Here is a 55,159-nt window from a genome sequence, read left to right as displayed (position 1 = left end):
GTGGTCAGTTCCAGCAGTGCGGTGTCCACGACGGCGCCCTCGTGGCGCAGCGGCAGCGCATTGCCATCGCGGTCCAGCAGGCCGATCGCAAAGGGAATGAGGAAGGGCGCTTTGACGTAGTCCGGGCCGGCCTTCTTTTCGACGCCGACGGGCGGGCACGACTGGGTGAGTGTCACGGTGCAACGGCGCGCGGCGGCGTCGTGATCGAGCCTGACCGAAACGCGGGGCGTGCCGGCCTGCCGGTACCAGCGGCGAAACACTGACAGGTCGCGGCCGGGATGCTGCTTGACGTAAACCGATTCCATAGCGGCGACGAAATCGTCGCACGTGACGGCCTGGCCGTCGTGGCGGCGGAAGTATTCGTCCATGCCCGCGCGGAAGCCGGTTTCGCCCAGCAGCGTGTGCTGCATGCGGATGACCTCGGCGCCTTTTTCATACACGGTGGCCGTGTAGAAGTTGCCGATCTCCTGGTAGCTTTCCGGACGGATCGGATGCGCCATGGGGCCGGCGTCTTCGGGGAACTGCGCGGCGCGCAGCGCCACGACGTCATCGATGCGCTTGACGGCGCGCGCGCTGGCCGCGGCTGCGGCGTCCATGTCGCGCGCCATCATGTCGGCGCTGAATTCCTGGTCGCGGAAGACTGTCAGGCCTTCTTTCAGGCTCAGTTGGAACCAGTCGCGGCAGGTGACGCGGTTGCCGGTCCAGTTGTGGAAGTATTCGTGCCCGATTACCGATTCAATACCTTCGTAGTTCGCGTCGGTGGCCGTCTGCGGATCGGCCAGCACGTAAGCCGCGTTGAAGATATTCAGACCTTTGTTTTCCATGGCTCCCATATTGAAGTCATGGACGGCCACGATCATGAAGCGGTCCAGGTCCAGTTCAAGCCCGAAGCGGCTTTCGTCCCAGCGCAGCGAACGCACCAGCGAATCCAGCGCCCATTCGGTCTTGGTTTCGGAGCCGGGGTCGCTGTAGACCTGCAGCAGCACATCGCGGCCACTGACCGTCTTGACTGTGGTTTCGCGATGCGTGAGGTTGCCCGCCACCAGCGCGAACAGATAGCAGGGCTTGGGGAACGGATCTTCCCATTCGACCTCGTTGCGGCCGTCGGGCAACTGGCGCGAGGCGATCAGGTTGCCGTTGGACAGCAGCACGGGATACTCGGGCTGCGCGCGCAGCGTCACGCGATAACGCGACATGACGTCGGGGCGGTCAGCAAACCACGTAATGCGGCGGAAGCCTTCGGCCTCGCATTGCGTGAAGAAATTGCCGCCCGACACGTACAAACCCATCAGGGTGGAATTGGCGGACGGCTTGCAGCGGCTGACGATTTCAACCGTGGCGTCGGCAGGCAGGCCACGCAGCGTGAGGGTGTGCTCGGACAGCTGGTAGCTGGCGGCGGGCAGCGGCTCGCCATTCACGCCTACCGACACGAGTTCCAACTCTTCTCCGTCCAGGATCAGGACGGCGTCGGCGCTGGCCTCAGGCCTGCGCTGCACGTGCATCGTGCAGCGCACTTCGGTCGCGTCGGGCGCGAGGTCGAAGGCGAGGGCGACTTCGGGAATTTCGTAGGGGTAGGGCTGGTAATCCTTGCGGTAAACGGTAACGGGCGTGTCGGTGCGCATGGGATTTGCAGTCCTGTATGAACAAGAAGGCTATTGTAGTGGCTGGCCGATGAGCGGAACCTTGGGCTTACGGGCTAGCCTGAAAACTTTTGGCAAGCGCTTATGTCAAAGCTCGTTATGATGGCGCCGTCGTGCGCTGAAGGAGTTGCAAATGTCCAGGTCGTCTTGGTTCAGCAGTCTTGGCCGGTGGGCCGGTATTCTTGCCGTCCTGGGGGCGATGACGTTGACGGGCTGCGCCGCGCCGACCGTCTCGGCCCGCGTGACGTCGTTTCAGCAATGGCCGGCGGCTGTCGAAGGCCAGACCTATCAGTTTGTTCCCGCCGACCCATCCCAAATCAATAATCTGGAATATCAGTCGTTCCAGGACATGGTGCGCGCGGGTATCGGCGCTACGGGTCTGGTCGAAGCCCGCCAAGGCGTAAAGGCCCGCTTCGAGGTGTCGTTCCGTTATGGCACCACACAGACGCAGGTGATGGTGCGCCGTCCGTACGATCCGTATTTCTATGGCGGCTATGGCGGTTTTTATGGGCCAGGACCGTGGGGCATGGGCGCGGGTTTCTGGGGTCCGGACTGGGTCGACGTGCCCATGGTGGTCCAGCGCAATTCGCTGTCGCTCTTCATACGGGATACCCAGCAGGGCGGTGCCGAGGTATACCGTTCGACCGCCTTCATTTTGAGCGAGCGCGATGATTTGCTTCGCACCATGCCCTATCTGGTGCGCGCCATATTCGACAATTTCCCCGGCAATAACGGCGCTGAACGAGAGATTCAATTCCCCGCGCGTTGAGCCGGGAAGGTTCTCGGCGGTGGTTTCCTAAAATAAAAACGGCGCACCATGATGGTGCGCCGTTTTATTTCTTACTGAGGAATAGGTTTTATTCCTTGATAAGAAAACTCTCGCGGGTTGCGCCGCCGGCTTCTTCGGCAGCGAGCCAGCGCGGCGCCTTGCCGCGGCCGCTCCAGGTTTCTCCGGTTTGCGGGTGGCGATACTTGGGCGCCACCGCGCGCTTCGCGGCGCCGCCTGCGCGGGCGGGGGCGCTGGCCTTGCGGCGGCCACCCGTGGCAGCGCGGGCGGGCTTGCCGGCGCCGTAGGCGGCGATGATTTCTTCAGGCGTGATGTCGTACTCGCGCATCGACGTGATGATGGACGTGATCACCGGCTTGCGGCGCTTCGTCTGGAGGACTTCGGCCTTCTTTTGGAGCTTGTTGATTTCCTTTTCGATCTTTGCTTGCAGAGCTGCGTAGGTTTCTCGGGCCATGGTTTATTCCTGATTATGGAACTGCTTTAATCGCCGGCGAAGTTATGTTTATTTGTTGTGCTTCGCATAATACAGAATTTAAGTCGGGGTATCGCCATTCTCAGACTAATTACTTTGTATCAAAAGCGCGGGAAGGCTTATCGCTTGCGGGTCGCCGCAATTTTCACAACATAGGAAGCAATATCTTAAATTTGGGACAAACTGAAACAAGTGGCCGCTTGGCTAACGGGTTTGCATTGGGATCGTTAATTGTCGGACAACTCCAAGAATGGCTTGCAGGCTGACGAAATCGTCGGTCTGCAAGCCAGTGCGGGGAACTATCGAAGCGCGTCTGGCGTCAATAACCGAGCGCTCGCTGCGTGCTGAATTTGTCGCAAACGCACGCGTTATACATTATGGCTTTGTGACCCCCTGCGGTGGTATACCCCCGGAACAACGGTGTTCCGTCCCTCGGATTTCATTTTGTTGTCAGGTCGTACGACAAGATCGAAATCGTCTGATAGGCAATGCGGTCCGGGCGTAATTGCTTAACTTGATACTTAACTTGATGCCCAGTATGCCGCCCCCATCTGTATGGGCAAGATAATGCGAGATCATTTTGTCCCGCATAGCGTGCCGCATTTGCCACTACGGCGCACCGCGACTTTTGGTGTCCGGCGCGACGCCGGGTCCTTGTCGGCGGTACGATACGGTCTTGAGCGCCATGACGCGCATGCGCGGCCCCGGTGCCGTTCCTGAACTGAGCCTATGAAAATCATCGATCCCGCCATTGCTTCCCTGGCCACCGCCAAATCCCTTCTGCTCGACCCCTGGGGGCTGACCGAAGCGGACATGGCGCGGGCACTGGGTGAAATCTTCACCCACAAGGTCGATTACGCCGACCTGTATTTCCAGTACACGCGCAGCGAAGGCTGGAGCCTTGAAGAAGGGATTGTGAAGACGGGAAGTTTCTCCATCAGCCAGGGCGTGGGTGTCCGGGCCGTCAGCGGCGAAAAGACCGCATTCGCCTATTCGGATTCCCTGTCTCCCGACGCGCTGCTGTCGTCGGCGCACGCCGTGCGCGGCATCGCGCGCCGCGGCGCCGGCAAGGTCAAGGTCGCCGCTCACGTCGAGGCCGAGATCGGCCGTAGCCTGTATGCGGACATCGACCCCGTCGCCAGCCTCAGCGCGCCCGAAAAGGTCGCACTGCTCGAGCGCATCGAGCGCATGGCGCGGGCGCGCGATCCCCACGTGATCCAGGTCATGGCCGGACTGGGCGCGGAATACGACGTGGTGCTGGTCGCGGGCAGCGACGGCCGCCTGGCCGCAGACGTGCGTCCCCTGGTGCGCCTGTCGCTCACCGTGATTGCCGAACGCAATGGCCGTCGCGAAATGGGTCACGCCGGCGGCGGTGGGCGGCTGGGCCTGGCCTACTTCACCGACGAGATGCTGCAGGGCTATGTCGAGCGCGCCGTGCACGAAGCCATGGTCAACCTCGAGGCGCGTCCCGCACCGGCCGGCGAAATGACGGTTGTCCTGGGCTCGGGCTGGCCTGGCATCCTGCTGCACGAAGCCGTCGGCCATGGCCTGGAAGGCGACTTCAACCGCAAGGGATCCAGCGTGTTCTCCGGCCGCATCGGCGAGCGCGTGGCGTCCAAGGGCGTCACCGTGATCGACGACGGCACGATTCCCGACCGCCGCGGTTCGCTCAACATCGACGACGAAGGCAATGCCACGCAGCGCAATGTCCTGATCGAAGACGGCATTCTGCGCGGCTACATGCAGGACACGCTGAATGCGCGCCTGATGAAGACCGCGGCCACCGGCAACGGCCGCCGCGAGTCCTTCGCGCACCTGCCGATGCCGCGCATGACCAACACGTACATGCTGGCCGGCGACAAGCCCGCCGACGAAATCGTCGCCTCGGTCAAACGGGGCCTGTATGCCGTCAACTTTGGCGGCGGCCAGGTCGACATCACCAACGGCAAGTTTGTGTTCTCGGCCTCCGAGGCCTACATGATCGAAGACGGCAAGGTTACGTATCCGGTCAAGGGCGCCACGCTCATCGGCAATGGCCCCGACGCCATGAACCGCGTCACCATGATCGGCAACGACCTGCAGCTGGACTCTGGCGTGGGCACCTGCGGCAAGGACGGCCAGAGCGTGCCCGTCGGTGTCGGCATGCCGACGGTCCGCATGGAAGGCCTGACGGTCGGCGGCACGGCCTGATGGCATAAATGGGGGCGGCATCCGGCAAAAATCCGGCGTGACGCCCTCAAAAAACTGTGCTAGAGTCGGTCCCCATGAAATTCGCGTCCCCCGCCTTTTATTTTTATTTTTTTGGTTTTCTGAAGCCGCTGGCGGAGGAAGGGACGCGCTCAATCTGAAGTTTGGACAGAATCCCCCCAAAAAAGCCGCCAGCAGATCTGGCGGCTTTTTTTATGCCGCCGTGGCGGGCAACCCAGGAGCAGTACCGTGTCGCACAACACCGATGACCTTCGTATTCGAGAAATCAAGGAACTGAATCCGCCCTCGCACGTGATGCGCGAGTTCGCGTGCACCAAGGAGGCGTCCGAGACCGTCTTCGCCGCGCGGCAAGGCATGCACCGCATCCTGCACGGCATGGACGATCGCATGATCGTCGTGATCGGTCCGTGTTCCATCCACGACACGCGCGCCGCCATCGAATACGCCAAGCGTTTGAAGCCCGTGCGCGACCGCCTGAGCGCGGACCTGGAAATCGTGATGCGCGTGTACTTCGAGAAGCCGCGCACGACCGTGGGCTGGAAAGGCCTGATCAACGATCCCGACCTGGACGGCAGCTTCGACATCAACAAGGGCGTGCGCGTCGCCCGCGAACTGCTGCTGGACATCAACAGCATGGGCTTGCCGGCGGGATGCGAGTTCCTGGACATGATTACGCCGCAGTACATCGCGGATTTGGTCTCCTGGGGGGCGATCGGGGCGCGCACGACGGAGAGCCAGGTGCACCGCGAGCTGGCGTCGGGCCTGTCGTGTCCGGTGGGATTCAAGAACGGCACGGACGGCAACGTGAAGATCGCCGTCGATGCGATCAAGGCGGCCTCGCAGCCGCACCATTTCCTGTCGGTGACCAAGGGCGGCCATTCGGCCATCGTGTCCACGGCGGGCAACGAGGACTGCCACGTCATCCTGCGCGGCGGCAAGACGCCGAATTACGACGCGGCCAGCGTGGACGCCGCTTGCCAGGACGTGTCCAAGGCCGGTCTCGCGCAGCGCATCATGGTCGACGCCAGCCACGCCAACAGCAGCAAGAAGCCGGAGAACCAGCCGCTCGTCGTCGAAGACGTGGCGCGCCAGATGGAAGCCGGCGATGCGCGCCTGGTCGGCGTCATGGTCGAAAGCCATCTGCTGGGCGGCCGCCAGGACATGGTGCCGGGCCAACCGCTGGTGTACGGCCAGAGCATCACCGACGGCTGCATCGACTGGGATGCGTCCGTGGCCGTGCTGGAGCGCCTGGCGCAAGCCGTGCGCGAACGCCGCCGCGTGGCGCTGACGTCTGGCAAGTAAATCCGGCAAGTGATTCCGGCAAGCGATTCCGGAAAATGAGGGGGGTTCACGCCGCGCACCGTCAGCCTGGGGCGGTGTGCGGCGCAGCACGCGAGGCGGCGTAGAATATTCGGATTATCGAACCCGGGAAACCACGAGATCATGAACGCTCCCTTGCACGCCGAATCGTTGCGCCGCGCGGTTCCGGCCGCCTGTCTGGATGCCCTGCGTGCGCACTTTGGCGACCGCCTGTCGGAATCGGCCGCCGTGCGCGAACACCATGGCCGCGACGAATCGCCTTACCCCGCCATGCTGCCCGACGCCGTGGTCTTCGCGCACTCGACGGAAGATGTCGCATTCGTCGCCAAGGTGTGCAACGAGCACCGCGTTCCCTTGATTCCGTACGGCGCCGGCTCGTCCCTCGAAGGCCACATTCTTGCGATCCAGGGCGGCATCAGCCTGGACCTGTCGCAGATGAACAAGGTTCTCGCCATCAACGCCGAAGACCTCACCGCCACGGTGCAGGCCGGCGTGCTGCGCAAGCAGCTTAACGAAGAGATCCGCAGCACCGGTTTGTTCTTTCCGATTGACCCGGGCGCCGACGCCAGCCTGGGCGGCATGGCCGCCACCCGCGCGTCTGGCACCAACGCCGTGCGTTACGGCACGATGCGCGAAAACGTCATGTCGCTGACCGTCGTCACCGCGGACGGCCGCATCATCCGCACCGCGGGCCGCGCCCGCAAGTCGTCGGCCGGCTACGACCTGACGCGCATTTTCGTGGGCAGCGAGGGCACGCTCGGCATCATCACCGAAGTGACCGTGCGCCTGTATCCACAGCCCGAAGCCGTGTCCGCCGCCGTCTGCAATTTCCCGACGCTGGACGCCGCCGTGCAGAGCGTGATCGAGATCATTCAGATGGGCGTGCCGATCGCGCGCGTCGAGTTCATGGACGCCGCCAGCGTGCGTGCCGTCAACCTGCACAGCAAGCTGACCCTGCGCGAAACGCCACTGTTGGTATTTGAATTTCACGGCAGCCCCGCCGGCGTTCAGGAGCAGGCCGAAACCGTGCAGGCCATCACGGCCGAACACGGCGGCATGGACTTCGAATGGGCCGAGCGTCCCGAAGACCGCAGCCGCCTCTGGACTGCGCGCCACAACGCGTATTTTGCGGGCCTGCAGTTGCGTCCCGGCTGCCGCGCCAGCACCACCGACGTCTGCGTGCCGATTTCGCGCCTGGCCGACTGCGTGCGCGACACCGTCGAGGAACTGGACCGCGCAAGCTTCCCGTACACCATCGTCGGCCACGTGGGCGACGGCAACTTCCATGTGCTGATGCTGCTGGACGCTGACAACGCGCAGGAATGGCAGGAATCGGAAGCCATCAATCACAACCTCGTGCGCCGCGCCATCGCTGCCGATGGCACCTGCACGGGCGAGCACGGCGTCGGCCTGCACAAGATGCAATTCATGGCGGAAGAACACGGCGAAGACGCGCTGGATCTGATGCGCAGCCTGAAGCACGCGTTTGACCCGAACAACATCCTGAATCCAGGCAAGATCGTGTCCTGGTAATCAACAGGGGGAGGCTGCAAACGCCTCCCTCGATCCGTCAGCGCCTGCTGCTTTTACGCGACAGGCTGCTTCACGGTTTACGGCCGGTTACGTATGAACTTGCCGCAAATGCCGGTAAATGCGTCAGGTGCGGGTAAATCCCGGCCTGATTAACATGGGCACACGCGCTATTGTTGCGCTCATGAATTCACTGGTCGAAACCGGCCTGGCACAAGCGCAGGCGCCTTATTCGCAGCAGCAGCTCATCGAGGCGTTGTCGGCCGCGTTGCCCGCGCACTGTGTGCTTTATCGCGAAGAGGACACCCGTCCTTACGAATGCGATGGCCTATCCCTTTACCGCTCGATTCCCGCGGTCGTCGCCTTGCCCGAAACGGAAGCGCAGGTGCAGGCCATCATGCGCATCTGCAAGCGCCTGAACGCGCCTATTGTCGCGCGCGGCGCCGGAACGGGATTGTCGGGCGGCGCCATGCCGCACAGCCAAGGGGTGTTGCTTGGGCTGTCCAAATTCAACCGGATCAAGCATATCGACCTGGCCAGCACGACCGCGATCGTCGAGCCGGGCGTGCGCAATCTTGCGATCTCCGAAGCCGTGTCGCCGTATGGGCTGTATTACGCGCCGGACCCATCGAGCCAGATCGCGTGCTCCATCGGCGGCAACGTCGCGGAAAACTCTGGCGGCGTGCATTGCCTGAAATACGGCCTGACCGTGCACAACGTGCTGCGCGTGCGTGTGGTCACAATCGACGGCGACGTGGTCGAACTGGGATCGCACGCGCCGGACGCGCCCGGACTGGACCTGTTGTCTGTGTTCGTCGGGTCTGAGGGCATGCTGGGCGTCGTGACCGAAGTGACCGTCAAGCTCATTCCCAAGCCGGCCTGCCAGCAGGTCGTCATGGCCAGTTTTTCCAGCGTCGAGGCGGCAGGCAACGCGGTCACGCAGGTGATCGCGGCAGGCATGATTCCGGCGGGTCTTGAAATGATGGACCGCCGCGCCACGCACATGGTCGAGCCGTTTGTCCGCGCGGGCTACGACATGGACGCGCAGGCCATCCTGCTGTGCGAATCGGACGGCACGCCCGAAGAGGTGGCGCACGAGATCGCGCGCATGGAGGCCGTGTTCCGGCAAGCCGGCGCCACGCGCTGCCAGGTGTCGGCATCCGAAGCGGAACGGTTGAAATTCTGGGCGGGGCGCAAGAACGCGTTTCCGGCTGCCGGGCGCGTGTCGCCCGATTACTACTGCATGGACGGCACGATACCGCGCCGTCATCTGGCGCGCGTACTGGGCGCCATTGAACAGATGGAAGACGAATTCGGCCTGCGATGCGCCAACGTCTTTCATGCCGGCGACGGCAATCTGCATCCGCTGATCCTGTTCGATTCGAATAAGCCGGACGAGGTGGAGCGCGCCGAGAAATTCGGTGCGGCCATTCTTGAGCTGTGCGTGCAAGTGGGAGGAACCGTGACCGGAGAGCACGGTGTGGGAATGGAGAAGATAAATCAAATGTGCGTGCAATTCTCTCGCGAAGAACTCGACGCGTTCCTGGCAGTCAAGCGGGCCTTTGATCCGCCGTGCCTGCTGAATCCTGAAAAGGTCATCCCCACGCTGGCACGCTGCGCCGAATACGGCAAGATGCACGTCCATGCGGGAGAACTGCGCTTCCCCGATCTCGCCCGTTTCTAGGACGTATCCCTTATGGATTTTGTCCTGTCGGAATTGTGCGACCAGGTCATGACGGCCCGTGCCGGCCACAAACCCCTGTTCGTGATGGGCGGCGGCAGCAAGCGGTTCTACGGTAACTACCGTCCCGTGCGGCCGCAGGATGGCCATTGCCTGCTGGATATGACGCCGTACCGCGGCATCGTCAGCTACCACCCATCCGAACTCGTGGTGACGGTGCGCGCCGGCACGCCGCTGGCCGAACTGGAGGCCGCGCTTGCCGAGCACGGCCAGATGCTGGCTTTCGAGCCGCCGCATTTTGCGCCGACCGCGACGGTGGGCGGCTGCGTCGCGGCCGGCCTGTCGGGCCCGCGCCGCATGAGCGCCGGCGCCTTGAAGGATTTTGTGCTCGGTGCGCAACTGCTGGATTCGGAAGGACGCATCCTTTCCTTTGGTGGCGAGGTCATGAAGAACGTGGCGGGCTATGACGTGTCGCGCCTCCTGGCCGGCTCGCACGGCATCTTCGGCGCCATCCTGGAGGTGTCGCTGAAGGTCGTGCCCAAGCCGATGGAAGAGATGACGCTGGCGTTGCCCGCGACGCAAGCGCAGGCGCTGGCCAACTTTGCCTTCTGGCGCGGCAAGCCGCTGCCGATCTCGGCATCGAGCTGGTCAAGCGATGCCGACGGCGCGGACGGCATGACGATGGTGCGCCTGTCGGGCGCGCCGCCCGCGCTGGCCAGCGCGCGAGCGCTGATCGGCGGCGATGTGCTGGCGCCCGATGCGGCCGACGCATGGTGGCGGTCGTTGCGCGAGCAGACGCACCCGTTCTTTGCGCCAGACCGGCCATTGTGGCGGCTGGCCCTGCCGCCAACCACCGCCGATCTGGAACTGGGGCCGATGCTGGTGGAGTGGGGCGGTGGCCAGCGTTGGCTGAGCGGTCAGCGCGATGCCGCCGAAATGCGCGATATGGCGGCCCGACATGGCGGTCACGCGACGCTGTTCCGGCCCGCCGATACCCCGCCGCCCGCCGATGGCGTGTTCCATCCGCTTGCGCCGGGTGTCGGCGCAATCACCCGCAGGCTGAAGCAGGAACTCGATCCCGCCGGCCTCTTCAACCCCGGCCGCCTGGTCCTGGAGCTGTAGGACATCATGCAAACCAATCTGGCTTCCTGGGCGAGCGGCACCGATCTGGGCAACGAGGCGGACGCGATTCTGCGCCGCTGCGTGCATTGCGGATTCTGCACGGCCACCTGTCCGACGTATCAGGTTCTGGGCGACGAACTGGACAGCCCGCGCGGACGCATCTATCTCATCAAGCAGGTGCTGGAGGGCAAGGAGCCCACGCAATCCACGCAGCAGCATCTGGACCGCTGCCTGACCTGCCGCAATTGCGAGACCACCTGCCCGTCCGGCGTCGAGTACGGCCACCTCGTCGACATCGGCCGCAAGATCGTGGACGAGCGCGTGGAGCGGTCGTGGGGCGACAAGACCAAACGCACGTTGCTGCGCAAGGCAATGCTGTCGCCGATGTTCGCGCCTGCCATGCGTCTGGGTCAGAGCCTGCGCGGCATCCTGCCCCAGGCCCTGCGGCGCAAGGTGCCGGAACGCCGCGACGCCGGACCGCTACCGCAGGTGGCGCGACACGATCGCCAGGTCCTGATGCTGGCGGGCTGCGTGCAGCCTGCCATGATGCCCACCATCGACGCCGCCACCATCCGCGTGCTGGATGCGGTCGGCATCGGCGCGCGCATCGCGCCGGGCGCCGGTTGCTGCGGCGCGGTCAGTTTTCACCTGGACGCGCAGGACGAAGCCGTGGCGCAGATGCGCGCCAACGTCGACGCGTGGTGGCCGCTGGTGCAGGACGGCAAGGTCGAGGCCATCGTCATGAATGCGTCGGGCTGCGGCGCCATGGTCAAGGAATACGCGCACCATCTGCGCCACGACCCAGCGTATGCGCAGAAAGCCGCCGACATCGTGGCGCTGGTGAAGGACGTGGCGGAGATTGTCGCGCCGCACGCCGACATGCTGCGGTCGCGTCTGCCGGCCGGTACGCGGGCATCGTTTCACCCGCCGTGCACGTTGCAGCACTGGCAAGGGCTGCGGCCGTTGTCAGAGCAATTGCTGGTCGATCTGGGATTTGAGCTGCAGCCGTTCGCGGACAAGCATCTGTGCTGCGGATCGGCGGGCGCGTATTCGGTATTGAATCCGGACATCGCGCTGGAGCTGCGTGACCGCAAGCTGGGCGCCATCGCGGTGGGCAGTCCCGATGTGATCCTGTCGGCCAACATCGGGTGCATCGGCCATCTGCAAAGCGGCACCGATACGCCGGTGCGCCATTGGGTCGAAGTGGTCGACGAGCAGTTGCGCCGCGCTGCGCAGGGCTAGCCGGCCGCGCAGCGCCTGGCGTTGGGGTTACTCCACGGCCTTGACCATGTCTTCGAGCACCTTCTTGGCGTCGCCGAAGACCATCATCGTGCGGTCCATGTAGAACAGTTCGTTGTCCAGCCCGGCATAGCCCGAGGCCATGGAGCGCTTATTCACGATGACCGTGCGCGCCTTGTAGGCCTCGAGGATGGGCATGCCGGCGATGGGTGACTTGGGATCGTTCTTGGCGGCCGGGTTGACCACGTCGTTCGCGCCCAGCACCAGCACCACGTCGGTCTGGCCGAACTCGCTGTTGATGTCTTCCATCTCGAAGACCTGGTCGTAAGGCACTTCGGCCTCGGCCAGCAGCACGTTCATGTGGCCGGGCATGCGGCCGGCCACCGGGTGGATGGCGTACTTCACGGTCACGCCCCGCGCAGTCAGCTTTTCGGCCAGTTCCTTCAGGGCATGCTGGGCCCGCGCGACAGCCAGGCCGTAGCCCGGCACGATGGTGACGCTTTCGGCGTTGGTCATCAGGAACGCCGCGTCGTCCGGGCTGCCCGACTTGACGCTGCGCTGCTGCGCATCGCCTGCCGCCGCGCCGCCGCCCGCTTGCCCGCCAAAGCCGCCCAGGATCACGTTGAAGAACGACCGGTTCATCGCCTTGCACATGATGTAGGACAGGATGGCGCCCGACGAGCCCACCAGCGATCCGGCGATGATGAGCATGGGGTTGTTCAACGAGAAGCCGATGCCCGCGGCCGCCCACCCGGAATAGCTGTTCAGCATCGACACCACCACCGGCATGTCCGCCCCGCCGATCGGGATGATGATCAGCACGCCCAGCACGAAGGCGATGAGCGTCATGATGATGAACGGCGTCCATTCCTGCGTGAGCATGAACCAGAGGCCGCAACCCAGCATCGCCAGCGCCAGCGCCAGATTCAGCATGTGCTGGCCGGCGAACACCACCGGCGCGCCCTGGAACAGCCGGAACTTGTACTTGCCGGACAGCTTGCCGAAGGCGATGACCGAACCCGAGAACGTAATGGCGCCCACGAACGTGCCGATGAAGAGCTCGAAGCGGTTGCCGGTCGGGATGGCCATGCCGGGCGGCGCGATGCCGAAGGCGTGCGGCTCGGCCACGACGGCCACGGCGATCGCGACCGCCGCCAGGCCGATCATGCTGTGCATGAAGGCGACCAGCTCGGGCATCTTGGTCATCTCGACGCGCTTGGCCATCAGCGTACCGATGGAACCGCCGACCAGCAGCCCCAGCACGACCCAGCCCAGCCCGATCGTGGCCGTGCCGCTGCGCGCCAGCCCGATGATGAGCGCCGCGGTGGTCACCACGGCGATCGCCATGCCGGCCATGCCGAAGGCGTTGCCCAGACGCGAGGTGGTGGGATGCGACAGGCCCTTGAGCGCCTGGATGAAGCAGACCGAGGCAATCAGGTAGAGCAGGGTGACGAGGTTCAGCGAGATCATTTCGCTTCCTCCTTGCCCGGCTTGCGGTCCTTCTTCTTGAACATTTCAAGCATGCGCCGCGTCACGAGAAAACCGCCAAAGACGTTGACGGCGGCCAGCGCCACCGCGAATACGCCCATGCCGCGCGCCAGTCCGCCTTCGGTCAGCGCGGCGGCCAGCATCGCGCCGACGATGATGATCGCGGAAATGGCATTGGTGACCGCCATGAGCGGCGTGTGCAGCGCGGGCGTGACGTTCCAGACCACGTGATAGCCGACATAGATGGCCAGCACGAAGATGATCAGATTCATCAGGGTGGGGTTGATCGCTTCCATGGTCACGTCCTCCGCGTCACATTGCCGCCTTCGCACACCAGGCAGGCTGCCACGATTTCATCGTCGCGCTGGATCGCCAGCGCGCCGTCCGCATTGATGATGAGCTTCAGGAAATCCAGGATGTTGCGCGCGTAGAGCGCCGAGGCGTCGGTCGCGACCAATCCGGGCAGGTTGGTCAGCCCGATGATCGTCACGCCGTGCTTTTCGACGATTTGCCCTTTTTCCGACAGCGGGCAGTTGCCGCCACGTTCGACGGCAAGATCCACCAGCACCGAGCCCGGCTTCATGGCCGCGACCGTGTCCGCCGAAACCAGCGTGGGGGCGGGGCGTCCCGGGATCAGCGCGGTGGTGATGACGATGTCCGCCTGCTTGCAGCGTTCGGACACCAGCGCGGCCTGGCGCGCCATCCAGGCGGGCGGCATGGACCGCGCGTAGCCGCCCGTGCCTTGCGCGATCTCGCGCTCTTCCTCGGTCTCGAACGGCACGTCGATGAATTTGGCGCCCAGCGATTCGACCTGTTCGCGGGCGGCGGGCCGTACGTCGGAGGCTTCGACCACTGCGCCCAGCCGCTTGGCGGTGGCGATCGCCTGCAGGCCGGCCACGCCGGTGCCCAGGACGACGGCGCGCGCGGCTTTCAGGGTGCCGGCGGCAGTCATCATCATGGGGATCAGCCGGCCGTAGTGATGGGCCGCAAGCAGCACGGCCTTGTAGCCGGCCAGGTTGGCCTGCGACGACAGCACGTCCAGGCTTTGCGCGCGGGTGATGCGCGGCGCGGCTTCCAGCGCGAAGCCGGTCAAGCCCGCGGCGGCCATTTGCGCCAGACCTTCGGCGTCGAAGGGATCGAGCATGCCCACGACCACGGCGCCCGGCTTCATGCGGGGCAATTCTTCGGGGGCGGGCGCGCGAACCTTCATGACCAGTTCGGCGCCCAGGGCATCCTGGGCTGAACCGAGCGTGGCGCCCGCGGCGACATAGGCCTCATCGAGATAGCGGGCGGCGGCGCCGGCTCCACTTTCCACAACGACGGTGTGCTTGCCGCCCACGTACTTCTTGACGGTCTCCGGTGTTGCTGCGACACGGGTTTCCCCGTCTCGGGTTTCCTTAGGTATCCCGATGTGCATCGACGCCTCTCCTCAGAAGGTTCGCCGTAGTTATACACGGAATGTGCGCTCTCACGCCTCCCCCGTTTTGGCCGCTTGCGCCGGGCCAAAAAAAAAACCCATGGCGAACCATGGGGCGTGGGGCTTGCAACCCGGCGTCTGGACGGGCGGCGTTTCTTATGCCGTCTGCGCGCGGGTCCAGGTGATCAGCGCGGCGGTAAGGTCGCGCAGATCGGCCTTCAGCCGGCCGTAGTTGTCGGTCGGACGAAGCGACACTTCGTCCATGTAGAGCTTGCGGTTGATCTCGATCTGCAGGCTGTGGCGGCCTTGTTGCGGGCGGCCGAACGCGCGCACCAGTTCCACGCCCTTGTAGGGATCGTTCACGGTGACGTTGTAGCCGCGCTCGCGCAGCCAGGCGGCGATGAATTCGCGGAAGGCCGGATCGCTGGTGCTGCCGTCGCGGTCGCCCAGCACAAAGTCGGGATGGACCAGGCCCGGGCGATCGGTGGCGAAGGCGCCGGCCACGCTGGGCATCGAGTGGCAGTTGATGTGCCAGACCTTGCCGAACTTGCGGTGGGCGTTGTCCAGCACCTGACCAAGCGCGGCGTGATAGGGCTTCCAGCAGGCATCGATGCGGTGGCGCACTTCGTCCACCGTGAGCTTGCGGTTGTACAGCGGGGTGCCGTCATCGAGCATGCGCCAGATCAGACCCTTGCCCAGCTTGACCTTGGGCGAGGGGTTGATTGCGTCGGGCCATGCCGCGTCCAGCAGCAATTCGTCGATCTCGTCGGCGGCGCGGTTGGCGTCGATGTAGGCGCGCGGAAACGCCGCGGCGATCATCGGCACGCCCATCTCGATGGCGTCGCCCCATAGATCGTCAACCCAGGTGTCCTCGGCCGTGCGCAAGGCGCCAAAGTCCACCGCGGCGGCGAAATCGGGGGGGTAGGTCGTGCCGCTGTGCGGGGAATCCAGCACGAGAGGGACCGAGATTTCCGAATCGGGATAGTGCTGCGGGAGGTCGAAGCGGTAGGACAGGGGCTGGGTAAGTCGCATAAGGGGGTACTGCGTTCGTGAATCGGAGGTCCTCGCGCGCCACGGGCGCGCGAGGACCGAAGACCGGTTAGTCGATCTTCACGTTGGCTTCTTTGGCGATGCGCTTGTTCTTGGCGATTTCAGCCGAGATCTGCGCGCCGAATTCGGCCGGGGTGTTGGCAGCGGGCGAGGCGCCGAGGGCAGCAAGGCGGCTCTTGACGTCTTCTTCGGCGCTGACCTTCTGGACGGCGGCGTTCAGCTTGGCCAGCACGGGGGCGGGCAGCTTGGCCGGGGCGACCAGACCGAACCACGAGGCGTCGTTCACGGCCGGCAGGCCGGCTTCGGCGAACGTGGGCACGTTGGGCAGCGATGCGACGCGCTGCGGCGAGGCGACGGCCATGGCGATCAGGCGGCCGGACTGGACGTGCGGCAGCGTGGAGGGCAGGTTGTCATACATGACGTCGACCTGGCCGGCCAGCGCGTCGTTCAGCGCGGGGCCCACGCCACGGTACGGCACGTGCATCAGGTCGGTGCCCGAGGCCATCTTGAACAGTTCGCCCATCATGTGCGAGACCGAACCGTTGCCGGCCGACGCGTACGTCAGCTTGCCGGGCTGGCTCTTGGCCAGCGTGATGAATTCGGCGATGGTCTTGGCCTGGACCTTCGGGTTGATGGTCATGATGTTCGGCACGGCAGCCAGGTTCGAGACGGGCGTGAAGTCCTTCTCGCCATCGAACGGCAGGTTCGGGTAGATGGCCGGGTTGATGCCGTGCGTGCTGACGGTGGCGATGCCCAGGACGTAGCCGTCCGGCGCGCTGCTGGCGACGAAGGCGCTGCCGATCGAGCCGCCGGCGCCGCCGCGGTTTTCCACGACGACGGTCTGGCCCAGTTCCTTGCCGAGCTTGTCGGCGAACAGGCGGCCGACGATGTCGGTGGTGCCGCCGGGCGGGAAGGGAACGATCAGGCGGATGGGCTTGCTGGGATACGCATCTTCAGCGTGCGCGATACCCGAGGTCAGCGGCGTGGCCAGGGTCGCGGCGGCGACACACAGGCCCAGGACTACATTACGGCGTTGCATGAATTCCCCTACTAATGAATGAACAGCGGATGCGCAAAGGCAGACGCAAACCCGACGATTCTTTCCTGGCGGGCAGGTTTGCGCAAACGAAAGATTCTCCGTAAGCTATGACTTTTTTTCATACCTCTTTTCGGCAGGCCCTCGTCGGCGTTACTTTTCTGTAACATCCGTCGCCCGTGCCTTTGCCGTCATCATGCCCGCAGGGCAAGGGAGCCCCACATTCGGTGGGGGCTGCAGATGAGGCGTTTCTGTCCCTCTTTAACGGATCTCCAGGCGTTCGAAGTTGCCGCCCGGCACAGCAGTTTCACGCGCGCCGCGCAGGAATTGTGCGTGACGCAGGGGGCCGTGAGTAAACAGGTGAAACATCTGGAAGAGTTCGTCGGCGTTGAACTATTCCTACGAATCAGGCAAGGCCTGGTTCTGACCGAAGCCGGCCGCAGCTATCTGGCCAAGATCCAGGCCGGTCTCGGCCAGATCGAAGCGGCCACCGTCGAGCTGATCGCGCACCAGGGGCGCGGCGGCACGCTCAACCTGACCTGTATGCCGACGTTCGGCGCGCGGTGGCTGATTCCGCGGCTGACGGCCTTCATGCGCCTGCGGCCCGACATCCACGTGGAATTCCTGCCGCACCGCCAGGGCTACGACTTCTCCACACCCGAATTGGACGCCGCCGTGCGCTTCGGCGAGGGGCTGTGGCCCGGCAGCGGCGCGGACTACATCGTGGGCCGCGAGATCCTGCCGGTCTGTAGTCCCCGCCTGATCGCGGGCGGGTGCCAGTCGCCCGAAGACCTGCTGGCCTATCCGCTGCTGCACCATACGTCGGCCCTGGAAGGCTGGCGCGACTGGTTCGAGCAGGCCGGCTGCGATACGCGGCGCAGCCTGGAAGGCGCCCGGTTCGATCAGTACGCGCTGCTGTCGCAGGCGGCCGCGGCGGGCTTCGGCGTGGCGCTGATCCCGCGCTGCCTGATCGAGGACGAGCTGCGCGACGGCAAGCTGGCCATCGCGATGCAATTGCCGATCCGCGCGCGGATGGGCTATTACCTGTGCTACCCCGAGCAGAAGGCCAATCTGCCCACCCTGCAGGCCTTCCGCGCCTGGCTGATGGAAGTGTCGCGCGCCGCCGAACCGCAGCCGCGGGAAGACGCCTTGTCCGATCTAAAATAGCCGCATCATGAGTCAAACATCCACCAAGAAAGGCCGCGTTGTCGTCGGCATGTCCGGCGGGGTCGATTCTTCGGTCACCGCCTGGCTGCTCAAACAGCAAGGCTACGAGGTCGTCGGCCTGTTCATGAAGAACTGGGAAGACGACGACGATTCCGAATACTGCTCCACCCGCCAGGATCTCCTGGACGCCGCCAGCGTCGCGGACCTGGTCGGCGTCGAGTTCGAATACGTCAACTTCGCCGCCGAGTACAAGGACCGCGTGTTCGCGGATTTCCTGCGCGAATACTCCGCGGGCCGTACGCCCAACCCCGACGTCCTATGCAATGCCGAGATCAAGTTCAAGGCGTTCCTCGACCACGCCATGGCGCTGGGCGCAGAACACATCGCGACCGGCCATTACGCTCGCGTGCGCGAAGTGCCCGCCGAGGGCGGCGGCTCGCAGTTCCAGTTGCTGAAGGCGCTGGACGCATCCAAGGACCAGAGCTACTTCCTGCATCGCCTGAACCAGGCGCAGTTGTCGCGCACGCTGTTTCCGCTGGGCGAGATCCACAAGACCGAAGTGCGGCGCATCGCGCACGAGATCGGCCTGCACAACGCCGCCAAGAAGGATTCCACGGGGATCTGCTTCATCGGCGAGCGGCCGTTCCGGGAATTTCTGAACCGTTACCTGCCCACCGAGCCCGGTCCCATCCTGACGCCCGAAGGGCAGAAGGTCGGCCGCCACGAAGGGCTTTCGTTCTACACGCTGGGCCAGCGCAAGGGGCTGGGCGTGGGCGGCGTCAAGGGCCGCCAGCGGGACGACGGCACGGCCGAGGCCTGGTACGTGGCACGCAAGGATCTGGAACGCAACGTGCTGTACGTCGTGCAGGGGCATGACCATCCTTGGCTGCTGTCTGGCGATCTGAAGGCGCAGGACGCGAGCTGGGTGGCCGGTCACCCGCCGGCAGCGGGCGCCTACGGCGCCAAGACCCGCTATCGGCAAGCCGACGCGGCGTGCCGCCTGGGCGATGCGGCGCCCGAGACGTTTTCGCTGGATTTCACCGAGCCGCAATGGGCGGTGACGCCCGGGCAGTCGGCCGTGCTATACGATGGCGAGGTTTGCCTGGGTGGCGGGATCATTATTTAAGCAGTCCCCGCTGCACGTAACCAAGGCCCCCCGGAGCCATGCCCGCGGGGCCTTGTTCATGACAATAAAACTGAGGAGACGGTTGTGGATGTGACGATGGTGATCTGCCTGCTGGTGTTGGGCGGAGTGGTCGGCTTTGCCGCGGGCCTGCTGGGCATTGGCGGCGGCATGCTGCTGGTTCCCTTTTTGACGATGCTGTTCACCTGGCAGGGCATGCCGGCCGACCTGGTGGTGCACGCCGCGATCGCCACGTCCATGACGTCGATCCTCTTTACCTCCATTTCCAGCGTGCGCGCTCACCAGCAGCGGGGCACCATCAAGTGGCGCATCGTCGCGGCGATGGCGCCGGGCATCATCATCGGCGGGCTGCTGTCGGGCGGCGCGGTGTTTGCCGCGCTGAGCACGCTGTGGCTGTCGCTGTTCTTCGCGTTGTTCGTGGGCTACTCCGGCTGGAGCATGCTGCGCAACAAGAAGCCCAAGCCCACGCGCCAGATGCCGGGCGTGGTCGGCACCAGTGCGGCGGGGGCGGGCATCGGCTTCCTGTCGGGCCTGGTCGGCGCCGGGGGCGGCTTTCTGTCGGTGCCGTTCATGGTCTGGTGCAACGTGGCCCTGCACAATGCGGTGTCGACCTCGGCGGCCCTGGGCTTTCCCATCGCGCTGGCCAACAGCGTGGGTTATATCGTTTCGGGCCTGAACGAAGCCCAGACCTATCCGGGGATGCTCGGCTTCATCTACTGGCCGGCATTGCTGGCGCTGGTCTGCACCAGCGTCCTGACGGCGCCGCTGGGGGCGCGCATGGCCCATCGCCTGCCGGTGCAGACGCTCAAGCGCGTGTTCGCCGCGCTGCTGTTCGCGCTGGCGGCGTACATGCTGTTCAAGGCCTGGCAGACCTGGACGGTTTGATCGATATACGGAAAACCGGCCGCAGAAAGCGGCCGGACGAAAAAACGCCCGGTCGAGCCGGGCGTTTTTGCGGGCATTTCTGGCCGGCCGTCAGGCCGTCTTGGGCACCGTGTCGATGAACGACTGGCGCTGCGACAGCTTGTCGTACAGGCGGGCCAGATTGGGCTGGCCGGTGCGCCAGTCCAGGGTGGCAAAGCGCAGGTCCAGGTAGCCCAGGGCACAGCCGACCGCGATGTCCGCGAGGCTGTAGTTGATGCCCATGCAATGGGCGTTGTCGCCCAGGCTTTTGTTCATGGCGTCCAGGCTGGCGTGGATCTTGCCGTATTGGCGTTCGATCCATTCGGGGCTGCGCTGGGCCTCGGGGCGCTGGTTTTCCTTGACGATGGTCACGCAGGCGTCCAGGACGCCATCGGCGATGGCTTCCCAGCATTTGACGGCTGCGCGATCGCGCCCTTGCTGAGGAATCAGCCGGGCCACGGGAGACAAGGTGTCCACGTATTCGACGATGACGCGCGAATCGAACAGGGCGCCGCCGTCTTCCATCACCAGGCAGGGGACCTTGCCCAGCGGGTTGTACGTTTGGATCTGCGTGTCGGCGGACCAGACGTTTTCGAGTTCAAGCCGGTAGTCCAGCTTTTTCTCGGCCATGACGATACGCACTTTGCGCACGTAGGGACTGGTAAGCGAGCCGATCAGTTTCATGGAGTCACAAGCGGAGTCGGAAAGCGGCCGAAGTATAGCAGGCTGTATGACGGCCGGAATTGTCCGCAGGGCGGAATCTTCGTCAGTTTGCCACAATGTCAGGCGGCCCCGGATGATAAAATCGCCGGGTTTTCCCATCCGTCGCTTTTTCCCTACCAGACCATGCAAATCGCCGATCAGCTGAGCCAACTTAATGCCCTTTCGCCACTGGATGGCCGCTACGCTTCCCGGGGCGACGCACTGCGCGGTCTGCTGTCCGAAGCCGGCTTCATGGCGCACCGCGTCGAAGTCGAGGTCGCCTGGCTGATCGCCTTGTCGGACGCCGGCCTGCCCGAGCTGCCGGCCTTCTCCGAGGCCGCCCGCGCGCGCCTGGCCCAGTTGGTCGCCAACTTCTCCGAGGCGGACGCCGGCCGCATCAAGGATATCGAGCGCGTCACCAACCACGACGTGAAGGCCGTCGAGTATTGGCTGAAAGAAAAGGTCGCCGATGACGCCGAACTGGCCCGCGCCGCAGAATTCATCCACTTCGCCTGCACGTCCGAAGACATCAACAACACCTCGCACGCGCTGATGCTGTCGCGCGCCCGCGACCAGGTCGTGGTGCCGCGCCTGCGCGAAGTCGCCGCCAAGCTGAACGACCTGGCCGTCGCCAACGCCGATCAGCCGCTGCTGTCGCGCACCCACGGCCAGCCCGCCAGCCCGACCACGCTGGGCAAGGAATTCGCCAACGTGGCCGCGCGCCTGAACCGCGCCATCGCCGCCGTCGTGGCCGTCGAGCCTCTGGCCAAGCTGAACGGCGCAACGGGCAACTATAACGCCCACCTGTCCGCCTATCCCGAAATCAACTGGCCCGAGTTCAGCAAGCGCGTGCTGACCGGCCTGGGCCTGACCCAGAACCGCCACACCATCCAGATCGAACCGCACGACTGGATGTCCGCGCTGTTCGACGCGATTACCCGCGCCAACATCATCATCCTGGACCTGGATCGCGACATCTGGGGCTACGTGGCGCTGGGCTACTTCAAGCAGCGCCTGAAGGAAGGCGAGGTCGGTTCGTCGACCATGCCGCACAAGGTCAACCCGATCGACTTCGAAAACTCCGAAGGCAACCTGGGGCTGGCCAACGCCGTGCTGCGCCATCTGGCCGACAAGCTGCCGATCTCCCGCTGGCAGCGCGACCTGACCGATTCCACCGTCCTGCGCAACCTCGGCGTGGGCCTGGGCTACTGCCTGGTGGCGTGGGATGCCTGCATGCGCGGCCTGGGCAAGCTCGAAGTCAACACGGCTGCCATCGACGCCGATATCGACGCCTGCTGGGAAGTGCTGGCCGAGCCGGTGCAGACCGTCATGCGCCGCTATGGCCTGCCGCAGCCGTACGAGCAGCTCAAGGCCTTGACGCGCGGCAAGGGCATCACCGAAGAGGCTCTGCGAGAATTCATCCAGGGCCTGGCGCTGCCTGAAGAGCCCAAGGCCCGCCTCCTGGCGATGACCCCGCGCTCGTACATTGGTCTGGCTGCCGAGCTGGCCCGGGCGGTATAGTCGCCGTGCCGCGCGCGTTACGCGCGCGGCTTTCACGTTGTACCTACGGGAGAAATCAATGAAGAAGTTGTCCACGCTCGCTGCGCTGGCCTGTATGACGGTGGGTCCGCTGCTGGCAACGTCCGCCTCCGCGCAATTCGCCAAGCCCGAAGATGCCGTCAAGTACCGCCAGTCGGCGCTTGCACTGATCGGCTCGCACTTCGGCCGCATGGCGCCGGTGGTCAAGGGCCAGGCGCCCTATGACGCCGCGCAGATCAAGGCCAACGTCGATGTGCTGAAGACGCTGTCGGCATTGCCGTGGGCGGGTTTCGGCCCGGGTACGGAAGGCGGTGACGCCCGTCCCGAAATCTGGAGCGACGCGGCTGGCTTCAAGCAGAAGCAGCAGGCGTTTCAGGACAACATCGTGAAACTGTCGGCAGCCGCCGATGCCGGCGATCTGGACAAGCTGCGCGCGGCCTTCGGCGACGTCGGCGCCAGCTGCAAAGCCTGCCACGATTCGTACCGCAAGAAGAAATAAGGCATCGGGCCGTTGTCAGATCCGGCCCGTCATCCTGGCAAGCAAAAAGCCCCGTCAAGGGGCTTTTTTCATGGGCTGTTCGCTTGGGCAGAGTCAGGAGAACGACATGTCGGACACGACCTCGAGCGATCGTATCCACAGCACCAGCCCGGTCACGCAGGCGCCCAGCAACAGTGCGCGCAGCCAGATGGCCAGGCCGTCCTGCGCGGGCGGCGTGCCGGCGGGCACGTCCTTGGCATCGACGTTGCCGGTGATGATGGCACGCACCAGACGCTTGCGGCGCACCACCACGTACCACGTGACGGCCAGCAGGTGCAGGACGACCAGGCCGATGATGACCCATTCATTGAGCTTGTGCCAGGACGTCATGGCGCTGGCGGTGGCTTCGGATACGTGTCCGAACAGCGGACCCTGCGTCATGATGTCGTCCGTGGTGAACAGGCCGCTGACCGCCTGAAAGCCCACGACCAGCAGCAATGCCATGACCGACAGGGCGCCCAGCGGATTGTGGCCGGCGGGCGCGGCGGCGCCCTTCAGGTAGCGGGCCACGGCGCCGGGGCCGCGAACGAAATGCGCGAACCTGGCATAGCGCGGTCCGGCAAAGCCCCACAGCACGCGGAAGATGATGAGGCCCAGCGCCGTACAGCCGAACCGCACGTGCCAGTCCATGTACAGGCCGCCCAGTTTCACGCTGACGAACGCGCCGACGATGCAGACGACAAGTCCCCAGTGAAAGAGGCGGGTGGGAAGGTCCCAGATGCGGACCGCAAGACGATTGTTATGCATGGTGAGATCAGCGGGCTGAAGTTGCTGGGAATTTATCACGCACAAAGCAAACCGCCGCGGGGTAAGCGCGGCGGTGTTGGTCTGCTTAGCGAGCGTTGCGGCGCACCGGTTCAATGCGATGCACGTGCTCGTGGCGGAACCGGATGCGCTGGGCGGGCGTCTTTTGCGCGGGCGCGCCGCACGGCACGACTTCGGTGGTGTAGGTGGTGGTGCCGTTGATCGGCGCGTTGAAGATGACCGTGGCGCGGATTTCGGGGCCGTTGGCCGGCTTCAGGTAGACGATGTCGCCGATGTGGATGGGCATGTCGTCGAGCTGCGTATGGGCCGGGCGGCGGATCAGTTCGGTGGTGGTGAAACGAGTATTCATGTTGTGTTCTCTTTAGGTTCTAGTTATTGGAAAAGCTGCGTCTTGTCATGGTGCGCGCAAGCCGGGCAAATGCAGGGCACTTGGCCGGACCTTCGCGAAGCGCCTTGTCCGCCGGATGTATTGGACAGGCGTTACATGACACTAACGCATTGCTGCTGCCGTTCTTTTGCGCATTCTCATGTTTTTTGCGCGCCGGGCCGGCGTGGTGATGCCTTCGTCCAGTCCTGGCGGGCATCGGTCGGGCTGCAGGGCGCAGGCGCGCCATACACGGGCATGGTTGCCGGCGCGGTAGCGTGCGCCGATGCAGCCCTGGGTGCGCACAGAGTGGGTTGGCTCTGGCGCTCGCGGTGGTTGGACCGCGGCATGCGTCGCTGCTTCCGGAAAAGCAACGTGTTGTTTGGGTGTATCTGCTTCAGGCCGATCCGGACTGGCGGATGGGCGAAGGCGTGGGGTTTCCGATGGTGCTCTGGGTTTGCGTATTTTGCGTTGTACTTCGCAAGGACGCAGAGCTTACGGGAGGCGGATCTGTTTGCGGCAACCGCTTTTTTGCGGCCAGCTTGGGGTGAGCAGTTCGTGGCGGACATGGCGTACCGGGGTACGACTGCGCAGATCCAACCGACGATAATATCGGAGAATACGCGATTATGCAAGCATTTTCGGCCGGATAGGCATCCGGCCGAGCAAATACGCGTTAGTGCGCCGCGGGACGGGCCTGGCGTTGGGCCTCGATGATCAGGCCTTCCAGGCGCGGCGACATGCGCAGCGCCACTTGGGCGCTGGTCGTGCCGTCGGGCTGCGGCAAGGTTTCCAACGCCAGTTCGATGCGCTCGTCGTCAAAGGCCTCGGGCGCCGCTTGAATCTCCACATAGCGTTCCAGCAGCGCGTCCACGGCTTTCTGGGCGTCCGCCAACGCTTCTTCCGACAGCTTGCCGTGGCCGAGGTACTGGTTGACCACCCGCGCCAGGTCGTTCATGAAAAGGAGCAAGGCGTTCGCGCCGCGGCAATCCGGGAGCGTGAAACCCCAGGGCAGGGGAGAAGCGTTCTGAGTCATGGGGTCAGCCAGTGTGAGTTGCGGGCGGCCGGGCGCCGCCGAATCCGCGATTTTAGAGGACGCGGGCGCCGGGGGCATGCGCGCCGCTCTCCCTGTGTCAACTCGCTTCGATGGCAACAAATTTCGCCCCATTCGGATCCGAGCTCGGGGCTACCGGATAATCTTCCCGTAATCTGCAGAATCGGAGTGCAAAAGGATGCGCATGGGTTGGGTTCGCGCGTGGGTGGCGGGCATGGCGGCGGTTTCGATGCTGTTGCTGGCGGCCTGCGTCAACAAGGAGCCGCAGGAGCGCGCCGCGTTCATACAGGTTCTGCAAGTCCGCATGAACAACGTGACGCTCGTGCCGATCGGTCTGTTGAGCAAGCAGGAAAAGGACGCGATCGGGGATTACGACGACGCCTACGAAGTAATGACGGATTTCCAGGACGCCATGGCCAAGGCGGCCGCGCCGCTGCGCGAAGTGCTGTCCGTGGAGACGATCCGGTCGGTAAGCGAGATCGTGGAGCGCAAGGCCAGCCTGCAGGCGGCGCGCAAGACGCTGGCAGACAGCGCCGCGCAGGTCCAGGCGGCGCGAAGCAAGGCCGACAAGGCGCGCGCGGCCTTGACGCTGCCCGCCGATCTGGCACCCGTGTATGACGGCGTCTACGACGAGGCGGTGACAGCGCCGGCTGCCGACATGATGGAGGCCGCGGCCAGGATGGACTCGGTCGCCCGCGACGCGCTGGGCATTGCGGACTTCGTGGCTGCAAATGGCGCGGACGTCACCTTCGAGGATGGGCAGACGAAGGTGGCGAAACCGACGTTGCAACAGGAACTGAACCTGCGTCTGCAAGCGCTGAATGCGCAGTCCGACGGTCTTGAAGCCGCCCGCGCCACGCTGCTGCAGGCAGCGAGCGCCGGCTCGAAGGCGCCATAGCCGTGGATCAGCCTCGTCTCAATGCAAGCGGCGCCAGGCGGCGCTTTGTACAATGCGGCTCTCGCGGCGCATGCCGTGCCTTGGACACACCATGAGCGAATCTTCAGGCGTGCATTACAGAACCTTCGTGCTTTTGCTGGTGGTGGTCACCATCGCGTTCGGCTGGCTGTTGTGGCCTTTCTATGGGGCCGTGTTCTGGGGCACCATTCTGGCCATTCTTTTTGCGCCCTTGCAGCGCCGCCTGGTGGTGCGCATTGGCGGCCGGCGCAATCTCGCCGCGCTCATCACGCTGCTGCTGGTGCTGCTGCTGGTGATTCTTCCGTTGGTCGTGATCAGCGGCTCGCTGGTGAGCGAAGGCGCGAGCCTCTATCAAAGCATCAAGTCAGGCCAGATCAACTTTGGCGCGTACTTCCAGCAGGCAATGGACGCCTTGCCGCCGTCGGTGCACGCGCTGCTGGCGCGCTTCGACCTGGCCGATATTCCCAGCCTGCAGGACAAGCTGAGCGCCGGCGCGATGCAGGCAAGCCAGTTCCTGGCGACCCAAGCCCTGAACATCGGACAGGACACGTTCCAGTTCGTGGTCAGCTTCGGCATCATGCTGTATCTGCTCTTCTTCCTGCTGCGTGACGGGCCCCAGCTTTCGGCCCGGCTGCGGCGCGCGGTGCCGCTGAGCGACATGCACAAGCAGCACCTGTTCCGCAAATTCACGACCGTCGTGCGCGCCACCGTAAAGGGCAACGTCGCGGTGGCGGCGGCGCAGGGCGCGCTGGGCGGCATCATCTTCTCAATCCTGTCGATCCAGGGCGCGTTGCTGTGGGGCGTGATCATGGCGTTCCTGTCGCTGCTTCCGGCGATTGGCGCGGGACTGATCTGGGCGCCGGTGGCCGTGTACTTCCTGCTGACGGGCTCCGTGGTCAAGGGCGCCGTGCTCATCGCGTTCGGTGTGCTGGTCATCGGCATGGTCGACAACATCCTGCGCCCCATTCTCGTGGGCAAGGATACGAAGATGCCCGATTACGTGATCCTGATCTCCACGCTTGGCGGGATGGCGCTGTTCGGCCTGAACGGCTTTGTCATCGGTCCGCTGATCGCGGCGCTGTTCATGGCAAGCTGGGATCTGTTCTCGCCCGCGGCAAGTGATCCGACGGTCGTCCCCGCAGCGAGCGCGCCGTTGCCGGGCAACCCCGTCGCCGGCACGCCGGCGGCAGCGGGCGGCGCCACTGCCGGTACGCAGGCCGCGCTGGCTCGGGACCGCCAGTCCCGCGACGATTGACCGAGCCGGGCGCCCATGTGCGCCCGGCCGGGTGTATGGTGTAGCAGCGCCGGTCATTGCGGCCGGCCTTTCGTGTCAACTTCGCCAAACAGGAGCGCGTTGGATATGGAATGGAAACTGCATCGGTCGGGCTGGATCGAAGAACGCAACTTTGACATCGAATTTGCCGAAACGCCTGACGGGTACCACACCCGCGTACGCGTCTTCGGCTTTCCCATCCTGGAAGACACCAAGCACGTGTTCCCCAACGAGGCGCTGGCCGAAAAAGGCGCGCTGACGCTGCTCAAGAGCCAATTTACCGGCACGCCGGATCTGGAAGAGACGTAGGCCGCAAAAGGCGGCAGCGGGCGCGTTCTGCAATAATCTCTGAGTTTCCATCCAGGCCTGGCGGGGGTGCCGGGAGGGCGTACGGGGAGGCGCATGAGCCCACGGGTGTTGTTTAGGTCGAACGTCCGCGCAGTGCGGAACCTGAGTGGCGAGGCGCGCCATGTCTGACGGCGAAACGCGTGCGGGCGTGCGCCGCCGCCAGGCGCGCCGCTACTCCATGCGCACGGGCCTGCTGGCCCTCGTCTTTGCCTGTATCACCCCCGCGCTTATCGTGGCGACGGTCGCGGTCTACGAAAGCTACGTCATCCAGAAGGAACGCATCTTTCGCGACACCATCTTTCTGGCGCGCAATCTCACGGCAATCCTCGATCGCGAGCTCACGGGCGTCGAAGCCGGCTTGCAGATGCTGGCGTCATCGCCGGACCTGGTCGAAGGAGACCTTGCCGGTTTTCATCGCCGTGCGCGCGAGTCCGTGCGGTTCCAGATCGTCGACAGCTACGTCCTGACCAACAAGGAAGGGCGCCAGATCATCAACACGCAAGTGCCCTACGGCACGGCGTTGCCGTCCACCGGCGCGCCGGATGAGCTGCTTCGCGTCTTCCAATCGCGCATGCCGGTGCTGACGGGGTTGTTCACCGGCGGTCTGACCAAGGATCCCACCATCGCGCTCGGCGTTCCGGTCGTGCGAGGCGGGGAGGTGGTCTACAGCCTGAATGTGGGGCTGTCGCCCGAACGCATCGGCAATGTGTTGGGCCGCCGCGCCTTGCCCGAGGGCTGGGTGGCTGCCGTGCTGGACGACGCCGGAACCATCGTCGCCCGCACCCGCGACACGTCGAAATTCGTTGGCCAGAAGGCGGTGCCCGCGCTGGCCCGCGCCGTGCAGCAGGAAGGCGAGGGGTCGCTCGAAACGATCACCAAGGAAGGCACGCCGGTCTACACCGCGTTCAGCCGGTCGGCACTGTCGGGCTGGACGGTTGCCGCCGGCGCGCCGATGCAATTGCTGACCACGGACCTTTATCGTTCCATTGCGTGGATCGGCATGGGCACGTTGTTCGCGTTCGGCCTGGGGCTGTGGCTGGCGATCAGGCTGGCGAGCCGGCTGACGTCGGCCGTGCAGGGGCTCGTCGCGCCGGCGCTGGCGCTGGGCGAGGGCCGTACCGTGGAACTGCCAGCCACACGTATCAAGGAAGCCCAGGAAGTGGGCGCCGCCATGCTGCAGGCGTCGCGCATGCTGGCGCGCGCGCAGCATCTGGCGCACTACGATCCGCTGACTGGTCTGTGCAACCGGGTGCTGTTCGGCGAACTTGTGCTGCGTGAGCTGGCGGTCGCGCAGCGCAGCGGCGAGGCGTTCTCGATCCTGGCCATCGACCTGGACGGCTTCAAGGCCGTCAACGATATGCATGGTCATGCCGCGGGCGATACGGTGCTGAAAGAGGCCGCCGACCGCATGGCAAGCGCCATCCGGGTTTCCGACGTGGCGGCACGCCTGGGCGGTGACGAGTTTGCCGTGTTGTTGCTGGGCGCCAATCAGGAAAACGCGCGGCTGGTTGCCGAGGCGCTGGTCGAGAGCCTGTCGCTGCCGTATCCCAACGTGCGCGTCGCGGTGTCGGCGAGCATCGGCATCGCCGTGTATCCGCAATCGGGCACGACCATGCTGCAGTTGCTCGAGCGCGCGGACGTGGCGTTGTATCGGGCCAAGGGTCTGGGCAAGCGGCGGGTGGCGCTGGATCAGTAAGCCCGCCGCGTGGCCGGGCGTGTCAGGTGTCGTGGCGCGGCGCCAGCGCAGTCAGGACCTCGCCGGATCCCAGGCGATACCGCTTGTCGTCCAGCGCGATGACGGCGTCACCTTCGGACGTTCTGAATATGTAGCGCCCGCCGGTTCGCGGCAGGATGCCGGCGCCCGCATCCTCCGCCCGCAAGAACACTTCAATGCGGTAAAGCCGCCCCGAATCCGTGCTTGCCAGCACGTCGCTCATCCTGCGTGTCGAAATAGCCATGCCGCGATTTCTCCGTTCGGTTTTCGCTAAACTTGCCGCCTTGGCGCCGGGCCAGCCCAGTTCTCATACAGGCACGGCGCGCAATCGGAAACGGTAATGCAATTGAATCCTGGCCGGAATGCGGCCACTTCCCTCGGCTTGCTGGCGATCCTGCTATGGGGCACGGTCGTCGGACTGATTCGTGGCGTCAGTGAAAACTTTGGCCCGATCGGCGGCGCCGCGCTCATCTATACGGTGGGTTCGATCTTCCTGGTGTTGTTGCTGGGCTTCCCGAAGCTGCGCACGTTTCCCCGGTCCTATCTCATCGTGGGCAGCATGCTGTTCGTCGCTTACGAGATCTGCCTGTCGCTGTCGCTGGGATTCGCGGCCGATCGGGGGCAAGCCATCGAGCTGGGCATCGTCAACTATCTGTGGCCGTGTCTGACGGTCGTGTTTGCCATGCTCATCAATGGCCAGCGGGCAAGCATCTGGGTAGCGCCGGGCATCTTGTTGTCGGTGATCGGCATCGTGTGGGTCGTGGGCGGAGCCGGCGGGCTGTCGTATGAACGCACCGTGGCCAATGTGTCGAGCAATCCTCTTAGTTATGGGTTGGCGTTCAGCGGCGCCATCATCTGGGCCGTGTATTGCAACGTGACCAAACGCTTTGCCGACGGCAAGAACGGCGTCGCGCTGTTTTTCGTGCTGACCGCTGCTGTCCTGTGGATCAAATATGCGATCAGCGCGGAACCCGCGCTTGCGTTCACGGCGCCCGCCACGATCGAGCTATGCGTGGCCGGCGGCGCAATGGCCAGCGGCTACGCATTCTGGAACGTGGGGATACTGCGAGGCAACCTGACCTTGCTGGCCACCGCGTCGTACTTCACGCCGGTCTTTTCCACCTTCTTTGCCGCGCTCTGGTTGGCGACGCCGCTCACCCTGTCGTTCTGGCAGGGCGTGGCGATGGTCACCGCCGGTTCATTGTTGTGTTGGGCGGCAACCCGCGGCAGACCGGCCCGCAACGGATAGTCCGGGCCTGGTCTACGGTGGGGGAGACTACTCGACGAGCATCGTCAGGGCCACGGCGAACCCCAACGGGACCAGCATCAGCGATGCAAAGGTGGAACTGACAATCGCCGCCGATATCTTCAGCCAGGGCTCGGGCCCCGCGCTTCGTATCGTTTGAATCACCAACGCGACGATACCCATAACCATCAAACAGCTCATGAAAACTGCCAAGTAAGTCATGTTGTCTCCGTCCTCGCCTGATTTAGGGGATTCGGCGCCGCTTTGCGGTCTTATGTTTGAGACGATTGTGCGCCTGTATTGCAGGACTGCACCCTAGGGTTTTCCTTGCAGGCAGGGCGCTTTGTGGCGGATTAGCCGCGCAGTCTGCAGCATGAAAATCGTGTGCAAGCGCAGCATTTTTCACGCGCCGCGTCCGTCCGTGGCGGGCCCCCGCGATTGCGCTACGATGGCGTCATCGAAACACGGAAGAGGCCGCCAGATGCCGCAAGAACTACGTCCCGGCACGCGCGCCACCTTGCAGGTCCGGCAGCTCGCGCCAGGTGAATTCGCATGGATCATCACGCTGCTTGATCCTGAATCTGGAAATGTGCGCAGCACCAATTACTCGGACAAGCGATACACCAGCCAGGATGAGGCCTCTGCCGCCGGCAAGGCCGCGGTCGTTGCTTTTCTTGCGGGCGAGACGCCCGAACGTGCCGCTTCCGTGGTTGGCGGCAAGCGCAAAGACTGATCGCTGATTCGTTTTCCTGAAGGCGTTGAACGCCTCGAGGGTCTCAGGCACGCCATTTGCTGATGCTCAATCGAAGCGCGACTTGCGCTGCTTGAGGAGAGGCAACATGTCCCAGATCCCGCACCGAGAACCCGGTCAACCCGACGATCTCACGCCGGACGATCCGGCGCTTCCAGGTACCGCCCCTGCGGACGATCCGCGTCCGGACCCGGGTCGTCCCACCGACAATCCCGACGTCATCGACCCCACGCCGCCCGCGCCGGACCCCCGTGCTCCGGGCACCATCGACCTGGCCTGATTGCGGCCGGCGTCACTTCACCCATATCCATTTATCGAAGCAAGGAGGTTTCCATGCGCTCCATCCTGTTGTGGCTGCTTGGCGTGCCCATTCCCATCATCATTCTGCTGGCGCTGTTCTGGCACTGAAGGCCGGTTCGTCATTTCCGCTTTGGCACCCGCGTCCGCGCGGTTGCGTAAGACTCTGGACAAGGATCGATCATGCAAAATACGTCTTCATTGAGCCAACCCTATGCCGATGGCGTGCCTCCACGTGAGTCCGCCATTTCGGCCGTGTCGTGGGCGGCGGTCTTCGCCGGCGCGGTGATTGCCGCCGCGCTCTCGCTCGCATTGTTTGCCGGTGGCACCGGCCTGGGCTTCCTGTCCGTATCGCCGTGGGGCGACGAGGGCGTGTCGGCCCCGACCATCGGTATTGGCATCATTGTCTGGATGCTGCTCACTCAGATCCTCTCGTACGGCATTGGCGGCTATGTCGCTGGACGCCTGCGCACCAAGTGGGTCGACGTGCACTCGGATGAGGTCTACTTCCGCGACACCGCGCATGGCTTTCTGGTCTGGGCGCTGAGCGCCGTGGTCAGCGCCGCGCTGTTGGGGTCGGCCCTGGCGTCCATGGCATCGGGCGTGGCCAAGGCCGGCGCATCGGTGGCAGCCACTGCCGGCACCGCGGCAACTGCGGCCGCGACGGCCGGCGCGGCGGGTGCAGGCAGCAACGGTGGCATGGAACGCGCCACCGACTATCTCACCGACACCCTGATGCGTTCGGAACGTCCCGAGGCCAACACTGACCCGGAAGCGGCACGTGCCGAAGTGGGCCGCATCGTTGCCATGAGCATCACCCGTGGCGAGATGACGCCCGCTGATCGCGATTACGTGGTGAAGGTCGTGGCCGCGCAGGCCGGTGTTGAGCCCGCCGTGGCGCAACGCCGCGTCGACGAGGCGATCCAGAACGCCAAGAAGACCGCGGAAGAAGCCAAGGTAAAGGCCAAGGAAGCCGCCGACGCGGCGCGCAAGGCCGCTGCGGCATTCGCGTTGTGGGGCTTTGCGTCGATGCTGATCGGCGCGTTCGTGGCGAGCTTGGCGGCGACGTGGGGCGGCCGCCGGCGCGATACGGTGTATCGGACTTGATGGGCTGAGGCCTGTATTGTCCGAATGAAAATGGCCCGCACGGTGTGCGGGCCATTTTGTTCTTAACGTTCGGTACTTTCGGTTCAGCTTGTCATCAACGGATTATGAGTCCGTTGCCGTGACAAGCTTGAAATGACGCTTCGGAAGAGGCGCGCTTCGACGAAAAGTTCATCGTGAGCAGGCGATGTTGCCAAAAGCGGCGGCGTCAACATTCGGCCGATTAGCGGCGGCTGCGCGCAAAGAAATTCCCAACGCTCCCATGACCTTGAGAATCGTCGCGAAATCGGGGGACCGCTCACCAGATAGCGCCTTATACAAGCTCTCGCGCGACATGCCCGTGTCCTTTGCGATCTTCGTCATCCCTTGCGCACGGGCGATATCGCCGAGCGCCTTTGCAATGAACGCCGCGTCTCCATCACTCTCCTCGATGCAAGCGTCCAGATAAAGCGCCATCTCTTCGGCGGTACGGAGCCGCTCAGCGATGTCGTATTTTTTTGTTTGAAGCTTTGCCATGTTTCTGCCCCTATGCGTATGGAGCCTGATTTCCAAGGCGTGATTGCCACTAGTGCAATCACGCCGCATCGTCGCTCAAAGGCAAGAGATCAAAGGCTTGTAGCCAATCGGTAAGCTCTTGCAATGTCAGCTTGTTGCGTGGACTTGTTGCCTCCTGCGAGGAGGATCACAAGCGTCCCGTCCTGCCGCTGCGTGTAATAGACCCTGTATCCCGGGCCGATATCAATCCGAAGTTCCGATACGCCTTTCTCGAGATTTCGGTGGTCACCCGGATTGCCGGCACGCAGCCGTTGAATTCGTGCCTGGATTTTTGCGCGAGCCCGCAGATCTTTTAAATCTGCTTCGAACTCGTCATAGTCTTCGGTGCTTTCCAGGTCTTTCATCTCTGGCGCCTAACATCTTCACCCCCCCACTGGTTGGTCGCGGACGATGTAATGTATCCGAGCGGATACGAAAAATCAAATTTTTGTATCCTATAGGATACGTGCGAGGTGTTCGGTGGCGTGGGGTGCTGATCCTTGCCATTGGGATGGTATGCGTGATGGATAGTGAACCCAAGCAGCTGCGCGCACTGTTGAACGCCCTAACGAAAAAGGCCCGCACAATGTGCGGGCCTTTTGAATTCTTTGGTGGCGCATCCCTGATTCGAACAGGGGACCTGCGGATTATGATTCCGTCGCTCTAACCGGCTGAGCTAATGCGCCATCCCTTTTGCTGAACAGTTTGCGTTGCAATTGCTGCTCAACGAAGAACGAAATTCTAGCACGAAGTTTTTTGGCAGTGCAAGCGAACCGGCGCCATTTTTTTCAGGCCTGGCCTATCCGGTGTTCCAAACGGCTCGCCAGCGGCGCAAATCCCCTCATTCATCCCGAGCCAGCCGGATCCCCGAGAACTGCCACCGCGCCTCGGGCGGAAAGAAGTTACGGTAGCTAGGCCGGATGTGATCGCGCGGCGTGGCGCAGGAACCGCCCCGCAGCACGTACTGGTTGCACATGAATTTGCCGTTGTACTCGCCGACCGCGCCAGCGCTGGGCTTGAAGCCGGGGTAGGCGTCGTAGCCGCTCGACGTCCATTCCCACGCGTCGCCGAACAGTTGCACCGGACCGCGCTGGCCGTTGCGTTCGGGGGCGGGGCGTGTGTCGAGGTGACCGTTTTCAAGCAGGTTGGCGCGGGCCGAGTAGGTGTTTTCGGACATCTGCCGGGCGGCGTGTTCCCATTCGGCTTCTCGCGGCAGGCGTGCGCCCGCCCATCGCGCATAGGCGTCGGCTTCGAAATAGCTGACGTGTGTGACGGGCGCCTCCAGTTCCAGCGCCTGCATGCCGCGCAATGTGAAGACGCGCCAGCCATCGTCGTCGCTTTCCCAATACAGCGGGGCGCGCCAGCCTTGCGCGCACACCATGTCCCAACCCATGGACAGCCACAGTTCGGGCCGGTCGTAGCCGCCGTCGTTGATGAAGTCCAGGAATTCACGCTGGGTCACGAGACGATCAGAAAGAGAGAAGGGCGCCAGCAGGACGTCGTGAGCCGGACCTTCGTTGTCGAACGCAAAGCCGCGTCCGTCGTGGCCGATGCGCGTGATGCCGCCCTCGTAGCGGGTCCAGCCGGCGTCCGTGGCGGGCGGCTGTGCGGGTTGGCCGGGCGCCACGTAGGCGGGTTTGAGCGGATTGGCCGACAGCATGTGCTTGAGATCGGTGAGGATCAATTCCTGGTGCTGCTGCTCGTGGTTCAGGCCAAGTTCGAGCAGGGCGTCGAAGTCGGCATCGTTGCCGCCCAGTCGCGAAATCAGCGCGTGCATCGCTTCGTCGACGTATTGGCGGTACCGCAGCACCTCAGCGAGCGGCGGGCGCGACAGGAGGCCGCGCTGCGGGCGCGGATGTTTTGCGCCGACAGCGTTGTAGTAGGAATTGAACAGCATCCGGTATTGCGGATGGAAGGGCGGCGTCGATGTGTCGAAGCGCGCCAGCAGGAACGTCTCGAAGAACCAGGTGGTGTGGGCCAGATGCCATTTGACGGGGCTGCAGTCCGGCATGGATTGCACCTGGCAGTCTTCGGGGCTCAGTGGCGCGGCCAGCGCGGTCGTGGTCGAGCGCACGGCGTCGTAGCGGTCGTGCTGTCCAGCCTGTCCGCTCGCGTAGGGCGCGATGGCGGGATGGGTCAGCAGGCATGCGGGGTCCATGGCGATCCTCCGGGGGGCGTCGTGGGTGGTCCCGCGTCAGGCGCGGGCGCTGAAAACAGAAAACCAGTCTCGGGCATCCGACCAGTGTTCGACATTGCCAAAGCCTGCGCGATGGAGCAGGTCGCTGAAGGCCTGTGGCGTGAACTTGTACGAGTTCTCCGTATGGATGCGCTCGCCGCGCTTGAAGTCGCGATGGCCGCCGGGCCAGGTCACGCGTAATGCGCGCTGCGCTTCCAGGTGCATCTCGACCCGCGAGCGTTCGCTGTTGAAGATGGCCACATGGCGCCAGTCGTCGACATTGAAGTCGCTGCCCAGCACCGCGTTCACGTGGCGCAGTAGATTCAGGTTGAACGCGGCCGTCAGATGCAGCGCGTCGTCGTACGCGGGTTCAAGCACGCTTCTGGGCTTGACGCGGTCAACGCCGATCAGCAGCCCGCCGCCGGGACACGCTTCGCGAATCCTCCGCAGCATGGCGTACGCGCTGTCGGGACCCAGGTTGCCGATGCTGGAGCCGGGATAAAAGAAGAGACGTTGCTGCGTTGGGATGTCGGCCGGCAACGCAAGTTCATGCGAGAAATCCTGCCCCACGGCCGTGATCCGCATGTCGGGATAGGACAGCTTCAGCCGGCGGACAGCCGCCTGCAGATAGTCGGCAGAAATGTCGACCGGCACATAGTGGCTGGGACGAAGGCTTGAAAACAGCCGCTCGGCCTTGACGCAGTCGCCGGCGCCCAGATCGATCATGGCCTGCACCGGACCGACGTGGCGGGCGATATCCGCGCCATGGCGTCGGAAGATTTCGTCCTCGCAGCGCGTCGGGTAGTACTCGGGCAGCTGCGTGATGGCCGTAAAAAGCGACGAGCCGAGGGCGTCGTACAGAAACTTGGGGTCGATGTGGGCCGGGCTGTCCAACAACCCGTCGTGCAATTCGATCTGCTCGGCGCTTTGGTGCTGCGGTTCTTGCGCGACGAATTCAGGAGAAACGGCGGCAAGGAGTGCGGAAGGGGAAACCATGCGTTCAGTTCCTTTTTGGGGCGGTTGAAGCGCATTGCGAAGACCTATTGTGGCGGCCGAGGGGGTTCGGGTGTCAAGCGCCAAGCCTCTGAATGCAATGGACTTTTACGAAATCGAAAACGCGTTTGGCCGGAAGCGACAAGGTGTTTGCCTCACCTTGGGCACGGGCCAGACAGCGCCATCAGCAAGTTTCGCGCCGCTGAAATATCGGTTTACGGCTGGTTGCGAAAGCTCGGGCAGTTATGGCCGTTGCTATGGACAATGGGGCTTCGGCCATGCGGAACGATGTGTCCCGCAGTCCTGGCGATGCTGCGTTGCATCAGGCAATGGTGGTGTCGCGGGTACGGTCCAAAAAAAACAAGGAGCTACCATGAATCGAAAGCACCAGCGCGCTGAAATGGCTTTGCATCGTGAACGCGTGAATGACAGCTTCCACGAGCTGCTCGCCGGAACGGAAGACCTCTTGCGTTCGACTGCGTCGTATACGGGCTCCGAAATCGAATCGGCGCGTGCACGCCTGAAGCGCCAACTCGCCGATGCGCGTGAATCCGCGGGCGGCTGGGAAGTCGTCGCGCGCGAACGGGCCCGCCGGGCCACCGCTTACGCGGACGAGTACGTGCATGAGAATGCGTGGAAGTCGGTCGGCGTGGCGGCGCTGGTGGGCGCCGTGCTCGGCTGCATTTTCGTGGCAGGCAATCGGCGCTAGAGGCGCATCATGAGCCCATTACCGGCCGAGAGCCGGGGTGGGCCGCACAATACCTTGCACAAACTGACGGTCGACGCGCGCCGGTGGGCGCGCGCCGTGCTGTTTGCGTGCGTCGCGTCCGTGCTCGCCGCCTGCGCCAGCGTCCCCGACGCGCAGGAACGGCACGCGCGCGCCTCGCAGGCGGGCCTGTCCGCGGATGCCGCGCAGGACAGTTACCGTCGCGGGCAAGGCATTGCTGCGGACCCTCAAACACCGAAGGACGACTTCCTTGCCAGGCACCTGGCAGTTGAACAGGCGGTCAGCGGCGCGCCGCTGGTCAAAGGCAACCGCGTGCGTCTGCTGGCCGACGGCCCCAGCACGTACAAGGCGATGCTGCAGTCCATTGGCCAGGCGCGCCGCTACGTCCACATGGAAACCTACATCTTCGACGACGACGCCGAAGGCCAGCGCTTTGCCGAGGCGTTGATCGCGGCGCGCAACCGGGGCGCCGAGGTCTCATTGATGGTGGACGCGGTCGGGACGATCAAGACGCCCGATGCGTTGTTCCAGCGGATGCGCGATGCGGGCGTTCAGGTGGCCGTCTTCAATCCCGTCAATCCGGTCAACGCCCGGGCTGGCTGGTCGCCGAACCAGCGCAATCACCGCAAGGTGCTGGTCGTTGACGGCAAGGTGGGCTACCTGGGCGGCATCAACGTCAGCAGCGTGTACGAGTCGTCGTCGTTCTCCGGCGGGGGCGGCTCGGGCTCGGGCGGCGGCTCGGGGGGCGGCTCCGGCGATAAGGCGGGCGACCCGCCGGAAGACGCCGATTCCGCGCCCTGGCGCGACACGCATCTGCGCATCGAAGGCCCGGCGGTCGCCGAACTGGAGCAGGTGTTGCAGACGGGTTGGGCGTCGCAGGCGAAGGAGCCCATCAAGGGCGGCGATTCGCAGGTCGCGCCGCCCGTCGGCAACACCACGGTCCGCATCCTGGCCAACCAGCCCGATCGCAGCGACGGCTATACGGTCTATCTGACGCTGATGTCCGCGTTCGAAAGTGCGCAGAAATCCATCCACATCACGATGGCGTACTTCGTGCCGGACCCTGCGTTCATCGAGGTGTTGCAGTCGGCGGCGCGGCGGGGCGTGGACGTGGTGCTGGTGCTGCCGGGATTCAGCGACTCGTCGCTGGTGTTCCACGCGGGGCGGTCTCACTACACCGATCTGCTGCGTGCCGGCGTGAAGATCTACGAACGGCGTGACGCGCTGCTGCACGCGAAGACGGCGGTGGTCGACGGCGTCTGGTCGACCGTCGGTTCCAGCAACATGGATTGGCGCAGCTTTGCGCTGAACTATGAGATCAACGCGGTGGTGCTGGGCCCCGAGTTCGCGGCCGAGATGGAAGCGCTGTTCCAGCGCGATGTGGCCGATGCCGTGCAGATCACGCCCGAGGCCTGGAAGGAGCGCGGCCTGGACGACCGCTTCATGGAGTCGTTCTCGCGCATGTTCGAGCGCTGGCTGTAGCGAACGCGGCAGGCGGGCTTGGCGCGATGTGCTGCGACAGGCCCGCCCGCCGCGCCGCTCAGGAATTGCCGGCTGCGGCGGCCTGGGCGGCGTGCTCGCGCGCGAGCGCGGTGGTGATGTCGTGCGTGGGCTGGAACGACTGCGCCTGCGCCATCGCCCAGCCTGCGCGAAAGACCTGATGCCGGAATTCACCGCGCAGCAGTTCGCCGGGCGCCAGTTCCGGAAACAGCGCGGACAGAAGGCGAATCTCGCTGGGCGAGATGCGGCGCGCGATATGGTGAGGACGCAGTTGGCTGGGGTGGGTCAGGCCTGCCGCGGCCAGCAGTTCGGCAAGCGCGTGCAGCGTGTTCTTGTGGAAGTTCGCCACGCGCTGCGCCTTGTCCGGCACAACCAGCGCGCGTTGCCGCAACGGGTCCTGCGTGGTGACGCCGGTGGGGCACTTGCCGGTGTGGCAGGCCTGGGCCTGGATGCAGCCGATGGCGAACATGAAGCCGCGCGCGGCGTTGCACCAGTCCGCGCCCATCGCCATCACGCGCGCCATGTCGAAGGCGGTGATGATCTTGCCCGACGCGCCGAGTTTGATGCGGTCGCGCAGGTTCACGCCGATCAGCGTGTTGTGCACCAGGCGCAGCGCCTCGCGCAGCGGCGTGCCGACGTGATCCACGAATTCGACGGGCGCCGCGCCCGTGCCGCCTTCCGCGCCGTCCACCACGATGAAATCGGGCGTGATGCCGGTTTCCAGCATGGCCTTGACGATGGCGAACCATTCCCACGGATGCCCCACGCAGAACTTGAAGCCGACCGGTTTGCCGCCCGAAAGCTCGCGCAGGCGCGCCACGAACTTCATGAGGCCGATGGGGCTGTCGAACGCGGAATGGCTGGCCGGCGAGTTGCAGTCCTGCCAGGGCGCCACGCCGCGCGCTTCGGCGATCTCGATCGTCACCTTGCCCGCCGGCAGGATGCCGCCGTGGCCGGGCTTGGCGCCTTGCGACAGCTTGATCTCGATCATCTTGACCTGCGGCGTACAGGCGTTGCGCACGAAGGCTTCTTCCGAGAACGCGCCGTGCTCGTCGCGGCACCCGAAGTAGCCCGAACCGATGTTCCACACCAGGCTGCCGCCGGGCTGGCGATGGTAGCGGCTGATGCCGCCTTCGCCCGTGTCGTGCGCGAAGTCGCCTTGCCGTGCGCCTTCGTTCAGGGCCAGCACCGCGTTGGCCGACAGCGCGCCAAAGCTCATGGCCGATACGTTGAACACCGACATGGAATAAGGCTGCGTGCAATCAGGCCCGCCGACGGTCACGCGAAAGTCGGTGTCGTTGATGTGTGAGGGCGACATGGAATGGTTGATCCATTCGTAGCGGTCGCCGTAGACGTCTTCCTGGGTGCCGAAGGGGCGCTTGTCGATCTCGCGCTTGGCGCGCTGATACACGATGGAGCGTTGCGCGCGCGAGAACGGCGAGGCCTGCGTGTCGTCTTCCAGGAAATACTGGCGGATCTCGGGGCGGATGAATTCGAACAGAAAGCGCAGGTTGCCCAGCACCGGATAGTTGCGGCGAATGGCGTGGCGCGGCTGGATCAGGTCGTACACGCCCAATGCGCCCAGCAGCGCCAGCGGCACTGCTGCGGCAAGCCACCACAAGGATGCGGTGGCGGCCAGGACGGCGGTGATCACCGCGCCGGCCAATGTCAGGAAAAAGGCCGTGAAGCGGCCGGCTATCCAGTTCATGTGCATCTCCGTATTTCGGAATGGAGCCACCATACACCAGCGCGGCCGTCTGGCGGATGAATGGCGCGCCCCACATGCGCGTGGTGCCGCGGGTCTCGCGCAGCCATGCGGCGCGCCGAAACCCGCATGGTTGCTGGCGTTACGGCGAGCCAAAAAAAATGGCCTCCTGCATCAGGAGGCCATTGTTGGAACACAGTTTCTCAGCAACTGGACGCCGAGGGCGTCTTCTCGACGGCCAGGCCGAACAGCGGACGCAGGCGCACGCCCAGCGCGCTGCCGGCGAAGGCGGCAGGCAGCCACAGCCAGGCATGCAGGCTGCCCGACAGGATGCCGCTGAAGTAGGCGCCGATGTTGCAGCCGAAGGCCAGGCGCGCACCGTAGCCGAGCAGCAGGCCGCCGATTACCGCACCGGCGAGCGAACGCGCCGGCACCTTCCAGACGGGCGCGAACTTGCCCGCCGCGCTGGCGGCGGCCAGTGCGCCCAGCATGAGGCCGATGTCCATGACGGTCGTGACGTCCTGGCGCAGCGGCGCGGCCAGGGACGGCTGCTTGGCCCAATAGGCCCAGGTGGCGACGTCGCCGCCCACCGCATCCAGCGCCTTGGCGCCCCACAACGCGAATGCCGACGTGATGCCCCACGGGCGACCGGCCAGCGCCAGCGTCGCGAAGTTCAGCACGACCAGCGCCACGCCGCCCCAGATGAGCGGCCACGGGCCCTGCAGCAACGAGGCCGGGCGAGCGGTGCGCGATGCAAAGGAAATGACGTGGCCGTGGCGGCGCTTTTCCAGCACGGTGGCGATCCATGCGATCAGGGCAAAGACGGCCAGGTTGGCGAGGATGGCGGGCGCCAGGCCCCAGGTCTTGATGAGCGAGGTGGGCGCCAGTGCGGGCAGGCTGGACCACCAGCCGAAGTTGGCTGTGGCGATGACCGAACCCACGATGAAGAACAGCAGCGTGACCACCATGCGGGTGTTGCCACCGCCTACCGCGAAGAGGGTGCCCGACGCGCAGCCGCCGCCCAATTGCATGCCGATGCCGAACAGGAATGCGCCCAGCACGACCGACACGCCCGGGGGCGACACGAAGCCGTTGACCGGCTGGCCGAACAGCGTGCCGGCGGCCAGGAAGGGGAAGAACAGCAGCACGCCCGCGGCCAGCATCAGCATCTGCGCGCGCAGGCCCGCGCCGCGGCGGTCCGATACGAACACGCGCCAGGCTTGCGTGAAGCCAAACGAGGCGTGGTACAGCGTGACGCCGAGCAGCGCGCCGATCACCCACAGCGCGCCTTGGCGCCAGCTGACGGTCTGGTTGAGATACAGCGCGCCGGCCAGCACCAGCAGCAGCGCGATCCACAGCGGCTTGCGGTTGATCTGGATGGGCGGCAGGGCCGGGGACAGGGGCAGGGAGGAAGCGTTGGCGCTCATGGGCAATCCCGAGGATCAAGACGTAAATGCAAACGGGTGCGTAGTCGCACCCGTGGGAATAGCCGTCAGTCTAGTCCTGTCGTTAAATTTCTCAAACGAAGGAATTGTGCTTTAACGATAACTGCAGGTTATATAAAGTGCTCGCGCGTTCACGAGACGGGATGCGCGCTGATCCACGCCACAAGCAGACTGACCGTCAGCACCGACGCCACGGTGCTGACGAGAATGGCGCGCGACGTGACGCGGGCATCGCGCCCATACATCTTGGCCAGCATGAAGGGGCCGGTGCCGATGGGCAACGCGCTCATCAGAACCGCAGTCCAGGCCCACAGCGGCGGCATCGAGAACACGTAGAAGGCCAGCACCGCCGTCGCGGCCGGCTGCAGCAGCAGCTTGCCCAGCACCAGGCGCAACACGCCGGGACCGGAACTGGCGGTTTCGGTCTGCGCGAGAAAAAGGCCGATGGTTACCAGCGCACACGGACTGGCCGATGCGCCCAGCAAGGCCACATAGCGGTCGACGCCTTCGGGCAACGCCACGCCGGTGGCGGCCCAGCCAAGACCCACAACCGGGGCGGCGAGCAGCGGGTTGCGTACCAGCGCGCGACCCACCTTGAGCAGCGTCGCGGGTAGATTGGGTGTCTGCTGGCGGTCGAACTCGATCAGCGCGATGGCAAAGCCGAAGAGCACACTGGCGGTCAGCAAGGTGGTGAACGTGGCGGGTGCCAGGCTGTCGGCGCCCAGCAGCGCAAGGCATAGCGGAATGCCCATGTAGCCGGCGTTGGCGTAGGACGCCGCCAGGCCTTCGATGCTGCGGTCGGTCAGCGACTGCGGTCCGCGCTTGCGCGGCACGAATGACACCAGGAACGTGATGGCGACGCCGCCCGCGAATGCGCCAACGAATCCCCAGTGGGCCATGTGCGCCAGATCCACCTGCGTCATGGCGCGGAACAGCAGCGCGGGCAAGGACAGGTACACCACGTAGCGGTTCAGTGCGTCGGTCGCGTTGGTGCCCAGGATGCGCCAGCGGGCGGCCAGCCACCCGGTCAATATCAACGCAAAGACCGGCAGGGCGGCGGTGACGACGGCGTTCATGGGCGAGGGCGCGAAGGCGGAAAGGCGCTCATTCTACTTGCCGCCGTCGCCGGTCTTACCGGTTTTGCGCGTGACCAGCAGGATGCCCAGCGCGGCCAGCGCCATGCCGGGCCAGGCCAGCGGCGGGATGGGTTCGCGCAGGATCAGCAGCGCGATGATCGCCGTGCAGGGCGGCACCAGGAAAAACAGCGCGGACACGCGCGATGCTTCGCCGTGGCGGATCATGGCCAGCAGCAAGGTAATGGCGACGAGCGAATTGCCGACCACCAGATACGCCAGCGAACCCAGCAACGGGCCCGTCCAGTCGATGTGCATCGGTTCCAGCCAAAATGCCAGCGGCGCGGACACGGCAAGTCCGACGCCGTACTGGACAAAGTTGGACGCGACCGGATGGATCTGGGCGCCGAAGCGCTTTTCGTAGAGCGTGCCGCCGGTCAGGCACAGCAAGGCCCCGACCGCGAAAGTGAGTCCCAATGGCGCCAGCACATCGATCGAGGCCTTGGCCACGATCACCAGCGCGGCGCCCGTCACGCCCAGCGCCAATCCGGCCCAGCGCCGCGCGTCGACGCGTTCATGCGCGAGGGCCGGCGCCAGCAGTCCGATCAATATGGGTTGAAGTGAAGTGATGAGGGCCACCCCGCCCGCCGACATGCCCTGCTTGAGCGACAGGTAGGTGAAGCAGAAGTAGCCGGCCTGCAACAGCAAACCGACCATGGCCAGATGGCCCCATGCGCTGGCGCGGGTGGGGAGCGGCGGGCGAAGGGCGAGCAGCAGGGGGGTCAGGATCAGCAGCACACAGGCGTAGCGCAGCGCCAGAAACGTGAGCGGATCGGCGTAGGCCAGGCCCACCTTCAATACGACGAAGCCGCTGGACCACAGCACGAGAAAGAGCGCGGGTGCGGCTTTCAACCAGGCAGGGGGTGCGGCAGGCGTCATGGCGGACCAGGGGCGGCAAGGGCAAGCCGCGATCGTACCCCTTTTCGCGCGTTCTTCATCCCTGCCAAAATGCGGCGTAGGATTCAGTTATTCATTTGCTGCAACGTAGGGGGAAGGACATGTCGGCCAATAGACAAACAACGGTGCGTATCGCGCTGGGGACCTGGGATCGTTTGCGCGACGATGCATATTCGGTGCGCCATGCGGTGTTCGTGGTCGAGCAGAACGTACCGCCGGAAATCGAGATGGACGACGACGATGCCGTGTCCGTGCATGCCGTTGCTTACGGGCCCGATGGCACGCCGATGGGCACGGGGCGTCTCTTGCCCGACGGTCACATCGGCCGAATGGCGGTTCACAAGCGGGCGCGCGGCATGGGCGTGGGCGGACAGTTGCTTGATGCGCTGATCGGCCAGGGCCACGGCGACGGCCATCGCATGCTGGTGCTGCATGCGCAGACGCATGCTGCAGGCTTTTACGAGGCGCATGGCTTCAAGGCCGAAGGCGAGGAATTTGTCGAGGCGGGCATTCCGCACGTGGTGATGACGCGCACGTTGAAGTAGGGCGCTGTCCGGTCATGCACCGCAGCCGATGGGCTGCGGTGTAGTCCGCGAACAGCGAAAGGCCGCGCCTGCGAAACAACGAACCGCGCCAAAGAACCGTGCCAAAGAACCGCGCACGCAAAACAAAAACGCGCGCACAAAGCAAAAACCCCGAACGCTTTCGCATTCGGGGTTTTTCTTTTGGCGCATCACGACAGGTACCTCGTGATGTAGTAATTGGTGCCCAGGAGAGGACTCGAACCTCCACACCTTGCGGCACACGGACCTGAACCGTGCGCGTCTACCAATTCCGCCACCTGGGCGCTGTTGCTTCACATGTTGCGTCGCTTTCGCTTCGTTTCGTGTTCAGCAGCAGAGGAACGAGATTATGCACACTTTTTTTGATGTGTGCAAGTCGTGCTGCTTTTTTTTCACTTTTTTTTGGGCGGGCCGCGAACAGGCCGCTTTCGATATAGTGTCGCCCATGTCTCGAGCCCTCTGTACGCGCTGCCTGCGCCCGCTGTCGCATTGCCTTTGCGCGTTGATTCCATCGTTGTCTTGCCGTACCCGCGTGGTGGTGCTGCAGCATCCCAGCGAAGCGCGCCACGCGTTGAACACGGCGCGTCTTGCGGTGCTGGGACTGGCGGGGGCGCGCCGTGTGGTGGGCGAGTACTTTTCGGAGTCTGATTGGGCAGTGCCGGATCATGCGCCGCGCCTGCTGTTTCCCGGAGAGGGCGCCGAGGTGCTGACGCCGGGTTATGGCCAGGACCTGGGCATGCCCGTCCGGCTGATCGTGCCGGACGGCACATGGGGGCATGCGCGCAAGCTGCTGCACATCAATCCGGCGCTTGCCGCGCTGCCTCGCGTGATGCTGCCGCCGGGGTTGACGACACGCTATCGGGTGCGCCACGCCGACGTGGCAGGCGCGCTGTCCACCATCGAAGCGGTGACGCACGCACTGAACGCCATCGAGGCGCCGCGCAACTTTGACGCGCTGCTTGCACCGTTCGAGGCGTTGATCGATGGGCAGATCGACGGCATGGGCGCCGATCTTTATGCGCGTCATCATTTGAATCGCAAGGTGCCCTGGCGATAACCGAAGCGAGGGCGGTGCGGCGCTGATATCTGGCGTGCGCAGATTCCGGCAAGCGATCACAGAAAGAAAACACAAAAGCAAAAGCCCCGGAAACCTTTCGATTTCCGGGGCCTTTTAGCCTTATTTCACCAAGCCAGTCGCAAACTGCCTTGATTAGAATTCCGTGGTGCCCAGGAGAGGACTCGAACCTCCACACCTTGCGGCACACGGACCTGAACCGTGCGCGTCTACCAATTCCGCCACCTGGGCACTGAAAGATACTGTCAGAACTATGTGCTACGCTGCGTTCCAGTCACTTGGGTTGGTTTTAAGCGTCGACCTAATCAGCCAGCTTTGAACTAATCCATGCGTCTGAATGCAGTTGGTTTTACAATCGGTTTTTTCAAACCCGGTTTTCTAAACCGTTCTGACCATTTCTGCTTCAGTGTTCAGCCTTGGGCGAACCACAGAAGCTGCGCATTATATACGGAAAATTTAGCTTTGGCAAAACGATCGAATAACGAATCCAATAAAAACAGATCAACACCCTTGCCCGAAGCGCCGCCGGACTTCGACCCTGATGTTCCGTCCCGTGAAGCCATCCTGACAGCGCTGCGCGCCGCGGGTTCGCCGTTGTCTCCGGCAGAGCTGGCTGAGCGTATGGGCGTCGAGCGCGAGGCGACGTTGGTGGGGTTTGAACGCCGCCTGGGTGCCATGGAGCGCGACGGGCAGTTGCTGCCCAACCGCAAGGGGGTGCTGCTGCTGGCGACCAAGCTCGACTTCGTGGCGGGCAAGGTGCTGGGTCATCGCGACGGCTTCGGTTTCCTGCTGCGCGACGACGGCGGTCCGGATCTGTTCCTGTCCCCTCGCGAAATGCTCAAGGTGCTGCATGGCGACCGCGTGCTGGTCAAGCCGGGCGGCGAATACCGGGGCAAGCCGGAAGGCACCATCGTCGAAGTCATCGAGCGCCGCACCAACAAGCTGGTGGGGCGCTTTCTGCACGAACATGGTCTGTCCATCGTCGTGCCCGAAGATCAGCGCATCAAGCACGACATCCTGATTCCGCCCAGCGACACCAATGGCGCCCAGCACGGGCAGGTGGTCGCGGTGGAAATCATGGCGCAGCCCACGCGCCATACGCAGCCGCTGGGCCGCGTGGCCGAGGTGCTGGGCGAGATCGACGATCCCGGCATGGAAATCGAAATTGCCGTGCGCAAGTTCGATGTGCCGGTCGACTTCACTGATGGCGCCTTGAAGCAGGCCGCGCGCCTGCCCGACACGGTCCGCAAATCCGACCTGAAAGACCGGGTCGATCTGCGCGACGTGCCGCTTATCACCATCGACGGCGAAGACGCCCGCGATTTCGACGACGCGGTGTATTGCGAGCCGGTGGAGCTGGGCACGGGCCAGCGCAAGCGTCCGGGGTGGCGCCTGTTGGTGGCCATTGCCGACGTCAGCCATTACGTGCGTCCGGGCGATGCGCTGGACGACGATGCGATCGAACGCGGCACCAGCGTGTATTTCCCGCGCCGGGTCATTCCGATGCTGCCCGAGTCGCTTTCCAACGGTCTGTGTTCGCTGAATCCGGACGTCGACCGCCTGGTGCTGGTGTGCGACATGGTCATTCCGGCCAGCGGCGCCAAGGCCGGCACGGTCACGGCGTACCAGTTCTACAACGCGGTCATGCACTCGCACGCCCGCACCACCTACACGAACATCTGGGCGGCCCTGCAGCAGCCGGGCGGGCCTGCCGCGCATGCGATGCGCAGCGTGATGCCGCAGGTCCAGCATCTGTACGAGCTTTTCCAACTGCTGTCGCAAGGCCGCAAGAAGCGCGGCGCCATTGATTTCGATACTGTCGAAACCAAGATCGTCTGCAACGAGCTGGGCCGCATCGAACAGATCGTGCCGTCCGTGCGCAACGACGCGCACAAGCTCATCGAAGAGTGCATGTTGGCCGCCAACACCTGCGCGGCGGACTTCATGACGCGCAGCAAGCATCCCGGCCTGTACCGCATCCACGAAGGCCCCACGCCGGAACGCCTGCAATCGCTGCGCGAATTCCTGCGCACGATGGGCCTGTCGCTGGGCGGGGGCGACACGCCCACCGCCAAAGACTACGGCGATTTCCTGGATTCCGTGCGCGGGCGCCCCGACTACCAGTTGCTGCAGACCATGTGTCTGCGCTCGATGCAGCAGGCGGTGTACAGCCCCGACAACATGGGTCACTTCGGCCTGTCCTATCCGGGCTACAGCCACTTCACCTCGCCGATCCGCCGGTATCCCGACCTGCTCACGCACCGCGTGATCAAGGCGCTGCTGGCGGGGCAGCGGTATGTGCCCAGTCTGGACGACCACGCCGTCGTCATCGGCCGCACGCAGCGCGAACACGAACACGCCATCTGGGAAAAGATGGGTCTGGTGCTATCGGCCAGCGAGCGCCGCGCCGACGAGGCCTCGCGCGATGTCGAGGCCTGGCTCAAGTGCTGGTTCGTCAAGGAGCGCGTGGGCGAAGACTTCAGCGGCACAGTCACCGGCGTGGCGAGCTTCGGCATTTTCGTCACCCTGGACACGCTGCACGTCGAGGGCCTGGTGCACGTCTCGGAGCTGGGCGGCGAGTACTTCCAGTTCAACGACGCCTTGCACGAACTGCGCGGCGAACGCACCGGCATGCGCTACCGCCTGACGGACAAAGTGCAGGTGCAGGTGTCCCGCGTGGACCTGGAAGCGCGCCGCATCGAGTTCCGGCTGGTGCAGGGCACGAGTTTCGACGCGCTGCGCAAGGCGGCGGCGCGCGGCCCCGATGAGCCCATGCGCCGCGTCAAGAAGGCCGCGTCCCCCAAGCCCGCCGGCCTGAAGGGGCAGACTGCAAAGGAACGGCGCGCCGCGGCCAAAAAGGCCAGCAAGCCGCCCAAGGCCACTCAGCGGGCCGCGCCCGCCAAGAAGGCCACCCGCAAGCGCCACTGAGCGGCGGCGGGGATCCTTATGGCCATGCCGTCGTTTGGCGGTGTGGCTGTAAGGGGTAACATTGCGGTTATTGCCGGTCCTGTCCGGTGGCCCGCCCCCTCTGGGGCGGGTATTCGTTTATCTAAAGGTATTGCTTTATGGCGTCGACCCAAGTCCTGGCCGGGTTTCACGCGGTTGTCGCGCGGCTGCGCCACGCGCCCGAGTCGATCAAGGAAATCTACGTCGAGGCCTCGCGCCGCGACAAGCGCATGCAGACATTCATCGAGCAGGCCGAGCGGGCTGGCTGCCGTCTGCATCCGGTTCCCATGGAGCGCCTGGACGGCCTGTCGCGCGGCACCCGTCACCAGGGCGTCGTGGCGCTGGCCGACGAGCGCCAGTTGGCGGTGGATGTCGACGAAGTGCTCGACGTGATCGAAGGGCCGCCGCTGCTGCTGATTCTTGATGGCGTGACCGACCCCCACAATCTGGGCGCGTGCCTGCGTACCGCCGACGCGGCGGGCGTGCACGCGGTGATCGCGCCGCGTGATCGCGCCGTTGGATTGAACGCCACCGTGCAGCGCGTTGCGTGCGGCGCGGCGGATACGGTTCCGTATTTGATGGTGACCAACCTGGCGCGCACCATGCGCAGCCTGAAGGATCGCGGCGTGTGGCTCGTCGGCACGGACGATCAGGCCACTGACAGCATGCACAAGATCGACGCGCGCCAGCCGATGGCCTGGGTCATGGGCGCCGAAGGCGAGGGCATGCGCCGCCTCACGCGTGAAACCTGCGACCAGCTCGTCAACATCCCGATGCTGGGTTCCGTGGAAAGCCTGAACGTCAGCGTCGCCAGCGCCGTCTGCCTGTACGAGACCGTGCGCCAGCGCCAATCGTGATCCGTCTAATCCTGTAGATACCCTTCTTTCTTGCGTCTGCCCATCATGCACCAGAACGGCTTTACCACCACGATCCTCCATTCCGACCGCAATCAATCCGTCGAGCACGGAGCGGTGCACAAGCCGATGCATCCGTCGTCCGAGTTTGCCTACGACGACGCGCGCGAGCTGGCTGCCGTGTTCCAGGGCAAGGCGGGCTTCACTTATGCGCGCCAGGGCACGCCGACCACGACCGCGCTGGAAGCCAAGATCAGCCAGATGGAAGGCGGCAAGGGCACGGTCAGTTTCTCGACCGGCATGGCTGCGCTGGCCGCCATCTTCACCACGCTGCTGCGCCGGGGCGACCACCTGGTGTCCAGCCAGTTCGTGTTCGGCAACACCAACAGCCTGTTCGGCACGCTGCAGGAACTGGGCGTGGAGATCACCTTTGTCGACGCGACGGATTCGTCGCAGGTGCGCGCCGCCATCCAGTCCAATACGCGCATGGTCTTTACCGAGACCATTGCCAACCCGGGCACGCAGGTGGCCGACCTGGCCGTGATCGGCGAGATCTGCCGCGAAAAGGGGCTGGTCTATGTGGTGGACAACACGCTGACCTCGCCGTGGATGTTCCGGCCTGCTTCCGTGGGCGCATCGCTGGTGATGAACTCGCTGTCCAAGTACATCGGCGGTCATGGCAACGCGCTGGGCGGCGCCGTGACCGACACGGGCCTGTATGACTGGGCCGGCAACGAGAATATCTACGAGGCCTATCGCAAGGGAGCGTCGACCGGTTGGGGCCTCACGCAGATCAAGAAAAAGGGCCTGCGCGACATGGGCGGCACGCTGGCCGCCGAGCCGGCGCACCGCATTGCGGTGGGCGCCGAGACGCTGGCGCTGCGCATGGCCAAGCACTGCGCCAATGCACTGGCGCTGGCGCGCTTTCTGGAAGAGCACCCGGGCGTGGCGAAGGTGCATTACCCGGGCCTTGCAAGCCATCCGCAACACGCGCGCGCCGCGGCGCTCTTCGGCTCGCGGTTCGGCGGCCTGCTGGGCGTCGAGCTGGCAGATGGCGTCGATTGCTTCGACTTCCTGAATCGGCTGCGTGTCGTGCTGATGGCGACGCACCTGGGTGATACGCGCAGTCTGGCGCTGCCGGCCGCCCACACCATCTATTACGAGATGGGCGCGGAGCGCCGTCAGCAGATGGGCATTGCGGACAGCCTGATTCGCGTGTCGGTGGGCATCGAAGACGAAGCCGATTTGCTGTTTGATTTCGATCAGGCGCTCAATGGTTGCCTGAAGGGATAATGCGGCAGGCGCGGCTCCCGCCAGGGCTGCGCCGACAACGCAATCGGGGTAGGAACCCATGCTTATACAGATCGCAGAAGTCTTCACGCCGCAAGAGGCGGCCGACATCCGCCAGCGGCTGGATGCCGCAGACTGGGTAGACGGCAAGGTCACCGCCGGCCATCAATCGGGGCAGGTCAAGCACAACCGGCAATTGCCCGAACAGCATCCCCTGGCGCAAGAGCTCGGCACGCTGATCCTGCAGCGCCTGTCGGGCAACAATCTCTTCATGTCGGCTGCGTTGCCGCGCAAGATCTTCCCGCCGCTGTTTAATCGCTACGAAGGCGGCGAGGCCTTCGGCTATCACGTCGACAACGCCGTGCGCGGCATCGCGGGTTCACCGGAGCGCGTGCGCACCGACCTGTCCGCGACGCTGTTCTTCTCGGATCCCGATAGCTACGACGGCGGCGAGCTCGTTATCGACGACACCTATGGTCCGCGCGCCGTGAAGCTGCCGGCAGGGCATATGGTGCTGTATCCGGGCACCAGCCTGCACAAGGTCAACCCCGTGACGCGCGGCGCGCGCGTCAGTTCGTTCTTCTGGATGCAAAGCCTGGTGCGCGAAGACAGCCAGCGCGCATTGCTGCTGGATATGGACGTGGCTATCCAGCGCTTGAACCAGGATGTGGCGGGGCATGCGTCGATCGTGCAGCTCACCGGCATTTATCACAATCTGCTGCGTCGCTGGGCCGACGTTTGATGAAGCTTAAAGTGTTTATTTGGGGTGTCGTGCAAACCCCGAAATTCGCGTTTTTGTTTATTGCGAAAACGGCTAAAAGCTAGTATTGACGCGGGTTGCGGTCAGGTTTTCTCTTGACAGCCGCTCTACGCCAAGGCCTAATACACCTCTGCGTCGCTGACGGTTTGCAGGCAAAAAGCCAGCAAATCCTAAGCGGCGCAGCAGTTTAAAAGTTGTGCTTTGCAGCGCAAGAAAAAAGTTTATCCACTGTCTGTTCGTCGTTTGCCTGGTCTCGCGTCCATTTGTGGCATCCATCCTGACGGCCATGAACTCCGCCCCCCCGGCAGACTCCACACCTTGTGAGGGGTACACCTGCATGAACAAAACCGAACTCATCGATCACATCGCCAGCAAGGCCGATATCTCCAAGGCTGCTGCCGGCCGTTCGCTCGACGCCCTGATCGGTGCCGTGAAGACCACGCTGAAGAAGGGCGGTACGGTCACGCTGGTCGGTTTCGGCACGTTTGCCGTGTCGGCTCGCGCCGCGCGCACTGGCCGTAACCCGCGCACCGGCGAAACCATCAAGATCAAGAAGGCCAAGGTGCCGAAGTTCCGTCCGGGCAAGGCCCTGAAGGACGCCGTCAACTGATTGACGGCAGCGGATCGCAAGGCGCCTGGCGCTGCGATTTGCCCACAAGTACGCGGTCCGGTATACTCCGGCCCGCGTATTGCTTTTGAGTACCCCAAATTGGTAATTCCCGCGTGCTAATCGCGCCGGGCAATTGCACTGAAATGGGTGCTTAGCTCAGTTGGTAGAGCGGCGCCTTTACACGGCGTAGGTCACAGGTTCGACCCCTGTAGCACCCACCAGAAGCACACGATCCCGGTTGGGCAGGCACACCGCGCCTCGTTCCGGATTCGCATCTAACCCGCACACGGCGACGTGGCGGGTTTTTTGTTTTTCCGGTGGGCGTTTTCAGTGCCGCTACGCGCGAGCGTCCGCCTTTTTTCGTAAGCGTTTATTGATTCCGCTTTGATCTCCGTCAGCGGTGTTACGCTGTTCCATTCGAAATACAACGTGCGAATCATTCGCATTTAAGATACTATGTCGGGCTTGTACCGGTCAGCCGGCGTCGCCGTTTTGTGCGCGTCATTTCTCTGGCTGGCCGGAAAAGTCAATGCACCCTGGCTGATTCATGCCTAGTCTTCAACCCGGTTGGAATTCTTCTTCGCGGTCTTCTTTTGGTATACGCGCAGGCGCTGGCCTGGCGGTCGTCGCGCTTCATGCAGCGGTGATCGGCGCCATCTTCATGGCGCCGGAAAGTCGTCCTGAATTGGAGGAACCCGAGGCAATCATGGTGAGCGTGGTGGATGCCCCCATCCCCCAGATCGCCAAAGCCGAACCCACTCCCGAAGTGCCGCAGCCGGTGACCGAGACGCCGCCCGAGCCTGAACCCGAGATCGAGCCCGAACCCGAGCCCGAACCCGAGTTGAAGCCGGAGCCGGAGCCGGAACCCGAGCCCGAACCGGTGGTGGAAAAGCCGCCGATGCCGGCGCCCAAGCCGCCTCCGCCCAAACCCAAGCCCAAACCCAAGCCAAAGCCCAAGCAGGAAGTCAAACCCGAGCCCAAGCCCGAAACGCCGCCGCAGCCGACGCCGCCCAGTGGTGCGCCGGAAGGCACGCAGGCGCCGCAGGGCCCGACGCAGGGACCACCTCCCGATCAGCCCGTGCTGGTCTCGAGCATTGAGTTCCAGGGCGCGCGTCCGATGCCCAACTATCCGATGGCATCGCGCCGCATGCGGGAAGAGGGCCGGGTCGTGGTGCTGGTGGAAATCAATACCCAGGGCTTGGTCGAGCGGGCAACCATCGATGCTTCGTCGGGCTTTCCGCGCCTGGACGAATCGGCGCTGGCAGCCGCCCGCAAAGGCCGCTTCAAGCCGTATACCCGTAATGGCGTGGCTTATCCCGCCAAAGCAAAAATTCCGTTCGATTTCGTAATGAGGAACTGAGATGTCCAACGCACTGCATAGCGCCACTCTGGTGGCGCAGGCGACCACCAGCCCGGCAGCGCCGGCTGCAGGCGCCGCGCCCGCGGCCGCCGCGGCCGCACCCGCAGCCCAGCAAGCCGCCACGACGGGCGGCGACGTAGTCCAGCAGGCTGCTGGCGCCGTTCAGCAATCGGCCGACGCGCTGCACAGCGCCGCGGCGGCGCTGCCGGCCGCGCCTGCGCTGCCGGCCGCGCCTGCGCCCGCGCCGGTCCCCGACATGGGCTTCCTGCACTTCGTCGCCCAGAGCGACTTCGTGGGCAAGAGCCTGTTCGTCATCCTGATCCTCATGTCGCTCGTGACCTGGTATCTCATCCTGGTCAAGGCAGGCAGCAACGTCAGCATGCGCAAGCGTTCGGCAGACTTCCTGAACAAGTTCTGGAATGCCAGCTCGCTGGAACAGGTCGAGCACGAAATCAACACGCACGGCGCGCGCGATCCGTTCTCGCATCTGGCCAGCCACGCGATGCACGCGCAGGCGCACCACAACAAATTCGGCGCCACCAAGCTGGAAGAGTCGGGCAGCAATTCGGATTTCGTCACGCGCACCATGCGCAAGGTCATCGACGAAGAAACCGCCAAGCTGGAAAACGGCCTGACCGTGCTGGCCTCGGTGGGTTCGACGGCGCCGTTCGTCGGCCTGTTCGGCACGGTGTGGGGCGTGTATCACGCGCTGGTCGGCATCGGGCTGTCCGATGGCGTGACCATCAACCGTATCGCCGGCCCGGTGGGCGAAGCTCTCATCATGACGGGCCTGGGCCTGGCGGTGGCCATTCCGGCGGTGCTGGCGTACAACACCTTCGTGCGCAACAACCGCGTGTACTTGTCGCGCCTGGATGCCTTTGCACATGACCTGTTTGCGTTCCTGACCACCGGCCAGCAAGTTGCGCTGTCCGACGGCAAGGTGCGCGCGCTGCGTCGCCAGAACGGCCACGCGGCTCAACGCGGGAGCGAATAATGGCCTTTGGCAGCTTTGAGGGTAAAGGTTCCGGAAGCCATGCGGTGTCCGAGATCAACATGGTGCCCCTGATCGACGTCATGCTGGTGCTGCTGGTGATCTTCATCATCACGGCGCCGCTCCTGGCGCACTCGATCAAGATCAACATGCCCCAGGTGGCTGCCGAGCAGATCGAGGAAGAACCCAAGACCGTGGACCTGGCGATCGACGCCGCGGGCGCACTGTTCTGGGACGAGAAGCCGGTCAATATCGACGACCTGCCCAATCGCTTCAAGTCGATCGCCGGCACCAAGCCGCAACCCGAGATCCGCATCCGCGCCGATCAGAACACCCGTTACGAAACGCTGGCCAAGGTCATGGCCTCGGCGCGCCGCTCGGGCATGACGCGTATCGGTTTCGTCACGACGCCGCCCTCGGGTGGTGCTCCGGCGGCGGGTGCTCCCGCTTCGGGCGCACCTGCCGCGGCTCCGGCCCCGGCACCGTCCGGCCGGTGAACGAATCCAGGAAGGGGGCGCATTTCGCGCCCCTTTTTTTTTGGATCGCGCTAGAATCGCGGCATGCGAGTTCTGGTAATCGAAGACGACACCACCCTGGGCCATGCGCTCCAGGAATTCCTGGCCGACCAGGGTTATGCGGTCGACTGGCTGACTGAGGGCGACCGGGTTCTGGGCGCGCTGGCGGGCCAGCCGTATGACCTCATGCTGCTCGACCTCAATCTTCCCGGCATGAGCGGCCTGGACGTGCTGCGGCAACTGCGGCAGGACGGCAATCAGGTTCCCGTG

54 protein-coding genes and 4 tRNA genes (2 of these 58 cut by a window edge) are annotated in these 55,159 nt (G+C 64.5%); 34 read left to right on the top strand and 24 right to left on the bottom strand.

Going from position 1 to position 55,159, the window contains the following annotated elements; translation table 11 throughout:
* Window positions 1-1,622, bottom strand: the 5' portion of a protein-coding gene (gene pepN, locus B2W22_RS17695; RefSeq protein WP_286939010.1) for an aminopeptidase N. The gene continues 1,084 nt to the left of window position 1, outside the view; the window shows 1,622 of its 2,706 coding nt (coding positions 1-1,622); the start codon lies at window positions 1,620-1,622; the stop codon falls past the left edge of the window.
* 151 nt (window positions 1,623-1,773) lie between these two features.
* Here pepN and B2W22_RS17690 point away from each other — a divergent pair, with 151 nt between their 5' ends.
* A complete protein-coding gene (locus B2W22_RS17690; protein WP_175124624.1) occupies window positions 1,774-2,409 on the top strand; it encodes a DUF4136 domain-containing protein in 636 nt (211 codons plus the stop codon).
* Window positions 2,410-2,497: 88 nt separating this feature from the next.
* On the opposite strand, the gene B2W22_RS17685 is transcribed toward B2W22_RS17690, so the two are convergent.
* The gene (locus tag B2W22_RS17685) at window positions 2,498-2,881 is read right to left on the bottom strand and encodes an H-NS family nucleoid-associated regulatory protein (RefSeq protein WP_056567295.1); all 384 of its coding nucleotides are present in this window, start codon (window positions 2,879-2,881) and stop codon (window positions 2,498-2,500) included.
* Window positions 2,882-3,628: 747 nt separating this feature from the next.
* Here B2W22_RS17685 and tldD point away from each other — a divergent pair.
* From tldD to glcF, 6 genes are all read left to right on the top strand, one after another.
* A complete protein-coding gene (tldD, locus tag B2W22_RS17680; RefSeq protein WP_286939007.1) occupies window positions 3,629-5,089 on the top strand; it encodes a metalloprotease TldD in 1,461 nt (486 codons plus the stop codon).
* A gap of 246 nt (window positions 5,090-5,335) precedes the next feature.
* Complete coding sequence (gene aroG, locus B2W22_RS17675) at window positions 5,336-6,409, top strand: 3-deoxy-7-phosphoheptulonate synthase AroG (RefSeq protein ID WP_175124622.1); 1,074 nt, start codon at window positions 5,336-5,338, stop codon at window positions 6,407-6,409.
* A gap of 141 nt (window positions 6,410-6,550) precedes the next feature.
* Complete coding sequence (locus tag B2W22_RS17670) at window positions 6,551-7,960, top strand: FAD-binding oxidoreductase (protein ID WP_175124621.1); 1,410 nt, start codon at window positions 6,551-6,553, stop codon at window positions 7,958-7,960.
* A 181-nt stretch (window positions 7,961-8,141) separates the two neighbouring features.
* Entirely contained in the window at window positions 8,142-9,641 is a 1,500-nt protein-coding gene (locus B2W22_RS17665; protein WP_175124620.1) for an FAD-linked oxidase C-terminal domain-containing protein, read from the top strand.
* A 12-nt stretch (window positions 9,642-9,653) separates the two neighbouring features.
* Window positions 9,654-10,760, top strand: a complete 1,107-nt coding sequence (gene glcE, locus B2W22_RS17660) for a glycolate oxidase subunit GlcE (RefSeq protein WP_286939004.1) — start codon at window positions 9,654-9,656, stop codon at window positions 10,758-10,760.
* Between the two features lie 6 nt (window positions 10,761-10,766).
* Window positions 10,767-12,002: a glycolate oxidase subunit GlcF gene (glcF, locus tag B2W22_RS17655; protein WP_175138769.1), complete on the top strand. Its 1,236-nt coding sequence runs from the start codon at window positions 10,767-10,769 to the stop codon at window positions 12,000-12,002.
* A gap of 27 nt (window positions 12,003-12,029) precedes the next feature.
* Here the strand turns inward: glcF and B2W22_RS17650 are convergent, their stop codons facing one another.
* From B2W22_RS17650 to B2W22_RS17630, 5 genes are all read right to left on the bottom strand, one after another.
* Window positions 12,030-13,469, bottom strand: a complete 1,440-nt coding sequence (locus B2W22_RS17650; RefSeq protein ID WP_175124617.1) for an NAD(P)(+) transhydrogenase (Re/Si-specific) subunit beta — start codon at window positions 13,467-13,469, stop codon at window positions 12,030-12,032.
* Window positions 13,466-13,783 carry an NAD(P) transhydrogenase subunit alpha gene (locus B2W22_RS17645; protein WP_006224972.1) on the bottom strand — a complete coding sequence of 106 codons (318 nt, stop codon included), beginning with the start codon at window positions 13,781-13,783 and terminating at the stop codon, window positions 13,466-13,468. The genes B2W22_RS17650 and B2W22_RS17645 overlap by 4 nt, the downstream gene beginning before the upstream one ends.
* Window positions 13,784-13,785: 2 nt before the next feature.
* Window positions 13,786-14,904, bottom strand: coding sequence for a Re/Si-specific NAD(P)(+) transhydrogenase subunit alpha (locus B2W22_RS17640; protein WP_175124616.1), 1,119 nt, complete (start codon window positions 14,902-14,904; stop codon window positions 13,786-13,788).
* 156 nt (window positions 14,905-15,060) lie between these two features.
* A complete protein-coding gene (locus B2W22_RS17635) occupies window positions 15,061-15,936 on the bottom strand; it encodes an N-formylglutamate amidohydrolase (RefSeq protein WP_175124615.1) in 876 nt (291 codons plus the stop codon).
* 67 nt (window positions 15,937-16,003) lie between these two features.
* Window positions 16,004-16,993, bottom strand: a complete 990-nt coding sequence (locus tag B2W22_RS17630; protein WP_175124614.1) for a Bug family tripartite tricarboxylate transporter substrate binding protein — start codon at window positions 16,991-16,993, stop codon at window positions 16,004-16,006.
* A 237-nt stretch (window positions 16,994-17,230) separates the two neighbouring features.
* On the opposite strand from B2W22_RS17630, the gene gcvA reads away from it, so the two are divergent.
* The 3 genes from gcvA (at window position 17,231) to B2W22_RS17615 (ending at window position 20,186) form a co-directional block, all read left to right on the top strand.
* Entirely contained in the window at window positions 17,231-18,157 is a 927-nt protein-coding gene (gcvA, locus tag B2W22_RS17625) for a transcriptional regulator GcvA (protein WP_175124613.1), read from the top strand.
* A 7-nt stretch (window positions 18,158-18,164) separates the two neighbouring features.
* A complete protein-coding gene (mnmA, locus tag B2W22_RS17620; protein WP_175124612.1) occupies window positions 18,165-19,283 on the top strand; it encodes a tRNA 2-thiouridine(34) synthase MnmA in 1,119 nt (372 codons plus the stop codon).
* 84 nt (window positions 19,284-19,367) lie between these two features.
* Entirely contained in the window at window positions 19,368-20,186 is an 819-nt protein-coding gene (locus B2W22_RS17615) for a sulfite exporter TauE/SafE family protein (protein WP_175124611.1), read from the top strand.
* Between the two features lie 90 nt (window positions 20,187-20,276).
* Here the strand turns inward: B2W22_RS17615 and B2W22_RS17610 are convergent, their stop codons facing one another.
* Window positions 20,277-20,888, bottom strand: a complete 612-nt coding sequence (locus B2W22_RS17610; RefSeq protein WP_175124610.1) for a glutathione S-transferase — start codon at window positions 20,886-20,888, stop codon at window positions 20,277-20,279.
* Window positions 20,889-21,050: 162 nt separating this feature from the next.
* On the opposite strand from B2W22_RS17610, the gene purB reads away from it, so the two are divergent.
* Complete coding sequence (gene purB / locus B2W22_RS17605; RefSeq protein WP_175124609.1) at window positions 21,051-22,427, top strand: adenylosuccinate lyase; 1,377 nt, start codon at window positions 21,051-21,053, stop codon at window positions 22,425-22,427.
* Between the two features lie 58 nt (window positions 22,428-22,485).
* Complete coding sequence (locus tag B2W22_RS17600) at window positions 22,486-22,944, top strand: c-type cytochrome (RefSeq protein WP_175124608.1); 459 nt, start codon at window positions 22,486-22,488, stop codon at window positions 22,942-22,944.
* 93 nt (window positions 22,945-23,037) lie between these two features.
* On the opposite strand, the gene B2W22_RS17595 is transcribed toward B2W22_RS17600, so the two are convergent.
* From B2W22_RS17595 to B2W22_RS17585, 3 genes are all read right to left on the bottom strand, one after another.
* Complete coding sequence (locus B2W22_RS17595; RefSeq protein WP_175124607.1) at window positions 23,038-23,730, bottom strand: cytochrome b/b6 domain-containing protein; 693 nt, start codon at window positions 23,728-23,730, stop codon at window positions 23,038-23,040.
* Between the two features lie 85 nt (window positions 23,731-23,815).
* Window positions 23,816-24,097 carry a hypothetical protein gene (locus tag B2W22_RS17590; protein WP_175124606.1) on the bottom strand — a complete coding sequence of 94 codons (282 nt, stop codon included), beginning with the start codon at window positions 24,095-24,097 and terminating at the stop codon, window positions 23,816-23,818.
* A 691-nt stretch (window positions 24,098-24,788) separates the two neighbouring features.
* Window positions 24,789-25,148 carry a hypothetical protein gene (locus B2W22_RS17585; protein WP_175138763.1) on the bottom strand — a complete coding sequence of 120 codons (360 nt, stop codon included), beginning with the start codon at window positions 25,146-25,148 and terminating at the stop codon, window positions 24,789-24,791.
* A gap of 202 nt (window positions 25,149-25,350) precedes the next feature.
* On the opposite strand from B2W22_RS17585, the gene B2W22_RS17580 reads away from it, so the two are divergent.
* The 4 genes from B2W22_RS17580 (at window position 25,351) to B2W22_RS17565 (ending at window position 29,399) form a co-directional block, all read left to right on the top strand.
* Window positions 25,351-26,064, top strand: coding sequence for a DUF3053 family protein (locus B2W22_RS17580; protein ID WP_175124604.1), 714 nt, complete (start codon window positions 25,351-25,353; stop codon window positions 26,062-26,064).
* A gap of 91 nt (window positions 26,065-26,155) precedes the next feature.
* Window positions 26,156-27,337, top strand: a complete 1,182-nt coding sequence (locus B2W22_RS17575; protein ID WP_246282972.1) for an AI-2E family transporter — start codon at window positions 26,156-26,158, stop codon at window positions 27,335-27,337.
* 105 nt (window positions 27,338-27,442) lie between these two features.
* Entirely contained in the window at window positions 27,443-27,664 is a 222-nt protein-coding gene (locus B2W22_RS17570) for a hypothetical protein (RefSeq protein WP_175124603.1), read from the top strand.
* 160 nt (window positions 27,665-27,824) lie between these two features.
* On the top strand, window positions 27,825-29,399 hold the full coding sequence (locus B2W22_RS17565) for a sensor domain-containing diguanylate cyclase (RefSeq protein ID WP_175184379.1): 1,575 nt from the start codon (window positions 27,825-27,827) through the stop codon (window positions 29,397-29,399).
* A gap of 22 nt (window positions 29,400-29,421) precedes the next feature.
* Here B2W22_RS17565 and B2W22_RS17560 read toward each other — a convergent pair whose 3' ends face one another.
* Window positions 29,422-29,661 carry a 6-phosphofructokinase gene (locus B2W22_RS17560; RefSeq protein WP_175124601.1) on the bottom strand — a complete coding sequence of 80 codons (240 nt, stop codon included), beginning with the start codon at window positions 29,659-29,661 and terminating at the stop codon, window positions 29,422-29,424.
* 96 nt (window positions 29,662-29,757) lie between these two features.
* Here B2W22_RS17560 and yddG point away from each other — a divergent pair, with 96 nt between their 5' ends.
* A complete protein-coding gene (gene yddG / locus B2W22_RS17555; protein ID WP_286938995.1) occupies window positions 29,758-30,666 on the top strand; it encodes an aromatic amino acid DMT transporter YddG in 909 nt (302 codons plus the stop codon).
* A 27-nt stretch (window positions 30,667-30,693) separates the two neighbouring features.
* On the opposite strand, the gene B2W22_RS17550 is transcribed toward yddG, so the two are convergent.
* Window positions 30,694-30,885 (bottom strand): hypothetical protein, encoded by a 192-nt coding sequence (locus B2W22_RS17550; RefSeq protein ID WP_175124599.1) that lies wholly within the window; start codon window positions 30,883-30,885, stop codon window positions 30,694-30,696.
* Window positions 30,886-31,144: 259 nt separating this feature from the next.
* Between B2W22_RS17550 and B2W22_RS17545 the strand changes: the two genes are divergently transcribed.
* The 3 genes from B2W22_RS17545 (at window position 31,145) to B2W22_RS17535 (ending at window position 32,818) form a co-directional block, all read left to right on the top strand.
* A complete protein-coding gene (locus B2W22_RS17545) occupies window positions 31,145-31,396 on the top strand; it encodes a hypothetical protein (protein ID WP_175124728.1) in 252 nt (83 codons plus the stop codon).
* 106 nt (window positions 31,397-31,502) lie between these two features.
* On the top strand, window positions 31,503-31,694 hold the full coding sequence (locus tag B2W22_RS17540; protein ID WP_175124598.1) for a hypothetical protein: 192 nt from the start codon (window positions 31,503-31,505) through the stop codon (window positions 31,692-31,694).
* A gap of 200 nt (window positions 31,695-31,894) precedes the next feature.
* Complete coding sequence (locus B2W22_RS17535; RefSeq protein ID WP_175124597.1) at window positions 31,895-32,818, top strand: hypothetical protein; 924 nt, start codon at window positions 31,895-31,897, stop codon at window positions 32,816-32,818.
* Between the two features lie 168 nt (window positions 32,819-32,986).
* On the opposite strand, the gene B2W22_RS17530 is transcribed toward B2W22_RS17535, so the two are convergent.
* The 5 genes from B2W22_RS17530 to egtD all read right to left on the bottom strand — a co-directional run bounded on the left by B2W22_RS17530 (window position 32,987) and on the right by egtD (window position 36,521).
* A complete protein-coding gene (locus tag B2W22_RS17530) occupies window positions 32,987-33,331 on the bottom strand; it encodes an addiction module antidote protein (protein WP_175124596.1) in 345 nt (114 codons plus the stop codon).
* 89 nt (window positions 33,332-33,420) lie between these two features.
* The gene (locus B2W22_RS17525; RefSeq protein WP_175124595.1) at window positions 33,421-33,714 is read right to left on the bottom strand and encodes a type II toxin-antitoxin system RelE/ParE family toxin; all 294 of its coding nucleotides are present in this window, start codon (window positions 33,712-33,714) and stop codon (window positions 33,421-33,423) included.
* A gap of 244 nt (window positions 33,715-33,958) precedes the next feature.
* A tRNA-Met gene (locus B2W22_RS17520) sits at window positions 33,959-34,035 on the bottom strand.
* Between the two features lie 155 nt (window positions 34,036-34,190).
* Window positions 34,191-35,507, bottom strand: a complete 1,317-nt coding sequence (egtB, locus tag B2W22_RS17515) for an ergothioneine biosynthesis protein EgtB (RefSeq protein WP_286938992.1) — start codon at window positions 35,505-35,507, stop codon at window positions 34,191-34,193.
* A 36-nt stretch (window positions 35,508-35,543) separates the two neighbouring features.
* Window positions 35,544-36,521 (bottom strand): L-histidine N(alpha)-methyltransferase, encoded by a 978-nt coding sequence (gene egtD, locus B2W22_RS17510; protein WP_175124593.1) that lies wholly within the window; start codon window positions 36,519-36,521, stop codon window positions 35,544-35,546.
* A 370-nt stretch (window positions 36,522-36,891) separates the two neighbouring features.
* On the opposite strand from egtD, the gene B2W22_RS17505 reads away from it, so the two are divergent.
* Both B2W22_RS17505 and B2W22_RS17500 read left to right on the top strand, forming a co-directional pair.
* On the top strand, window positions 36,892-37,227 hold the full coding sequence (locus tag B2W22_RS17505; RefSeq protein WP_175124592.1) for a DUF883 family protein: 336 nt from the start codon (window positions 36,892-36,894) through the stop codon (window positions 37,225-37,227).
* Between the two features lie 9 nt (window positions 37,228-37,236).
* Window positions 37,237-38,727, top strand: a complete 1,491-nt coding sequence (locus B2W22_RS17500) for a phospholipase D-like domain-containing protein (RefSeq protein WP_175124591.1) — start codon at window positions 37,237-37,239, stop codon at window positions 38,725-38,727.
* Between the two features lie 58 nt (window positions 38,728-38,785).
* On the opposite strand, the gene B2W22_RS17495 is transcribed toward B2W22_RS17500, so the two are convergent.
* From B2W22_RS17495 to B2W22_RS17480, 4 genes are all read right to left on the bottom strand, one after another.
* Complete coding sequence (locus tag B2W22_RS17495) at window positions 38,786-40,453, bottom strand: FMN-binding glutamate synthase family protein (protein ID WP_175124590.1); 1,668 nt, start codon at window positions 40,451-40,453, stop codon at window positions 38,786-38,788.
* Between the two features lie 200 nt (window positions 40,454-40,653).
* The gene (locus B2W22_RS17490) at window positions 40,654-41,877 is read right to left on the bottom strand and encodes a YeeE/YedE family protein (protein ID WP_175124589.1); all 1,224 of its coding nucleotides are present in this window, start codon (window positions 41,875-41,877) and stop codon (window positions 40,654-40,656) included.
* Between the two features lie 149 nt (window positions 41,878-42,026).
* A complete protein-coding gene (locus B2W22_RS17485; RefSeq protein ID WP_175124588.1) occupies window positions 42,027-42,971 on the bottom strand; it encodes an AEC family transporter in 945 nt (314 codons plus the stop codon).
* Between the two features lie 33 nt (window positions 42,972-43,004).
* Window positions 43,005-43,907 carry a DMT family transporter gene (locus B2W22_RS17480; protein ID WP_175124587.1) on the bottom strand — a complete coding sequence of 301 codons (903 nt, stop codon included), beginning with the start codon at window positions 43,905-43,907 and terminating at the stop codon, window positions 43,005-43,007.
* 119 nt (window positions 43,908-44,026) lie between these two features.
* Here B2W22_RS17480 and B2W22_RS17475 point away from each other — a divergent pair, with 119 nt between their 5' ends.
* The gene (locus tag B2W22_RS17475) at window positions 44,027-44,470 is read left to right on the top strand and encodes a GNAT family N-acetyltransferase (protein WP_175124586.1); all 444 of its coding nucleotides are present in this window, start codon (window positions 44,027-44,029) and stop codon (window positions 44,468-44,470) included.
* Between the two features lie 217 nt (window positions 44,471-44,687).
* Here the strand turns inward: B2W22_RS17475 and B2W22_RS17470 are convergent.
* A tRNA-Leu gene (locus B2W22_RS17470) sits at window positions 44,688-44,772 on the bottom strand.
* Between the two features lie 161 nt (window positions 44,773-44,933).
* Between B2W22_RS17470 and B2W22_RS17465 the strand changes: the two genes are divergently transcribed.
* On the top strand, window positions 44,934-45,545 hold the full coding sequence (locus B2W22_RS17465) for a tRNA-uridine aminocarboxypropyltransferase (protein ID WP_175124585.1): 612 nt from the start codon (window positions 44,934-44,936) through the stop codon (window positions 45,543-45,545).
* Between the two features lie 164 nt (window positions 45,546-45,709).
* Here the strand turns inward: B2W22_RS17465 and B2W22_RS17460 are convergent.
* Window positions 45,710-45,794: transfer RNA gene (locus B2W22_RS17460), tRNA-Leu, on the bottom strand.
* Between the two features lie 231 nt (window positions 45,795-46,025).
* Between B2W22_RS17460 and rnr the strand changes: the two genes are divergently transcribed.
* The 10 genes from rnr to B2W22_RS17410 form a co-directional block, all read left to right on the top strand.
* Window positions 46,026-48,491, top strand: a complete 2,466-nt coding sequence (gene rnr / locus B2W22_RS17455; RefSeq protein ID WP_175124584.1) for a ribonuclease R — start codon at window positions 46,026-46,028, stop codon at window positions 48,489-48,491.
* 137 nt (window positions 48,492-48,628) lie between these two features.
* Window positions 48,629-49,366 (top strand): 23S rRNA (guanosine(2251)-2'-O)-methyltransferase RlmB, encoded by a 738-nt coding sequence (gene rlmB / locus B2W22_RS17450; RefSeq protein WP_175124583.1) that lies wholly within the window; start codon window positions 48,629-48,631, stop codon window positions 49,364-49,366.
* Window positions 49,367-49,411: 45 nt separating this feature from the next.
* Window positions 49,412-50,656, top strand: coding sequence for a cystathionine gamma-synthase family protein (locus tag B2W22_RS17445; protein ID WP_286939208.1), 1,245 nt, complete (start codon window positions 49,412-49,414; stop codon window positions 50,654-50,656).
* 58 nt (window positions 50,657-50,714) lie between these two features.
* A complete protein-coding gene (locus B2W22_RS17440; RefSeq protein WP_175138754.1) occupies window positions 50,715-51,395 on the top strand; it encodes a Fe2+-dependent dioxygenase in 681 nt (226 codons plus the stop codon).
* Window positions 51,396-51,750: 355 nt separating this feature from the next.
* On the top strand, window positions 51,751-52,023 hold the full coding sequence (locus B2W22_RS17435) for an HU family DNA-binding protein (RefSeq protein WP_003812968.1): 273 nt from the start codon (window positions 51,751-51,753) through the stop codon (window positions 52,021-52,023).
* A gap of 145 nt (window positions 52,024-52,168) precedes the next feature.
* Window positions 52,169-52,244, top strand: a tRNA-Val gene (locus tag B2W22_RS17430).
* Between the two features lie 326 nt (window positions 52,245-52,570).
* On the top strand, window positions 52,571-53,383 hold the full coding sequence (locus tag B2W22_RS17425; protein ID WP_175124581.1) for an energy transducer TonB: 813 nt from the start codon (window positions 52,571-52,573) through the stop codon (window positions 53,381-53,383).
* A gap of 1 nt (window position 53,384) precedes the next feature.
* Entirely contained in the window at window positions 53,385-54,377 is a 993-nt protein-coding gene (locus B2W22_RS17420; protein WP_286938986.1) for a MotA/TolQ/ExbB proton channel family protein, read from the top strand.
* Window positions 54,377-54,871: an ExbD/TolR family protein gene (locus B2W22_RS17415; RefSeq protein ID WP_175125771.1), complete on the top strand. Its 495-nt coding sequence runs from the start codon at window positions 54,377-54,379 to the stop codon at window positions 54,869-54,871. The genes B2W22_RS17420 and B2W22_RS17415 overlap by 1 nt, the downstream gene beginning before the upstream one ends.
* Window positions 54,872-54,934: 63 nt before the next feature.
* A protein-coding gene (locus B2W22_RS17410; protein ID WP_006218435.1) for a response regulator transcription factor crosses the window boundary here: on the top strand, window positions 54,935-55,159 show its 5' portion. 447 nt of this gene lie beyond the right edge of the window; 225 of the gene's 672 nt are visible here — the first part of the coding sequence; the start codon lies at window positions 54,935-54,937; its stop codon lies beyond the right edge, outside the window.

Source organism: Achromobacter sp. UBA4530, assembly GCF_002388205.1.
Classification (GTDB): Bacteria; Pseudomonadota; Gammaproteobacteria; order Burkholderiales; family Burkholderiaceae_B; genus Achromobacter; species Achromobacter animicus.
Note: the sequence above shows the minus strand (reverse complement) of the source record. Positions and strands in the feature narration are given on the sequence as shown.

Excerpts from the sequence above, each read along its gene's own strand:
- B2W22_RS17435 (WP_003812968.1), top strand. The coding sequence starts at position 51,751 with ATGAACAAAACCGAACTCATCGATCACATCGCCAGCAAGGCCGATATC.
- B2W22_RS17440 (WP_175138754.1), top strand. The coding sequence starts at position 50,715 with ATGCTTATACAGATCGCAGAAGTCTTCACGCCGCAAGAGGCGGCCGAC.
- B2W22_RS17540 (WP_175124598.1), top strand. The coding sequence starts at position 31,503 with ATGTCCCAGATCCCGCACCGAGAACCCGGTCAACCCGACGATCTCACG.
- B2W22_RS17500 (WP_175124591.1), top strand. The coding sequence starts at position 37,237 with ATGAGCCCATTACCGGCCGAGAGCCGGGGTGGGCCGCACAATACCTTG.
- egtD (WP_175124593.1), bottom strand. The coding sequence starts at position 36,521 with ATGGTTTCCCCTTCCGCACTCCTTGCCGCCGTTTCTCCTGAATTCGTC.
- B2W22_RS17445 (WP_286939208.1), top strand. The coding sequence starts at position 49,412 with ATGCACCAGAACGGCTTTACCACCACGATCCTCCATTCCGACCGCAAT.
- B2W22_RS17575 (WP_246282972.1), top strand. The coding sequence starts at position 26,156 with ATGAGCGAATCTTCAGGCGTGCATTACAGAACCTTCGTGCTTTTGCTG.
- B2W22_RS17590 (WP_175124606.1), bottom strand. The coding sequence starts at position 24,097 with ATGAATACTCGTTTCACCACCACCGAACTGATCCGCCGCCCGGCCCAT.
- B2W22_RS17525 (WP_175124595.1), bottom strand. The coding sequence starts at position 33,714 with ATGAAAGACCTGGAAAGCACCGAAGACTATGACGAGTTCGAAGCAGAT.
- B2W22_RS17495 (WP_175124590.1), bottom strand. The coding sequence starts at position 40,453 with ATGAACTGGATAGCCGGCCGCTTCACGGCCTTTTTCCTGACATTGGCC.
- B2W22_RS17690 (WP_175124624.1), top strand. The coding sequence starts at position 1,774 with ATGTCCAGGTCGTCTTGGTTCAGCAGTCTTGGCCGGTGGGCCGGTATT.
- B2W22_RS17415 (WP_175125771.1), top strand. The coding sequence starts at position 54,377 with ATGGCCTTTGGCAGCTTTGAGGGTAAAGGTTCCGGAAGCCATGCGGTG.
- tldD (WP_286939007.1), top strand. The coding sequence starts at position 3,629 with ATGAAAATCATCGATCCCGCCATTGCTTCCCTGGCCACCGCCAAATCC.
- B2W22_RS17645 (WP_006224972.1), bottom strand. The coding sequence starts at position 13,783 with ATGGAAGCGATCAACCCCACCCTGATGAATCTGATCATCTTCGTGCTG.
- B2W22_RS17560 (WP_175124601.1), bottom strand. The coding sequence starts at position 29,661 with ATGGCTATTTCGACACGCAGGATGAGCGACGTGCTGGCAAGCACGGAT.
- B2W22_RS17665 (WP_175124620.1), top strand. The coding sequence starts at position 8,142 with ATGAATTCACTGGTCGAAACCGGCCTGGCACAAGCGCAGGCGCCTTAT.
- yddG (WP_286938995.1), top strand. The coding sequence starts at position 29,758 with ATGCAATTGAATCCTGGCCGGAATGCGGCCACTTCCCTCGGCTTGCTG.
- B2W22_RS17485 (WP_175124588.1), bottom strand. The coding sequence starts at position 42,971 with ATGAACGCCGTCGTCACCGCCGCCCTGCCGGTCTTTGCGTTGATATTG.
- B2W22_RS17425 (WP_175124581.1), top strand. The coding sequence starts at position 52,571 with ATGCCTAGTCTTCAACCCGGTTGGAATTCTTCTTCGCGGTCTTCTTTT.
- gcvA (WP_175124613.1), top strand. The coding sequence starts at position 17,231 with ATGAGGCGTTTCTGTCCCTCTTTAACGGATCTCCAGGCGTTCGAAGTT.
- B2W22_RS17580 (WP_175124604.1), top strand. The coding sequence starts at position 25,351 with ATGGGTTGGGTTCGCGCGTGGGTGGCGGGCATGGCGGCGGTTTCGATG.
- mnmA (WP_175124612.1), top strand. The coding sequence starts at position 18,165 with ATGAGTCAAACATCCACCAAGAAAGGCCGCGTTGTCGTCGGCATGTCC.
- B2W22_RS17475 (WP_175124586.1), top strand. The coding sequence starts at position 44,027 with ATGTCGGCCAATAGACAAACAACGGTGCGTATCGCGCTGGGGACCTGG.
- B2W22_RS17535 (WP_175124597.1), top strand. The coding sequence starts at position 31,895 with ATGCAAAATACGTCTTCATTGAGCCAACCCTATGCCGATGGCGTGCCT.
- B2W22_RS17595 (WP_175124607.1), bottom strand. The coding sequence starts at position 23,730 with ATGCATAACAATCGTCTTGCGGTCCGCATCTGGGACCTTCCCACCCGC.
- B2W22_RS17550 (WP_175124599.1), bottom strand. The coding sequence starts at position 30,885 with ATGACTTACTTGGCAGTTTTCATGAGCTGTTTGATGGTTATGGGTATC.
- purB (WP_175124609.1), top strand. The coding sequence starts at position 21,051 with ATGCAAATCGCCGATCAGCTGAGCCAACTTAATGCCCTTTCGCCACTG.
- B2W22_RS17565 (WP_175184379.1), top strand. The coding sequence starts at position 27,825 with ATGTCTGACGGCGAAACGCGTGCGGGCGTGCGCCGCCGCCAGGCGCGC.
- B2W22_RS17600 (WP_175124608.1), top strand. The coding sequence starts at position 22,486 with ATGAAGAAGTTGTCCACGCTCGCTGCGCTGGCCTGTATGACGGTGGGT.
- B2W22_RS17685 (WP_056567295.1), bottom strand. The coding sequence starts at position 2,881 with ATGGCCCGAGAAACCTACGCAGCTCTGCAAGCAAAGATCGAAAAGGAA.
- B2W22_RS17630 (WP_175124614.1), bottom strand. The coding sequence starts at position 16,993 with ATGCAACGCCGTAATGTAGTCCTGGGCCTGTGTGTCGCCGCCGCGACC.
- B2W22_RS17585 (WP_175138763.1), bottom strand. The coding sequence starts at position 25,148 with ATGACTCAGAACGCTTCTCCCCTGCCCTGGGGTTTCACGCTCCCGGAT.
- B2W22_RS17640 (WP_175124616.1), bottom strand. The coding sequence starts at position 14,904 with ATGCACATCGGGATACCTAAGGAAACCCGAGACGGGGAAACCCGTGTC.
- B2W22_RS17635 (WP_175124615.1), bottom strand. The coding sequence starts at position 15,936 with ATGCGACTTACCCAGCCCCTGTCCTACCGCTTCGACCTCCCGCAGCAC.
- B2W22_RS17465 (WP_175124585.1), top strand. The coding sequence starts at position 44,934 with ATGTCTCGAGCCCTCTGTACGCGCTGCCTGCGCCCGCTGTCGCATTGC.
- B2W22_RS17545 (WP_175124728.1), top strand. The coding sequence starts at position 31,145 with ATGCCGCAAGAACTACGTCCCGGCACGCGCGCCACCTTGCAGGTCCGG.
- B2W22_RS17570 (WP_175124603.1), top strand. The coding sequence starts at position 27,443 with ATGGAATGGAAACTGCATCGGTCGGGCTGGATCGAAGAACGCAACTTT.
- B2W22_RS17610 (WP_175124610.1), bottom strand. The coding sequence starts at position 20,888 with ATGAAACTGATCGGCTCGCTTACCAGTCCCTACGTGCGCAAAGTGCGT.
- glcF (WP_175138769.1), top strand. The coding sequence starts at position 10,767 with ATGCAAACCAATCTGGCTTCCTGGGCGAGCGGCACCGATCTGGGCAAC.
- B2W22_RS17650 (WP_175124617.1), bottom strand. The coding sequence starts at position 13,469 with ATGATCTCGCTGAACCTCGTCACCCTGCTCTACCTGATTGCCTCGGTC.
- B2W22_RS17420 (WP_286938986.1), top strand. The coding sequence starts at position 53,385 with ATGTCCAACGCACTGCATAGCGCCACTCTGGTGGCGCAGGCGACCACC.
- glcE (WP_286939004.1), top strand. The coding sequence starts at position 9,654 with ATGGATTTTGTCCTGTCGGAATTGTGCGACCAGGTCATGACGGCCCGT.
- B2W22_RS17530 (WP_175124596.1), bottom strand. The coding sequence starts at position 33,331 with ATGGCAAAGCTTCAAACAAAAAAATACGACATCGCTGAGCGGCTCCGT.
- egtB (WP_286938992.1), bottom strand. The coding sequence starts at position 35,507 with ATGGACCCCGCATGCCTGCTGACCCATCCCGCCATCGCGCCCTACGCG.
- B2W22_RS17505 (WP_175124592.1), top strand. The coding sequence starts at position 36,892 with ATGAATCGAAAGCACCAGCGCGCTGAAATGGCTTTGCATCGTGAACGC.
- B2W22_RS17480 (WP_175124587.1), bottom strand. The coding sequence starts at position 43,907 with ATGACGCCTGCCGCACCCCCTGCCTGGTTGAAAGCCGCACCCGCGCTC.
- rlmB (WP_175124583.1), top strand. The coding sequence starts at position 48,629 with ATGGCGTCGACCCAAGTCCTGGCCGGGTTTCACGCGGTTGTCGCGCGG.
- B2W22_RS17670 (WP_175124621.1), top strand. The coding sequence starts at position 6,551 with ATGAACGCTCCCTTGCACGCCGAATCGTTGCGCCGCGCGGTTCCGGCC.
- B2W22_RS17490 (WP_175124589.1), bottom strand. The coding sequence starts at position 41,877 with ATGAGCGCCAACGCTTCCTCCCTGCCCCTGTCCCCGGCCCTGCCGCCC.